The organism is Cyanobacteria bacterium FACHB-DQ100 (genome assembly GCA_014695195.1).
Classification (GTDB): Bacteria; Cyanobacteriota; Cyanobacteriia; order Leptolyngbyales; family Leptolyngbyaceae; genus Leptolyngbya.
In genome coordinates, this window is sequence record JACJNW010000042.1 from 1 (window position 1) to 40,680 (window position 40,680).

At 48.1% G+C, this 40,680-nt stretch carries 28 protein-coding genes; 16 read left to right on the forward strand and 12 right to left on the reverse strand.

Annotated elements, in window-relative coordinates:
- The 4 genes from H6F51_24800 to H6F51_24815 form a co-directional block, all read left to right on the forward strand.
- Window positions 1-107: IS1 family transposase (locus tag H6F51_24800; GenBank protein MBD1825691.1), on the forward strand; the 107-nt coding region annotated here is incomplete at its 5' end.
- 54 nt (window positions 108-161) lie between these two features.
- Entirely contained in the window at window positions 162-1,121 is a 960-nt protein-coding gene (locus H6F51_24805; protein MBD1825692.1) for a hypothetical protein, read from the forward strand.
- Window positions 1,122-2,056: 935 nt separating this feature from the next.
- Window positions 2,057-3,730 (forward strand): TniQ family protein, encoded by a 1,674-nt coding sequence (locus H6F51_24810; GenBank protein MBD1825693.1) that lies wholly within the window; start codon window positions 2,057-2,059, stop codon window positions 3,728-3,730.
- On the forward strand, window positions 3,727-4,335 hold the full coding sequence (locus H6F51_24815; protein ID MBD1825694.1) for a hypothetical protein: 609 nt from the start codon (window positions 3,727-3,729) through the stop codon (window positions 4,333-4,335). The genes H6F51_24810 and H6F51_24815 overlap by 4 nt, the downstream gene beginning before the upstream one ends.
- Window positions 4,336-4,623: 288 nt before the next feature.
- Here the strand turns inward: H6F51_24815 and H6F51_24820 are convergent, their stop codons facing one another.
- The 6 genes from H6F51_24820 to H6F51_24845 form a co-directional block, all read right to left on the reverse strand.
- Window positions 4,624-8,511 (reverse strand): PAS domain S-box protein, encoded by a 3,888-nt coding sequence (locus tag H6F51_24820; protein MBD1825695.1) that lies wholly within the window; start codon window positions 8,509-8,511, stop codon window positions 4,624-4,626.
- Window positions 8,512-8,544: 33 nt separating this feature from the next.
- Window positions 8,545-11,859, reverse strand: a complete 3,315-nt coding sequence (locus H6F51_24825; protein ID MBD1825696.1) for a PAS domain-containing protein — start codon at window positions 11,857-11,859, stop codon at window positions 8,545-8,547.
- Window positions 11,860-11,928: 69 nt separating this feature from the next.
- On the reverse strand, window positions 11,929-16,623 hold the full coding sequence (locus tag H6F51_24830; protein MBD1825697.1) for a PAS domain-containing protein: 4,695 nt from the start codon (window positions 16,621-16,623) through the stop codon (window positions 11,929-11,931).
- A gap of 8 nt (window positions 16,624-16,631) precedes the next feature.
- Complete coding sequence (locus H6F51_24835) at window positions 16,632-16,808, reverse strand: hypothetical protein (protein MBD1825698.1); 177 nt, start codon at window positions 16,806-16,808, stop codon at window positions 16,632-16,634.
- Between the two features lie 32 nt (window positions 16,809-16,840).
- Complete coding sequence (locus tag H6F51_24840; protein MBD1825699.1) at window positions 16,841-17,140, reverse strand: helix-turn-helix transcriptional regulator; 300 nt, start codon at window positions 17,138-17,140, stop codon at window positions 16,841-16,843.
- 402 nt (window positions 17,141-17,542) lie between these two features.
- A complete protein-coding gene (locus tag H6F51_24845) occupies window positions 17,543-17,803 on the reverse strand; it encodes a hypothetical protein (GenBank protein MBD1825700.1) in 261 nt (86 codons plus the stop codon).
- Between the two features lie 44 nt (window positions 17,804-17,847).
- Here H6F51_24845 and H6F51_24850 point away from each other — a divergent pair, with 44 nt between their 5' ends.
- From H6F51_24850 to H6F51_24860, 3 genes are read left to right on the forward strand one after another with little or no spacing between them, the layout of a single operon-like run.
- Window positions 17,848-21,291, forward strand: coding sequence for a PAS domain S-box protein (locus H6F51_24850; protein MBD1825701.1), 3,444 nt, complete (start codon window positions 17,848-17,850; stop codon window positions 21,289-21,291).
- Window positions 21,282-21,743 carry a response regulator gene (locus H6F51_24855; GenBank protein MBD1825702.1) on the forward strand — a complete coding sequence of 154 codons (462 nt, stop codon included), beginning with the start codon at window positions 21,282-21,284 and terminating at the stop codon, window positions 21,741-21,743. The genes H6F51_24850 and H6F51_24855 overlap by 10 nt, the downstream gene beginning before the upstream one ends.
- Window positions 21,744-21,757: 14 nt before the next feature.
- Window positions 21,758-23,941, forward strand: a complete 2,184-nt coding sequence (locus H6F51_24860) for a response regulator (GenBank protein ID MBD1825703.1) — start codon at window positions 21,758-21,760, stop codon at window positions 23,939-23,941.
- A 502-nt stretch (window positions 23,942-24,443) separates the two neighbouring features.
- On the opposite strand, the gene H6F51_24865 is transcribed toward H6F51_24860, so the two are convergent.
- A complete protein-coding gene (locus H6F51_24865; protein MBD1825704.1) occupies window positions 24,444-25,349 on the reverse strand; it encodes a homoserine kinase in 906 nt (301 codons plus the stop codon).
- Between the two features lie 88 nt (window positions 25,350-25,437).
- Between H6F51_24865 and H6F51_24870 the strand changes: the two genes are divergently transcribed.
- From H6F51_24870 to H6F51_24885, 4 genes are all read left to right on the forward strand, one after another.
- Complete coding sequence (locus tag H6F51_24870) at window positions 25,438-26,718, forward strand: bifunctional folylpolyglutamate synthase/dihydrofolate synthase (GenBank protein MBD1825705.1); 1,281 nt, start codon at window positions 25,438-25,440, stop codon at window positions 26,716-26,718.
- A 76-nt stretch (window positions 26,719-26,794) separates the two neighbouring features.
- Window positions 26,795-28,861, forward strand: coding sequence for a PAS domain-containing protein (locus H6F51_24875; GenBank protein MBD1825706.1), 2,067 nt, complete (start codon window positions 26,795-26,797; stop codon window positions 28,859-28,861).
- 73 nt (window positions 28,862-28,934) lie between these two features.
- Window positions 28,935-30,227, forward strand: coding sequence for a 2-oxo acid dehydrogenase subunit E2 (locus H6F51_24880; GenBank protein ID MBD1825707.1), 1,293 nt, complete (start codon window positions 28,935-28,937; stop codon window positions 30,225-30,227).
- A gap of 551 nt (window positions 30,228-30,778) precedes the next feature.
- Window positions 30,779-31,426, forward strand: coding sequence for a M23 family metallopeptidase (locus H6F51_24885; protein MBD1825708.1), 648 nt, complete (start codon window positions 30,779-30,781; stop codon window positions 31,424-31,426).
- 32 nt (window positions 31,427-31,458) lie between these two features.
- Here the strand turns inward: H6F51_24885 and hslO are convergent, their stop codons facing one another.
- Together hslO and H6F51_24895 are read right to left on the reverse strand one after the other, a co-directional pair.
- Entirely contained in the window at window positions 31,459-32,355 is an 897-nt protein-coding gene (gene hslO, locus H6F51_24890) for an Hsp33 family molecular chaperone HslO (protein ID MBD1825709.1), read from the reverse strand.
- Window positions 32,356-32,453: 98 nt separating this feature from the next.
- The gene (locus tag H6F51_24895) at window positions 32,454-33,230 is read right to left on the reverse strand and encodes a PspA/IM30 family protein (GenBank protein MBD1825710.1); all 777 of its coding nucleotides are present in this window, start codon (window positions 33,228-33,230) and stop codon (window positions 32,454-32,456) included.
- A gap of 220 nt (window positions 33,231-33,450) precedes the next feature.
- Between H6F51_24895 and H6F51_24900 the strand changes: the two genes are divergently transcribed.
- Window positions 33,451-34,002, forward strand: coding sequence for an HAD family hydrolase (locus H6F51_24900; GenBank protein ID MBD1825711.1), 552 nt, complete (start codon window positions 33,451-33,453; stop codon window positions 34,000-34,002).
- Window positions 34,003-34,195: 193 nt separating this feature from the next.
- Window positions 34,196-35,122, forward strand: coding sequence for a methyltransferase domain-containing protein (locus tag H6F51_24905; GenBank protein ID MBD1825712.1), 927 nt, complete (start codon window positions 34,196-34,198; stop codon window positions 35,120-35,122).
- A gap of 107 nt (window positions 35,123-35,229) precedes the next feature.
- Here the strand turns inward: H6F51_24905 and H6F51_24910 are convergent, their stop codons facing one another.
- Both H6F51_24910 and patD read right to left on the reverse strand, forming a co-directional pair.
- Window positions 35,230-35,829 (reverse strand): zf-TFIIB domain-containing protein, encoded by a 600-nt coding sequence (locus tag H6F51_24910; GenBank protein MBD1825713.1) that lies wholly within the window; start codon window positions 35,827-35,829, stop codon window positions 35,230-35,232.
- A gap of 29 nt (window positions 35,830-35,858) precedes the next feature.
- The gene (gene patD / locus H6F51_24915) at window positions 35,859-36,209 is read right to left on the reverse strand and encodes a heterocyst frequency control protein PatD (GenBank protein ID MBD1825714.1); all 351 of its coding nucleotides are present in this window, start codon (window positions 36,207-36,209) and stop codon (window positions 35,859-35,861) included.
- A gap of 525 nt (window positions 36,210-36,734) precedes the next feature.
- On the opposite strand from patD, the gene H6F51_24920 reads away from it, so the two are divergent.
- Together H6F51_24920 and H6F51_24925 are read left to right on the forward strand one after the other, a co-directional pair.
- Window positions 36,735-38,996, forward strand: a complete 2,262-nt coding sequence (locus H6F51_24920; GenBank protein ID MBD1825715.1) for a bifunctional (p)ppGpp synthetase/guanosine-3',5'-bis(diphosphate) 3'-pyrophosphohydrolase — start codon at window positions 36,735-36,737, stop codon at window positions 38,994-38,996.
- Window positions 38,997-39,200: 204 nt separating this feature from the next.
- Window positions 39,201-39,401: a hypothetical protein gene (locus tag H6F51_24925; protein MBD1825716.1), complete on the forward strand. Its 201-nt coding sequence runs from the start codon at window positions 39,201-39,203 to the stop codon at window positions 39,399-39,401.
- A 62-nt stretch (window positions 39,402-39,463) separates the two neighbouring features.
- On the opposite strand, the gene H6F51_24930 is transcribed toward H6F51_24925, so the two are convergent.
- Window positions 39,464-40,459: a peptidoglycan-binding protein gene (locus H6F51_24930; protein ID MBD1825717.1), complete on the reverse strand. Its 996-nt coding sequence runs from the start codon at window positions 40,457-40,459 to the stop codon at window positions 39,464-39,466.
- Window positions 40,460-40,606: 147 nt separating this feature from the next.
- Here H6F51_24930 and H6F51_24935 point away from each other — a divergent pair.
- Window positions 40,607-40,680 (forward strand): IS1 family transposase (locus tag H6F51_24935; protein ID MBD1825718.1); only part of this gene is annotated, 74 nt, incomplete at its 3' end.

A 40,680-nucleotide genomic window follows, 5' to 3' on the forward strand; every position in this document is an offset into this window, starting at 1 on the left:
TGCATCGTAAGACCTTGTGCTACTCGAAGTCAGTGGAGATGCTCAGTCATTCGATTCGCTTGTTACTGCACTACCTCAAATTTCGAGATGTGCCCATTCCAGTCTAATTCATCCTCTCATTCAGCAATGCCCGTTATTTTAGTTTATTAATCAGCATACTCTTGGGAATTATAGTTCTGGGTGTATCAATAAGTCTTTTTACTTTAGCAAGGACAAAAGAGCAGAAAATTAATACGGTTGTCGCAGAAGAAGTCAAAGCACAAACAGTTGCTCTTAGGAAAGAACAAGAAGAAGCCTTAAGAGCGTTTCAAGAAGCTCGGCAAAGGAAGCAGTCTGCTGAACTTGAACAGAGATTAGCTGAGGAACAACTGAAGGAAGCTAGGGCAGAAGTTCAGGTAGCCTTAACTAAATTGGAGGGTGCCAAGATAGAACAACAAGCGATTCAACAAACCCTTCTTCTTGCTCAAGAGAGAGAGAAGGTTGCTCAAACTCAAACACGACAGGCACAGGCTAAGGCAGTAAAGCAGGTAACAATTGCAGAGATGCAGGTAACAATCGCAAAAGAGAAAGTAGCTGACGCAGAACAGCAGTTGTTACAAATTAAAAAGGAGATAGAAGCAATTCAAAAGCTTCAAGTCACGAAGATTGCCTATAGTCCTGAAGGAAAACTTATTTCGAGTGTAGGCATAGATGGAACGGCTCGTTTATGGGATCAACAAGGAAATTTGATCACCGAGTTACGAAGCGCCGAGGGGAAAATCATTAGTATGGCGTTCAGCCCTGATGCAAAGCTTGTTGCAACTGCAGGAACAGATGGATCGGCACGCTTGTGGAATCAACAAGGAAGACAGGTACTAGCTCTTAAGGGTCACGAAGCAGAAGTTACTGGAGTTGCATTCAGTCCAGATGGACGTACGATCGTAACAGCTAGTCGAGATAAAACTGTTCGGTTGTGGACCTATCAAGGTAAGTTATTAAACATTCTGCGGGGCCATCAAGCAGGAATTAGTAGTATTATCTTTAGCCCTGATGGCCAATACATTTGCTCTGCTAGTGAAGATGGTTCAATTAAGCTTTGGAATATTCAAGGAGAAGAAATGTTTTATCAGCACTCAAACTAAAAACACCTGTCAGCTTTGGTTTGAGTTTGCTTAACTAAAGGTAAAAATTATGGCCTCCACCCTACTCGTATACCAGGATCAGACTTTCTACAATCGCACCTCTTCTTCAGGCATCTAAAATTCGAGATAGGATACAGGCAAACTTTGTAGAGGTTTAAGTTTTTCTGAGCCTGTCTCTTGAAGAGTTCGATGCCATTATTGCCAAAATTGCCGTAGGAGAAGCTGATCAAGCAGAGATTAGTGCTCTGCGATGTGCCCTGGCTGCGAATGAGCTATCAAACCAACACTTGGGAAAGTACAACATCAATATTAGGCAGGGTCAGAATGTCCGGATTGGTGACAACCTCTACTTTCCAGAACTGACTGATGAGGCAATTCAAGCGATCTTTCACCACATCTTTCGAAAACTGCAATCCACTGTTCAACCTGATTCATCTCCTACCAAGTCTGTTGATGAACTGGTGCAAGAAGTGCGATCGCGCTCTGAAATTGAATTGACTCTTTCAGGAAATGCAGTGTTTAGAAGTAGCTTTGGGCAAGGCTTTCAAAAATTGTTCAACCGTTTTATTACAAAAGTGGGTTGGACAATCGTCGAAAATGGAGCAAATTGTCCAACTATTTTTTTGCAGTATTCAAAATCTGAACGAAGAGATCGACATTACAGGCGATGAAATTGTCCAACTGCTTTATTACTCGACACCAATAAGAAGGGGATTGTACGAGAGCTATTTGGAGATGAGGCGGCGATCGCGGTTGTTGATCTACCCAGTAATCTTGGTCGTCTTGCCTCGGCATTACCACCTGGTAGCCAATATACGGTTGAACGTCTAATCAATAACCATACGCTCCTTCCATTCTTCGCGCCTTTCCTGCATCCCGAACAGGCTCAACAACTTTGGGCTGATATGGGAGGGGCACGAGGACCTGCAATTAAAATGCGGTCTGGCATCATGGCAAGTACGGTTCAACCTCCAGAGTGGCTCAGGTTTTGTCCCCTTTGTGTACAGGAAGATACACAGAACTTTGGAGAGTGCTACTGGCATCGTCTTCACCAACTACCGGGAGTCGAGGTTTGCCCTGACCACAACGTTCGTCTGCTCGATAGCGAAGTTCGGGTTCAGAATCCTCAAATTCGTCATGAGTTTGTTTCAGCAGAGCAGAGAATTCAACTGCCTCAGTCACGCTCTTTCAGCCTGTTGAACTCTCACCATAGAATCCTACTGAAGATAGCTCAGGATGCCACTTGGCTGTTACAACAGACAGCCTCCCCACCTGGACTAGATATTCTATTGAAACGGTATCGTCAGCTTCTTACGGAGCAGGGTCTTGCTACCTATAGCGGTAGAGTACGAGTGAGCGAAGTACTCAGGGATTTTCGTCAGTTCTATCCAAATAATCTTCTACAAAGCCTTCAGTGCGGAATTGATTCTGAAAGTCAGCATAGCTGGCTATTTCGGCTAGTACGATCGCCGAAGGGCTCTCAGCACCCCCTACGTCACCTGTTGCTCATGCAATTTCTTGGGCATACGGCTGAGTCTTTTTTCCAGCTTCCCCATCAGTTCAAGCCTTTCGGTGAAGGACCCTGGATGTGTTTAAATAGGGTGGCTGACCACTTTCAGCAAAATGTGATTTATAGATGTGAAATTACATATAGCCGAGAGAATGGTAAACCAATAGGTACGTTCAGATGCTCCTGTGGATTTACCTATGCTCGCACTGGACCAGACAAATCCGAGGAAGATCAATTCCGAATTAGTAAAATTCGAGCATTTGGCCCGATTTGGGAGCAAGTATTAAAGGCGTTGTGGCAGGATTCGTCAATTAGTTTACGCGGGATTGCTCGTCAACTGGGAGTAGATGCCGCTACAGTTAAACTTCATGCAGCAGCGCTAGAGCTGAAGTTTCCCCGTCAGGCGAAACGACAAAGCAATCGAATGAAAAGAAGGTTGTCTGACGCTCAAACTAGGGAAACAGTCTCTCCGAAGTTGCCTTTCAAAAGCTACCGAACAGAATGGTTAATCATAAGAACAGAACATCCTGATGCAGGACGTTCTGCGCTCAGGAAGCAGTTTCGGCGAGTTTACACGTGGCTGCAACGGAATGATTCGGAGTGGCTAGAAGCTCATCTGCCTCCACGTCTGCAAAAAACTATTCCAGTTATCCGGGTCGATTGGGAAAATCGAGATGCTGAACTGGCTGAAGCCGTTGAAGTGGCAGTTCGTCATCTGCAAGAAAAACTAGGAAAGCCCAAGCGGATTACAATCGCAGCAATTGCACGTGAGCTAGGACAGCTTGCCGTAATCCAGAAACATTTGCATAAACTCCCTTTAACTGCACAGATTCTAAATCAAAAAACTGAGACGAGAGAGGCATTTGCTTTGAGACGAATTGAATGGGTTCGGGAATGCTATGAGAAAGAGCAAATCTGCCTACAAAGATGGCAAGTGGGTCGTCGAGCCGGTTTGAGACCGGATGTCGAAGCCCTGCCAGCGGTTCAGGATGCTCTGACAGCAGTAGTAGAGAACCTGTATCAAAAGCAAGCGTCAGCATGGGGACATTTAAGGACTGGACGTTTCAATCAGGAGAAAAAGTTGCGTTCTGGTGGATGAGGTCGCCTCGTCTTGATCCAGTCAATCGCTCATGGATAGCCACTGCTATTTTTCGTCGCTTATCAGGAGAGTGTCAGGAAATAGACTTTCCGTGGAGGGAGTTTTGGCGAACTCGCCAAGGCTGGATCTATCGAGATGGACGAATTAACACATGGCTTCAAGATCTTACACAATTTAGGATCGAGCGTCGGAAAATTAAACTTGCTGAAGCACCAAAGACGATACTACTGAGTGCTCAAGAGGCTTTGGATACTAATCATAATTTGATTCAAGGGGCTAAGAATTTATCCGAATTTTGTATCGAGTTACGAGTTGACCAGCTAGTTTTGGTGATTCCAGTGCTTGTTCTGATCCGGAGCTTGACACCCAGTAGACACTTAGCTTTTGGAATACTGGAACCAAATTATCCAGAACGAATCATGACGGGGTGGGAAGTTGAAAAGGATACACTTTATCTCAACTTCTCAGATGAGGTTCCTCATTCCTCACGTACAAAACCATTTGTTAAAACGATTGCAGAACTTCTTTATGACACTTTATTTAGAAGAATTTGGGATAGTGTTTATCGCAATCGGATTCTAGATCGCGCAAATATCACTTTTTGAGTTGGGGAGTTGAAATTCCACTCAAAATGGAATTTCCAGAGTGCTCAGCCCTAGTTGTTCAGGGTGTACGTTATAGATCGGTCGAGTTTATCGATGAATTAATTTACACAGAGAGATTCCTGGTGCAGGATATATTGCTTCAACGCAAGACTGTATCTCTACCATTTATGCAGATAGAAGTAAGGCATCCTAAATTGAGCAGTGTCAGAATTTACAAGTATTAAGTAATCCGAGTCTCTAATGAAGGCGCATCGATCATTTAAGATAATCGCTAGCGATTATCGAACTCTAGTTAACTATCTCAACGATCGCTTTCACTAATTTCTCCGGATCTACAGGTTTAGAAATATGCCGCTGAAATCCAGAAGAAAGTGCCTGCTGACGATCGTACTCTCCAGCATAGGCAGTCAGAGCGATTGCTGGTATCCCTCCTCCTGCTTCGGGAGATCGTTCTCGAATCTGTCGCATCAGTGCATAGCCATCCATTTCCGGCATCCCAATATCCGAGAGTAAAACATCAGGAACAGAGTGAGCCAGCGTTAACAATGCGTCTGCTGCGGAACTGGCAACTGTTACCTGAGCACCATGCTGCTCTAGGATGAATTCTGCCAAATCGCGCATGTCAGCTTCATCGTCCACAACGAGAATGTGCAGCCCGGTTAAATCCTCAATTTGAATTCGCGATTCTCTGGTTGTAGAGCTTTCTGTTGCAACAGTGGCAATGGGTAAGCGAACGGTGAATGTTGCTCCCAATCCTTCTCCTGGACTGTCTGCCTGAATTGTTCCACCATGCAGTTCCACAATTTGACGCGCGATCGCAAGTCCTAATCCCAATCCCCCAAACTGACGAGTCGTGCTGCTATCCGCTTGGCGGAAGTATTCAAACACATGGGGTAGAAAGTCTGAATGGATGCCTCTGCCTGTGTCAATCACCTGAATGTGAACGTGCTGGTCGAACTCCTCCATCCCAATGATGACTTGTCCTTCATTCGGTGTGAATTTGATTGCATTTGAGAGTAGATTCCACAGAACTTGTTGCAATCGATTAGCATCTCCCAATATAGATTTCGGGTATTCTTGCAACCGAGTTTGAATCTGAATCGATTTGGCAGAAGCCGCAAGTTGTACGGTTTCGATCGCGCTGTGAATGACAGTGATTAAGTTGACTGGCACAATGTTGAAACTGAGTTTTCCTCGTAACATCCGAGAGATATCTAGCAAGTCTTCAATGAGCTGTGCCTGCAGTTTGGCGTTCCGTTCAATAGTTGCTAATGCTTGATCGACCTTATCAGGTTTTAGCTGTCCGGCTCGTAGAATTTTTGTCCAGCCCAAAATCGGATTAAGGGGCGATCGTAGTTCGTGAGAGAGCACGGCTAAAAACTCATCTTTCACCCGGTTTGCTTGTTCTGCTTCGGTTCTTGAAGTGCGTTCTGCCTCATACAACTGGGCACGGGAAATGGCTTGGGCACACTGACGACTGAGGGCAAGAATAAACTCACGATCCTCCTGGCTCAACTGCTTGAACTCCTTAAAGCTCAGCAACATTCCACCGATTGACTTGCCTTCCACCACCAAAGGAAGTGCCATCCAGGATTGAAAATCATACCGACTGTAAATCTCAGCGAGATGGGGATAGCGAGCAATGCGCTCTAACAACGTTTCTACCCAAACTGGCTGCGCGGTTCGGACGGCTTCTGCTAGGGGAACATCTGTGTTGATCGAAAACTTGCGCCAAGACTTTACTAAGTCTGCTTGATAGCCGAGCGATTTCACAATCTCAAGTTCTGTCCTATCCTTACTCACTAGAACTACCAGTGCTGCCGCTGCTTTTAGGACTGCCATACTCTGTTCGACGATAACCTCTATCACTTGTTCAGGTGTGAGGGATTCTGAAAGTGCGGCTGTCACCTCTTGTAGACGGGCAATACGATCAGCGGCTGAAAGTGCGTCCTGCTTTGCCTGCTGAGCCATGTGGTAAAGACGAGCATTATCAATTGCGATCGCTGCACGACGCGCTAAATCTTTAGCTAGATCCAGATCTTCCATACTGTACTGGCGATTTGATTCGGCAAAAACAAAGGAAAGGCTGCCAAGCACTCGTCCACGAGCTTGCAACGGCGTTATAATGCAAGACTTCAAGCCTAATTCTCGTATGATTTTCAAATAGTCAGGAATTGGGACACTCGCTGCAAGTTGCTCATCCGTAATCTCAATCGCAATTTCACTTTGCCCAGTTTTCATCACTTGAGAGATACCATACCCATCTTCCAAGTGCCTCGGAAAGCGCTTTGCTACCTCCCATGCAAACTTAACCTTATCAGGATCAGCATGAGCAACTGCAACGCGGCTAATAGAACCGTCATGATTTAATAAATCAACACCACACCAATCTGCGAAACAAGGAACAGCTAGGCGTGCGACACTCTGGAGCGTTTGTTCATAATCTAGCGATGATGCCAGGAGTGTGCTGGCTTCCGCGAGAAAGGTTGATCGTCGCAAATCTGCTTCTGCCTCTAAACGGGCAGTTTGCTCCTGTATCTGCCGCCGCAACAATTGAACTCGTTCGATTTCTATTTGCTTGCGTTCTGTAATTTCCTTATTAATTCCAATGAGAAACAGAGGATTCCCTGCTTTGTCATACACCGTTTTGGCTGTAGTTTCGATCGGGACTTCTGAGCCATCCTTTCGCAAACAGGGAATTTCACCATGAAATTCGCCAGTTTCTTGAATCGACTGCATCATTTGAGCGGTCATTGCCGCTTTAACATCGGGGCGGTGAACGAAACTGACAGGCTGACCAACCGCCTCCGCAGCCGTATAGCCAAAAATCTGCTCCGCATTCCCGAGCCAGCGTTGAATCTTTCCCTCCAAGTCAGTTAATAGAATTGCGTCAGGCATTTGTTGTAGAGCAATCTCCGAAATCAGACGCTCTGCCTCAGCTTCTTTGAGATCGGTGATATCGAAAAAGGAACAAACCACTGCATAAGGAGTTGCATCATTGGCTTGAAATAGCGGACGGGTATTGATCGAAATCCAGGTCAGTGTGCCATTAGGCTTGCGAATTCCCATGATTACGTTAGACTGAGGCTCTCCAGTTCGCAGCGTGATCATCGCTGGATGCAGTTCCCCGGGAAACGGAGAACCATCTTCATAGATCGCACACCAGCGCGGATCAAGAGAGGAACGCCCCATCATTTGATCGGCAGTTAGACCTAAGATTCTTTCAGCGCTGGCATTGCAGGTCGTGATCCTACCGTCCCTGTGCTGAAACACGATTCCTTCGGCTGCTGTTTCAATTACCAAACGATAGCGTTCTTCTGATTCTCGCAGAATCGCATCTGCTTGCTTACGCTCTGTAATGTCGCTGATGGCAGCAATTACATTGGTTATGCTTCCTTCTGCATTGAGCAATGGAGAAGCGTTGATCGATAAGATAATTTTCGTGCCATCGGAATGAGCGATCGCGTGTTCAACTTGATAAATCGGCTTCCCGGTTTGCATCACCTGCACAAACGGCAAATCTTCTTCGGGAAAGGGTTGTCCATCTACCGTTGTAATTGACCAAGACAAGTCATTGTACGTCCGTTCAGTCAGGTTACTACGAGTGAGTCTTAAAATCTGTTCTGCGGTGGGATTGGCACTAACAATCTGTCCCATCTGGTCAAGAATGACAATTCCATCTGGAATCGTCTGAAAAATGCTAGTTAATTGAGCTTCCCTTTCCCGTAAAGCCTTTTCAATCTGTTCCTTTCGCAAGGTCACTTCGATTTCCTTGCGTTCAGTAATGTCCTGGAAATAAGCAAAAACATTTCCTGTAGCAGGCAGGAGGCGTACTGCAAGCCAACGATTCAACACCGCATAAAATGCTTCAAATTCAACAGCCTGTTGCTCGACTATCGGCTGGTGGAAGTGCTGATGGAGTGGAGAAAGGGCATCAACCCGAAAAACATCCCACACCGTTTTACCGAGCAGGTGGGAGCGTTCAACTCCCAATATCTGTTCTGCTTTGCGGTTGAGATAGGTGCAGCACCCCATTGAGTCCAGCACAAAAAATGCCTCTATCATGTTCTCCACAACGACAGCAAATTGTGCCTCAGCCATCTGAAGTGGCATCTGTGCTAATGATGCCAGAGGCTGGGGAAGATCGCCGTTTAGATTAGCCGAGTTGAGTTCCATGAGTGCTTCTATCGATTCAATACAAGAAATTATTTAACTAACGACTAAGCTGGCGATCGCTAAAATGAGATGATCCGGTTCAATCGGTTTCGAGAGATGCTTTTGAAACCCGGCAGCGAGAGCCTGTTGCTGATTTATTTCTCCAGCAAAAGCAGTGAGCGCGATCGCTGGGATAGATCCGCCCTGCTCTGGCGGCAAGGCTCGAATCTGACGAATCAGCATATACCCATCGGTGTCTGGCATTCCAATATCACTGAGTAAGAGACTGGCTTGAGACTGCATTAATGTTGCCAATGCTTCAGTTGCTGAGGCAGTTATTATAACCCTCGCGCCTGCTTGCTCTAGGACAAAGGCAACAAACTCACGAGTGTCCACGTCGTCATCCACAACCAGAATCTGAAGCCCGTTAAGCTTGTTAGATTCTAAGAGTTGAATCTCTTCATTCACTATGGATTGCGTAGACATCAGCGGGAGTCTCACCGTAAAAGTTGCGCCTAGCCCTTCCCCTGGACTTTCTGCTTGAACCGTGCCCCCGTGCAGTTCAACGAGATGACGGACGATCGCAAGTCCTAATCCTAATCCGCCAAACTGTCGAGTCGTGCTGCTATCCGCCTGACGAAAATACTCAAACACATGAGGCAAGAAATCTGGGCGAATCCCCTGCCCGTTGTCGCTAACCTGAATCTGAGCGTAGGCTTCGACCCGCGTGAGTCGAACTTCGATACGACCACCAGACGGTGTGAACTTGATCGCATTCGAGAGCAAATTCCACACGACTTGTTGTAGACGATTGGCATCGCCGTTAACTTGCCCAACCTTCGAGTTCAAAATTGTCTGAATTTGAATGCCTTTTGCTTCAGCGGATAATCGCACTGTTTCGAGGGCGGCTTCGATCGTCGTCACTAAGTTCACAGGAAAAGAATTCAATCCCAGTTTGCCTTGCAGAATCCGAGAGACATCGAGCAAGTCTTCAATTAGTTGAGCCTGAAGTTTGGCATTGCGCTCGATTGTTTCTAGAGCGCGATCGGCAGCCTGTGGCTCAAAGGGGCGAGTGCGTAGCAGCCTTGTCCAACCTAAAATCGGATTGAGAGGGGTTCTTAATTCATGAGACAGCACTGCGAGAAATTCATCTTTAATGCGGTTCGCGGTTTCTGCCTGCTCACGGGCAATCTGTTCTCGCCTCAGCAGTTGTTCACGTTCTACCTCTATAGCTTTGCGCTCTGTCACATCAATCGTCGCGCCTAGCATTCGCACTGGGCTGCCTTGTTGGTCAAAAATCACGCCTCCTTTGGTCGAGAGCCAGCGAATTTCACCAGTGGGATGGACAGCCCGAAGTTCAATTTCATAGCCTGACCCATCCTTTAGAGCCTGCTGGATAGCTTCTGACACTTTTGCCTGATCCTCAGGATGAATTAGTTCAGCAAAATCCTCGACTTTGCCGCTAAAGGTTCCGGGCGCTAAGCCATGAAACTGATAGATTTGCTCCGACCACGTGATGTGATTATTCGCAATATCCCAATCCCAAATCCCTGATTGACCCACTAATAATGCTAAACGCAGCCGTTCTTCGCTCTGGCATAAGGATTCTTCTGCCTGCTTGCGATTCGTGATGTCAAAAAGAACTCCGATCGAGCGAACTGCCCGTCCCGCTTGATCGTAAGTAAAGTTTCCTAGCCCAGCTAACCAAGCGATCTGCCCGTTATCTGCTCGAATTACCCGATACTCAGCCTCATAGAGCGTGCGATCTTGCCGTGCCTGCTGCCATGCCTGAATCACTCGCTCCAGGTCATCTGGATGAATGCGATCGCTCCACATCTCCTCGCTTGCTTCCCCAGTTGCAACAGGCTCATAGCCCATCATCGTAAAGTGGTGTTCTGACCAGATAGCTTTTCCGGTATTCAGGTCTACATCCCACGTGCCCATCTGAGCGCCTTCCGTTGCCAATCGCAACCGTTCTTCGCTCTGGCGCAGGGCTGCTTCTGCCCGCTTGTAGTCCGTTACGTCAGTGGCTACGGCAAGCACTGTTGTGATCTGCGCTCCTTGGACTAATTCAGGCACAAAGCGAGCCTGATACAACCGCATTTCGCCATTGATATTGGGAAACTCATATTTAATCGAGGAACTCTGTCCCGTTTCAAAGACCTGCTGTAGAGTGGCGTACCAGAATTGCGATCGCTCGTCTGTAAATCCCAGTTCAACGCCTGTTTTGCCGATGAACTGTTCTGGTAGGATTCCTAATGCCCGCTCAATGCTGGGGTTGATGTAGAGATAGCGGAGGTCACGATCGTAGCGAACGATAATATCCGGTGTATTCTCAACGACCGCACGGAACATCTGTTCACTCTCTCGTAATTCGTCTTCAACCTGTTTGCGATCGGTAATATCGTGAACTGTACCCACAACCTGATAGGCTCGTCCATCTGGCAACCGAGTCGAAACCGTGTTACGGCTCCACAGCCAACGCCACTCACCGTTCGCATGGCGCATCCGGTACTCATGATCAACAACCTCACCATCTTGTACCCGATTCAGCCGTTCGATCTGGCTTCCAAGGTTCGCAAAATCTTCAGGATGCATCAGTTGGGAAAAGAGCTGATCGCCAAATATCTGAATTTGTTCGGGTGTATAGCCTAGCAGTTCCCCAATTTGACGATTGACATAGACATTGCGCTGCTCCAGCACGTCATAAACATAGAGCGTTCCCGGTATTGCATCGGCAATCTGCTGAATGAACCGTTGGCTTTCCTGAAGTTGTAACTCAGCACGTTTACGATCGTCTTCGACGCGCACGCGTTCGCTAATGTCAGTTGTGCTACCAATAAGGCGTGTGGGGTTGCCGTCAGCATCTCGCTCTACGACTAAACACTGATCCAGAACATAAACATACTGATTGGACTTGTTGAGAATTCGATATTCAGAGGTAAAGTAATCGTCTTTCGTCAACGCAACAGATGCTCGCTCTTGAATGGGTAGTAAATCATCTGGATGAATGCGATCGTGCCACCATTTTCCCGTCGGTTCGGTTTCTTCCAACGAATAACCTAAAATCCGGGTTAACCCATCTGTTCGTTCAACTCGATCCCGTTCAATATCCCAGTCATAAATCAAGCAATTGACTGCCTTTGCTGCGAGTTGAAAGCGTTCATTCGCCGCTCTTAAATGTTCTTCACTCCCCCGGAGTGCCGCTTCAGTTTGCTTTCGCTCTATTCTTTCTTGGCTAAGTTGCTGCTGGAGTTGCTGAAGTTCCTGCTGACATTGGCTGTGAGACTGCTCCAGATCTCGCAGGCGTTGGCGAAGTGCGTTGATCTCGTCAAGATACGGATTCGTAGGAGTGCTAGGGTTGTTCATTGGGACAGGGAGCTTCAGGAGAGTGAGCGATAAAAGAGAAAAGTGTAAAAAACATTCTTGTTGTATTAATCAAGTCTGATGCACTAACTCAGCGATCGCTTGCACTAACGCCTCTGGATTAACTGGCTTGGAAAGATGCCACTGAAACCCAGCCGCTAAGGCTTGCCATTGATTCACATCACCGGCATAAGCCGTCAGTGCAATCGCTGGAATTTCTCCACCCTGTTCAGGGGGCAATTCTCGAACGCACTGTATCAGAGTATAACCATCTACTTCAGGCATCCCAATATCGGCAACAATCAAGTGTGGGTTTGATTGCCGGACCCTCTCTAGCGCCTCGGTTGCCCGAGATACGGAAATTACCGTTGCTCCTGCCTCTTCTAAGATAAATTGAACGAGTTCCAAGTTATCAACTTCATCATCAACCACCAGAACTTGGACACCTTGCAAATCCGTATCGCTCATCGGTACGGTCTCCTCTGAGGTTGAAGGGGATGTTGGCATTAGGGGAAGCATCACGGTAAACGTTGCCCCTTGTCCTTCGCCGGGGCTTTCTGCTTTGACTTGACCGCCATGTAACTCCACGAGATGACGCACGATCGCCAGTCCCAAGCCCAAGCCGCCAAATTTCCGGGTGCTTGCTCCATCCTCCTGGCGAAAATAATCAAATACGTAGGGTAGGAAATGAGCAGGAATACCTTTACCGTTATCGCGAACAGTAATTTCAGCATGATTGTTTGCCGCTGCTAGTATCACCTCGACTCGACCGCCTGTGGGCGTGAACTTCACTGCGTTGGACAGCAAATTCCAAACGACTTGCTGGAGGCGAGTTGAATCGCCCAAAACGTGCCCAACTTCAGTCTCTAGATTCGCCTTGATCGTGATCGATTTCGCTTCGGCGGCGAGTTGCACCGTCTCGATCGCGGCTCGGATCGTCGATGCTAAGGGAATTGGATTCACGCTCAGACTCAGTTTTCCTTGCAGAATTCGGGAAACATCCAGTAAATCTTCAATGAGTTCCGATTGCAGCTTGGCATTGCGCTCGATCGTCGTAATCGCCTGGACGGTTCTAGTTGCATCCAGATTGCCAGTTTTCAATAGCTTTGCCCAACCGAGAATGGGATTCAAGGGCGATCGAAGCTCGTGGGACAAGACGGCGAGAAATTCATCTTTCAGGCGATTCGCTGTTTCCGCTTGTTCTCGTGCTATTTTTTCGCGTGCCAGTAATCGTTCTCGCTCTTGTTCCGCTTGTTTTCGCTCTGTAATATTTTCAGCAAAAATGATGATGCCACCAATTTCGTTTTCACGGACGTACCAAGGCAGAATTTCCCAATGCAACCAAATGCCAGAGTTATCGTGACGGGGGTAGTAATCTTCTTCACACCGTTCGGTTGCTCCCGCAAGACAGCGTAGATGTACCTGCCGCCATTGATCGGGAATATCAGGCATCACTTCATAGTGAGAAAGCCCTTCCAAATTCGTGTAGTCTGGGGCGTATTCTTGCATCCAGCGGCGGCTTGCAGAGATATAGTGCATCTGTCGATCGAACATGGCAACCGCAGCTGGAGTGTGTTCAATAAACATTTGCAGCGTCTGATTCGTTGCCTGTTCGCGAGCTAAGAGTTGTTCGCGTTCTTGTTCTGCCCGTTTACGCTCAGTGATATCCTGCACAACGCCTAACATTCCAAGAACTCGCCCTGAGGTATCATATTGAGCACGTCCTTTAGCAGCGATCCATCGCTGTGTGCCATCAGCAAGAGTTACTCGGTACTCAATGTCATAGTCATTGTGTTCGCTGACTGCCTGTTCGACAGCAATTCTTGCTTTTTCCTGATCTTCTTCGTGCAGCCGTTGTCGCAACTGTGTCCAGGTTAAATTTGCGCTAGGTTGAAGGTCGAAGATTTCGCACGCCTGCTGGGAGAAAGTAACGAGATCGGTTGACGCATTCCAACTCCAGTCTCCCAGCTTGGCGGCGGTCAGAGCAAGACTAAGCCTCTCTGCACTGGCTCGGAGCGCTTCCTCATATTTTTTGCGATCGCTAATATCACTAATCAATGCCACAAATCCCGTAACGCGCTGCTGCTTATCAAATTGAGGAATATAGTTAGCACTGATGTAGCGGGTTTCACCGTCCTGATAGGAAACCTGGCTTTCAAACGTCGTTGTTTGACCAGACAGGGCTTGCTCAACATAGGGTCGAATTGCTGCATATGCCCCTTCACCTAACACTTCCCAAAGGTGCTTGCCTTGAATCTCATCTGACGACCGCCCAAACCAGTCTTCGTAGCGTTGACTATTGAAGCGGTAACGTTGCTCGGCATCGACAAACGAAATCAGCACAGGAACAGTGTTAGTAATAACGCGCAATTCTTCCTCACGCTGCCGCAGAGAAGTTTCGGCTTGAATGCGATCGGTAATGTCAACAGACATCCCTCCTAGATAGCGCTGACCTGATGCAATCTGAATAGGAAATTTAAATGCCATAAAGTGCCGTTCTTGCTCGCCAAATGGTACCGTTTCGAGAAACTGAATCGCTTCGTTTCTCTCTAAGACGGCTGCATCATTGGCACGAATTTGGCTGATCGAGCCTAACGGAAACCAGTCGAAATCAGTATTGCCGATTAGTTCAGTAGCTGGACGATCAAACAATTGTTCAATCAAGGCATTGACATAAACATACTGCCCGGATTCGTGTTTGATGTAAGCGGCAACTGGGCTATGGGTCATGAAGCTATGGAACAATGCTTGGCTTTCGTGCAACGCTGCTTCGGTTCGCTTGCGCTCCATAAATTGCCCAATTTGTCTCCCGATGGCTGCCATCAACTGAAGCAAGTCTTCATCAGGTTCTTGGGTACGATCGCTAAAACACTCAATCACCCCAAAGAATTCATCACCGAGCAAAATTGGAAACCCAAATGCAGAGCGTAATCCTGCTTCCAGTGCTTCTGCCACTCTGGGAAAATCTTGGTCTTGCGTTAAATCCGAAATCCAAACTGGCTGTTGCTCTCTCCAAATCCGCCCTGGAAGACCGATTCCAGGTGCAAATGAGGCGCGTTGATTCGCTTCAACAAACGATCGAGCATTGATCGTCGATTCCGACCAAGTATTGACGTGGCGGAGAACAGCATCGGCGCGATGTGCTCCACGAAACTCAGAAGGATCGTCACTCCAGATTACGCCCATTTGCCAACCGAGCGTTTCGCACAACGCTTGCAAAATCGTAGGAACCATCTCTACTAGCGTCGTTGCTTCAGCCAGAATCTTAGACACGGCATATTGAAGGGCTTTGCGCTGTTCTTCCTGTTTGCGATCGCTGATATCCCGCATGAATACCGAGATGCCTGACGCGGCTGGAAAAATGGATGCTTCGAGCCATCGGTTCACTGCTAGAGAAAACCCTTCACAATAAACCGTGACACGCTCGGTCATCGCTTTTTCAAACTGTTGAGTGAAAATCGTCCCCTGCTGAACATACTCTGGGAAAATTTCCTGCCACCGTTTGCCTAACAGCTCCGCCGGAGGTTTTCCTAATAATCGTGCAGCTTCTTGATTCACATAGGTATAGCGCCACTCTTGATCAAAGGCAATGAACGCATCAGTAATGCTCTCAAGAATGTTAGAAACCCGTTGATTCGCTGCTTTGAGTGATTCTTCAAACTGCTTGCGTTCCGTAATATCGAGCGTGACCCCAACCAGGCGAATTGGATTGCCATTGTCATCGTAAATCAAACCGCCTCGTGCAATCAGCCAATGTAAACTCCCGTCTGGGTAGAAACATCGTTCTTCAACTTCATAATCAGTGCGCTCCTCGATCGATCGTTGGATTGCGGTTTGAACACGATCTCGATCCTCTGGGTGCAGTGCAGCAAATAAGGTTTCATGAGTAAATTCAGCATCAGCAGGTAGCCCAAAGTTCGCTTTGCACTGATCAGAACAGGTGAGGACATTGGTCATCAAGTCATGCTGCCAGGAGCCAAGCTTTGCCGTGCGAAGGGCAATTTTCAGATGCTGCTCACGCTCTTGAAGGGTAGCTTCAATGCGTTTCTGCTCAGAAATATCGACAGCAACCCCACCCAGTAGTTTTTCTTCAATCTGATGATTGATCGGAAACTTGTATACCAGATAGTCTCCAGTACTTCCGTCAAGGCGAGGAGCACGCTCAATCGTCTCAATCACCGCTCCAGTTTCAAATACGCGCTGATTATTCTGTAAGAATTGTTCGGCTATTTCCGCCGGAAAGATTTCCGAGATGTGTTTTCCGACTGCATCTTCAGGGCAAGAAAAGAGTTTGAAGTAGGTGGGATTTAAGTACAGCAATCGTCCTGATTGATCAGCAATCCAGGATGCCGCAGGATTGTGGTTCATAAAGGCTTGAAACCGCAATTCACCCTCTCGCAGGGCGGCTTCTTTTTGCTTTCGTTGAGTAATGTCGATCGTCAGAATCGTAGTATTTGTGTCACACGGGCAAACTCGCAACTCAAACCAGCGTTGCCACTTCGAGCAAAAATACTCTAGCTGAACAGGTGTTTGCTCTGTCCTCGATCGCTGAAATTGTTGCTGAACTTCAAGGGTTGCCCATTCAGGACAAATATCCCAAATAATTTTGCCGACTGTATCTTCTTTTCGGACTCCAAACCATTCAGTTTGTTGGCGATTCAGGTCGGTTAAACGCCACTCCTGATCAAGAACAGCGATGCCATCAGAAAGGCATTCCCAAATGCTTTTCTCACCCATTGCCAGACTTGTTCCCTCTAAACTGCTCATCGCTGTTCTCACCCCCGGTTTACTAATGCTGCGGTTTCTTCAGAGTTGTAAAAAGTGCTAACTGCCCTCACAAGTTCTTCTTGCTCAACTGGCTTGGTCATATGCCGTTGAAATCCTGCTTGTAGGACTTGTTGCTGATCAATTTCTCCCGCATAAGCGGTCAAGGCGATCCACGACTGACACAATTTAGAGATTCGCTAAGTAATTTGCACCATCATTAGAGTTCAGGGGCAAAGTAATGGTCTAAAAGCTGCTGACTCCGTTCACGTATCTCCCCAGTTGCAGATTGGTTGATCTCGTTGAGAACGGCGTAGATTTGTTTGAGAGCTAGGGTAGACGGCTGCATTCGTCCGTTTTCCCATCGATTAATCGTGCCGTAGGCAACGCCCAAGACTCTACCAAGCTCTTCCTGTGTTAGCGCGGTTAGTTGTCGCAGTTCTCGAATCAAGCGACTAACGTTAGGCTGCTCCAGCATAGGAGTCTTTGGTAGCAGAACCGTGTGAACAGTGGCTTTCATATCTATAAACGGGTTTAACGGAAAATGGGTATAACGAACGTTACAGGCAGATTATCTACTGATTTAGTAGGACTCGTTTTCTACCTTAAGGTAGAAGAGGTTACCGCTTGATTAAACTGGAATCCGGGTAACTTCTGTTTTTATTCGTGTTTTCGATTTAACCTACCTGTAGGTTGATGACTTAATATTGCTTTTAAGTTTTCCAAACTATGCTTCTGCGCTTCTGCATATTAGGAGGATGTCAGCTAAGCACGAGCAATCCTAATAGTTAGGAGGCTGCTCAGAGAGCAGACAACTTCAAGCTGCACAGATTCAAGAGCAACTACTATGCTTTGATCTGTACTAGAGTTGTTGGGGAATAACTTGATTTCAAAGTAGAATTCAGACGGTTGCTGTGTTTTGCTATCTGATCAAGCTGCTTTCGAACAGAGCCGCTTTAAGCAGTGATGGATTCAGGAAGAAAATCATGATGCAAAAACTACAAGGAACATAGAATTCAGGGAATACCAGCCTTGAGAACACAGCAAAAGATCCCAAATGTGTTCTATAGATGCCTTGATGCCAGGAAGCGCCTTTAATTCTTAAATCCATCTTAAGGGGAATGTAAAAAAAAACTTCTCCCATATGGTAGTTTGAAAAACGCAATGTTCCGCCAATCGTCATAAGTCATGGGGCTAAAAAACTCTCTCTGGCTAAGAAATCATACTGTGCCATTTCTTGCAGTTGGGTTAGCGCTCCTGCTCACCTTGCTGCTACGATCGCTGCTCTATCCTACGTTGCTTCCCTTTTTCTATGCAGCAGTAGCGATTAGTGCTTGGTCGGGTGGAATGAGGGCGGGACTGAGCGCGATCGGCTTATCGGTGTTAGCCATTCAAGTCTTTTTGCTTGCCCCAATTGAGGCGCTGCCGACTGCCTTAAGCAGCGTTGCACAACTTGGAGCTTTTGTACTCGTCACAGGGTTGATTAGTTTTCTCGGCTCCGAGTTACGTACTAAACGGCGGATAGAAATCCTGTATCAACAGGTGCAAGAACAGTTTGATGTCTTGAATCGCATTCTGGCGGCATCGACCGATCACATTTATGTGTTCGATCGCTTGGGTCGCTATTCCTATGTGAGCCAAGGAGGCGCTCAGGTTTTGGGATTTCAACCGGTTGAAATCGTAGGGAAAACTTGGCGCGAGTTAGGATTGCCAGCCAAACTCATGGAGCGAGTAGATGCCCAGCGAGAGCAAGTGATGCAAACCGGGCAGCCCCTGAAGGAAGAAACCAATTTTGCAACTCCTGATGGCATTCGATATTACGAGTATATTTTCACGCCTTTGCAGACCTCAGAAAGCACGGTTGAGGCAGTTGTGGGGGTTTCTCGGGATATCACCGAACGCAAGCAAGCAGAAGCTGCCTTGCGAGAAAGCCAAGCGCTGTTTCAGAATTTTATGCAGCATAGCCCAGCGACAGCTTATATTAAGGACGAAGCGGGACGTTATCTTTACGTCAATCCATTAATTGAGCAAACGTTTGGACGATTGCTGAACGAATGGGTTGGTAAAACTGATTTTGATCTATTCCCTGCTGAAGTAGCACAACAATGGCGACAAAATGATTTGCAGGTATTGACTGAGGGCAAAACGCTGCAAGTCACGGAGATTGCTCCCCATGAGAATGGAGATCGGTACTATCTCTCATTCAAATTTCCATTGCAAAATGCTGCTGGACAACAGCTAATGGCGGGAATGTCGATCGATGTGACCGAACAAAAGCGGGCTGAACAAGCGCTAGCAGAAAGCGAATACCGCTACGCCCAAATTCTCAACTCAGTTCAAGATATGGTATTTTGCAAGGCTCCCGGTTCCGTAGTGGTCTACGCAAACAAAGCAGCCTGTGATTACTACGAAATGACGGTTGAGGAACTGCGCGGTATTACCGATGTCCCCTTTAACGAACTGGATTTCACTCAACAATATTTGCAAGATGACCTGAAAGTGTTTACGACCGGAGAGCCCATCGAAGTTCTAGAAGAGCCAAACCGGCGAGCAGACGGAGAGATCCACTACTTCCATACGATCAAAACTCCGGTTTTTGACACTCAGGGGAACGTGACTGAGTTAGTAGGAGTATCGCGTGACATCACAGAAAGGATTCGAGCAGAGGCGGCTTTGAGAGAAAGCGAGGCTCGGTTTCGCGCCGTTTTTGAGTCGAATATGATGGGCATTCTGTTCTGGAGCGCTGATGGATTATTTACCGATGCCAACGATGCCTTTCTTCAGATGGTCGGCTACACTCGCGACGATTTAGCACGGGGAGCCGTGCGCTGGGATGAAATGACTCCATCGGAATACCGTTCTTTAGACGAACACGCTTTAGCAGAGATTCTCGATCGTGGTGTCTGTGTTCCTTATGAGAAAGAATATCTCTGTCAAGATGGGAGCCGTTTGCCCGTTTTGATTGGGGGTGCGTTGCTGCAAGGGTTTACCGATCGAGGTGTTTGCTTTGTGCTTGATATTACTGATCGTAAGCAAAAAGAGATCGAACGGGCGCAACTGCTGGAACGGGAACAGAAAGCCAGAGCCGAGGCAGAGCTTCAGCGCAGTTATTTATATGCCCTATTGATGCAAGCTCCTGCCCATATCTGTATCCAGCGCGGAGCAGACCATGTGTTTGAGTTTGCCAATCCGCTCTATAGCCAATTAGTGGGTGGACGAGAGTTAATGGGTCATCCGGTGCGCGAAGCCTTTCCTGACCTGGAAAGACAGGGCTTTTTTGAATTGCTTGATCAGGTGTTGGAGACGGGGGAACCCTTTATCGGTAAAGAAGTGGCAGCCGAATGGGATCGACTGGGTAACGGCACCTTAGAGGAAGGATTTTTCAATTTCGTGTACCAACCGATGCAAGGTATTGATGGTAAGCCTGAAGGCATCATGACCTTTGCGTTTGAAGTCACCGATCAGGTACTGGCACGGCGGCAGGCAGAAACCCTGGCAGAAAATTTACAAATTCAGCAGCAGGCGTTGCGGGAGAGCGAAGCCCGCTTTCGTCACTTGGCAGATACCGCTCCTGTCTTAATCTGGATGTCGGGTACTGATAAGCTCTGCACCTACTTCAATAAACCTTGGCTAGATTTTACGGGACGGACGATCGAGCAAGAGTTGGGTAACGGTTGGGCAGAGGGAGTACACAGAGACGATTTTCGATATTGCCTAGAAATTTACACAGGTTCGTTTGATGCGCGTCGGGAATTCAAAATGGAGTACCGTTTGCGACGGTTCGATGGGGAATATCGTTGGGTGCTTGATCACGGTGTCCCGCGCTTTACGCCGGATGGAGAATTTTTGGGCTACATCGGTTCTTGTATTGATATTCACGATCGTAAACAGGCAGAAGAACAAATCCGCCGCCTGAACGAAGAACTAGAGTATCGCGTCAAGAAACGCACCCAACAATTACAAGCAACGAATAAAGAACTGGAAGCGTTTTCTTATTCGGTTTCCCACGATTTACGCGCACCTCTGCGGCATATCAATGGCTTTATCGATCTGCTGCAACGACGGCTAGGAACTTCCACTGCTTTAGATGAAACCAGCCAGCGTTATTTAAGAACCATTACTGACACCACTAAAGAAGCTGGCAGGATGGTAGATGATTTGCTGGCATTCTCCCGGATGGGACGAACCGAAATGCGACTGACAACACTAGATCTCAATCAGTTGTTGCAGGAAGTGCGGCGAGAGATGGAGCAAGATTTGGAGGATAGAACCATTGATTGGCACGTTGAATCCTTGCCTGTTGTTCAGGCTGATCCTTCAATGATGCGCTTAGTGTTACGCAACCTATTAGAAAATGCTGTGAAATATACCCGCACTCGGACTGAAGCCATCATTCAAATCAGGAGTACCCGCACTGAGAATGAGACCATCGTCTCTGTGCATGATAATGGGGTAGGCTTTGATATGCAGTATGTACATAAACTTTTTGGCGTGTTTCAACGGCTGCATACTAATGAACAATTTGAAGGAACAGGCATTGGGCTAGCCAATGTGCAGCGCATTATTCACCGTCATGGTGGAAAGGTTTGGGCAGAAGGAGAACTCGATCGCGGTGCTTCCTTTTACTTCTCCTTGCCCAACACCCCAACGAAGGAGGCGACATGGAACTAAAGCGAATTTTATTGGTAGAAGATAGTGCTAGAGATATTGAATTAATTCTGGCAGCCCTTGCAGAACATTGTTTAGCGAACGAAGTCATCGTTACACGAGATGGAGAAGAGGCTTTAGATTATTTGTATCGGCGTGGGATTTATCGCTTACGCAGTGAAGGGCTTCCGGGCGTAGTGCTCCTGGATTTGAAATTGCCCAAAGTCGATGGACTAGAAGTGCTGAGCAAGTTAAAAGCTGACCCAGAGTTGAAAGCTGTGCCTGTAGTCATTTTGACTTCTTCACGAGAAGAAAAAGATTTGGTTAGTAGCTATAACCTTGGTAGCAATGCTTATGTCGTTAAACCTGTAGACTTCCATGAATTTGTCGAAGCGATTAAGGAACTAGGGTTGTTTTGGGCAGTGGTGAATCAACCGCCGCCTGGATCCCTTCCCCCTGCCCGTCCTACATCTTGACGTTAGGATTACATATATTTATGCTCCGTTTTTTATTACTTGAAGATAGCGCGATCGATGCCGATCTCATTCAAGCAGTTTTGCTAGAAGGAGGATTGGAATTTGACCTTAAATTAGCTCAAACTCGCAACGATTTTATAACAGCCCTTGACCAGCAGGTGTTCGATCTGATTCTGGCAGACTATTCACTCCCTGGCTTCGATGGATCGTCTGCTCTTGAAATTGTCCAGGAACAGTGTCCGGCTATACCCTTCATTTTTGTTTCCGGGACGCTCGGAGAAGAAGTGGCAGTAGAAATGCTGAAAAGCGGTGCAACCGATTATGTCCTGAAACAACGACTAGAACGGCTGATTCCTTCGGTAAAGCGTGCTTTGAAAGAAGCGGAGGAACGGGCTGCTCGCAAAGATGCAGAAGAAAGACTGATCAATTATGCAAATCGCTTACAGACGCTATCAGAAACTTCTCGCAGCTTTTCCGAAGCGATTTTGGATTTTCAAACTCTACTCAATACGGTGTGCTGCACCATTGGAGAATTAATTGGGGATGCTTGCATTCTGAAACTTGTTTCTGATGATGAACAGTGGCTTCAGATTCGGGCAGTCTATCATCGTAATCCTGAACTGGTGGCGCGAGTACAGCAGGCTGCCAGCGCTTTCCCACAACGGATTTACGAAGGGCTGTCAGCTCAGGTACTCCAAACTCAGCAACCTTTGTTTCTGTCCACGACGACTAATGCAGAACTACAGGTTTCGACACAAACGGAAGCCTCCTACCTAGAGCAATTTATAGTCCATAGCCTCATGATTGTGCCACTCCGAGTCCGAAACCGGAGCATCGGCAGCCTCAGTTTGATTCGAGAGACACCTGATAAATCCTATATGATCGATGATCAAACGTTTTTGCAAGATTTAGCCAATCGCGCTGCGCTTGCGATCAACAATGCTCACCTTTACCGAAAATCCCAAGAAGCCAATCGAATTAAGGATGAATTTCTAGCGATGCTCTCCCACGAATTGCGGTCGCCCCTGAACGCGATTATTGGTTGGTTGAGTTTGCTGCGAAGTCGTCAGTTTGATGGAGCAACAACGACTCGCGCTCTAGAAACCGTGGAACGGAATGCCAAAGCTCAAGCAAGACTGGTTGAAGATTTGCTCGATGTATCGCGTGTTCTTCAAGGCAAACTTCGTCTCACCCTCCGTCCTCTGGAACTATTGCCTGTTGTTGAAGCTGCGATCGACACGGTGCGACCAACGGCTGAGGCAAAAAACATCCAATTGCACCTAGCTCTAGATCCTCAAATCGGGAAAGTTTCGGGCGATGCGGAACGTTTGCAGCAAGTCATTTGGAATCTCATGAGCAATGCTGTGAAATTTACACCAAAGGGAGGACGGGTTGAGGTCAAGCTAGAAAAAGCTGGCGCAGACGCGGATGGGCAATCTGCTCTCGCTTTCGATGCCCAAATTACAGTATCTGACACCGGACAGGGGATAAAACCTGAATTTCTTCCCTATGTCTTCGATCGCTTTCGCCAAGCAGATAGTTCAATTACCCGGACGCATGGCGGTTTGGGTTTAGGGTTAGCCATCGTGCGCCATCTCGTTGATTTGCATGAGGGGCAGGTTTTTGCGGATAGTGCAGGTGAAGGTAGAGGCGCAACCTTCACTGTAAGGCTGCCGCTGCTGGCTCCAAAACCGGATCTGGGACGAACCCGGACTAACGCTTCTGAAATTGCCATGATTGATCCATTTCACTGTGCCGCTCGCTTAACCGGGCAACGGATTTTGATCATTGATGATGATTTGGATGCTCGCTTCTTATTGCTCTCGATTCTAGAAGAATGTGGTGCGGAGGTTGTCGCGGCGGCATCAGCGAGTGAAGGAATTTCAATCTTAACCAGTTCTGGAAACTCATTTGACCTGCTAATTAGTGATATTGGGATGCCCGGTGAGGATGGATATACTCTCTTACGACGGGTACGCTCGCTGCACGTAGAGCAAGGGGAGCATATGTCCGCAATGCTGAAGAACGCTTGTCGTATTCCTGCGATCGCGGTCACTGCATATGCCAGAGAAGAGGATCGTCAGGCTGCACTCTTAGCAGGCTTTCAGGCTCATCTTGCGAAACCAATTGATCCAACTCGGCTTATTCTGTTAGTTGCAGATTTGGTCAGTCAAACAGCAACCGAAGTATTGTTCTAAAGCAGAAGAATTTGAATCTTTCCATCTCTAAATAATCACCAGTTGATGGGATGACAGGCTACTAGGAGTCTTTCTTTTTGCTCTTGGGCAAGACTTGTGCAATTGCTCCCATTAATTCCTATCAATCACTAGAACATAAATGCCTTGCAGATTAAAGATTGCGTAACCCCTATCCTGCACAAATTCTCAGCATTTTTGTGCTCTTAAATATAGGCTCGCTGTCACCCCTCTAAACTTCGCCATTCAATTCTCACCTATCTTCATGCTCGTAATAGAAGTCGATAGTGTACAACTTTATTTTCAGGAGCTTCTGCAACTAATCTAAAGCAGTGTACAACTTTAATTTCTAGCGGATCAGAAGAATGAATCTAACTATTAGCCTTTTGAGATAGTTCAGTGTACAAGTTTATTTTCAACTTACAGTTACGTTGACATAAGAAGGAGTGGGGTATTGTTCTTTTTAACTCCCTACTCCCCACTCTTTCACACTCAAACAGGATAGTTAAGTTACACTCGTACCTTGAACATCGATCGCTAAACTTTTTACTTGCACTCCAACTTCTAATCCGATCCAAGCTTTCTCCATCGCTGCATTGACTGCTTCAGCTTTTTCCTGATGGGCCAACGCCAACACCGTCGATCCAGCTCCACTAATCACCATGCCATAAGCGCCAGCACCGATCGCCGCTGTTCTCACTGCGTCGTATCCTTTAATCAGCTTTTCCCGATAAGGTTGGTGAATTCTATCCTGCAATGCTGCTTTTAACCAATCTGCGTTTCCGGTCTCTAAGCCCCGAATTAGTAGCCCCAAGTGAGACGCATTAAAAATCGCATCAGCGCGGCTATAAGTTGCAGGTAAAACACTACGAGCTTCGGCAGTTGATAGTTCAAAATCGGGAATGGCTACGATCGGTACAATGCTCGAATGCCAAGGTAGGTCGCAAATTTCCCAAGCGCGATCGATGCCTGATGCCGCTAATCGACAGCCCCCAATTAACGCAGGCACCACATTATCCGGATGTCCCTCGATCTCGGTCGCGAACTCTGCAAGTTCAAGCTGTGATAACGGTGATCCTGCGAGTTCGTTTGCTCCGACTAATCCGCCGACGATCGCAGTTGCCGAACTGCCCAATCCCCGCGCTAACGGTACCTCCATTTTGATCTCGAGCTGGACGGCTGGAATGGGTTGATTGATGCGATCGTAAAGCTTTGCAAATGCCTGATACACCAAATTACTCGAACCCAGCGACACCCGCTTCGCTTCTGCTCCCGTTGCGGTAATTCTCAATCCAGAGTCGATGCGGGAAAACTGGAATTCGTTGTAGAGCGTTAACGCCGCTCCAAGACAATCGAACCCAGCACCGAGATTGGCAGTAGTCGCAGGAACACGGACAGTAACATTAGACATGAGCAGCGATCGCACTAAGAATTCAGTCCTTTATTGTAGGGGTAAGCGATCACAATGATTTAATAGAGAAGCATTTTGAATCTTGGCTATGACCCACTCGGAACCGATCGAAAAAATAGAAGCGTTGCTACAATCCTACGAGCGCTTCGGGGTGCATCTTGGCTTAGAGGCGAGTCTAAAGCTGTTAACAGACTTGGGAAACCCTCAAGCGCAAGTTCCTGTCGTTCATGTGGCAGGCAGCAATGGAAAAGGTTCGGTCTGTGCTTATCTCTCAACCATTCTGACCGAAGCAGGCTATAAAACGGGTCGCTACACTTCGCCGCACTTAATCGATTGGACAGAGCGAATTTGTATTAACAATCAACCGATCGATCCCACAGCACTCTATCAAACGTTGCTGAAGGTGCAGTCGAAAATTGATCCGGCTTGTTCTCCGACTCAGTTTGAAGTGATCACGGCGGCAATGTGGCTCTATTTTGCTGAACAAAAGGTAGACATTGCGATCATCGAAGTTGGCTTAGGCGGACGATTAGATGCCACCAATGTGATTGAGCATCCCTTAGTCAGCGTGATTGTTTCGATTAGTCGAGAACACTGGCAACGATTGGGATTTACGTTATCGAGCATTGCAGGTGAAAAAGCTGGAATTCTTAAACCTGAATGTCCTGCCGTGATCGGACAGCTACCCGATGAAGCGGCATCGGTGATCGATCGTCGAATTGCTGATCTCAATTGTCCCGCAGTTTATCCCGAACCCGCAAAGCTGAGCGACGGCTGGGCGCATCAAGGCACACTCAAATATCAATTGCCGCTCCAAGGTGACATTCAATTGCACAATTCAGCCTTAGCGATCGCTGCGATTCAATTGCTCCGGCAGCAAAACTGGAATATTTCTGATAGTGCGATCGTCAATGGAATTAGAAACACAAAATGGGCAGGACGGTTACAGTGGTATGAGTGGAAAGGGCATAAAATTCTGATTGATGGCGCACATAATCCAGCGAGTGCCGAAGCATTGAGACAATACGTTGATCAACTTAAACAAAGCTCAAACCACTGTTCAACCCATTGGGTCATGGGAATGTTATCCACAAAAGATCATGCTGATATCTTCAAAGCACTCTTACGATCGCAAGACTCCCTCTTTCTAGTTCCCGTTCCGGGCCATAGTTCGGCTGATCCCACAGAACTCGCCAATCTTGCCCAAGAAATTTGCCCCGGTTTAGAACATTGTCAAATTTATCCAGATGTCGCTACTGCCCTAGACAGCGCGATCGCCCACGCTGAGTTAGTCGTATTCTGTGGCTCACTCTATTTAATTGGTGAATTTTTCAAACAACAAAGAAATATCGCCTCCATCTTTGGATAGAAGTTTCTAGAGATCCGCAGTGTTAGGTTAATCAAAATGCCCCCATGCGGGTATTTTCTCCATTCTTGGTCTGCTCATGATGGACGATTCTTGCTCTCAAACCGATGATTTCTATGAAACGCGCCCTAATTCCGAGGGTGAGAGCTGTGCAGAAGCTTCTAAAGTAAAGCCAACTAATTCCCAAATCCTGGAGCGCCTTCACCAAACAGAAGCTGCTCTACAAGAAAGTGAAGCGCGATTTAAGCGATTTGTTCAAGGCAGCCAGGACGGATTTTGGGACTGGGATGTTGTACGTGATCGCTGGTACGTCTCCGATCGCTGGAAGCAACTGCGCGGAATTGCCCCCGATGCCACCATCGCAGATACTGTTACTACTTGGTACGAATCTACACATCCAGACGAGCGCGATCGCGTTTTAGACGGATTTCGGCACTATGTTGCTCAGGGATCAGGACAGTACAGCGAAGAATATCGGATCGTACAGCCAGACGGAACGATCATTTGGGTGCTCGATCGGGGTCAGGCGACTTGGGATGAAACTGGACGTGCAATTCGAGTCACCGGATCACAAACGGATATCACAAAACTAAAACGCACAGAAGAAGCGTTAGAAGAAAGTCAGTTGATCTATAAAACGCTGGCGGACACAATGCCGCAAATGTTTTGGATCACACAAGGCAATGGCTATCATGATTACTTTAATCAACGCTGGTATGATTACACCGGAACAAAGCCGGGAGAAACTGACGGCGAGGGCTGGCAAACCTGCCTTCACCCGGAAGATGCTAAGAAAGCGGCTGTAACCTGGCAAGAATGCCTCAAAACGGGACAGCCTTATAACGTCGAATATCGCCTCCGATGCGCCAAAACTGGAGAATATCGCTGGCATCTCGGACAGGCGCTCCCCCTGCACGATTCAGACGGCGATATCGTCAGATGGTTTGGCTCTTGCACCGATATTCACGATCAGAAATTACTCATCGAAGAGCGAGACAGCGCCTTAGAACGAGAACGCGCCGCCCGACTTGAACAAGAAAAAGCCAACCGTACCAAAGACGAATTTCTCGCCGTCGTCTCACACGAACTGCGATCGCCCCTCAATCCGATCTTGGGCTGGATCAGACTGCTCAGAACCCGAAAAATGGGAGAAGCTCAAACTCAGCAAGCCCTTGAAACGATCGAGCGCAACGCCAAGCTGCAATCCCAACTGATCGAAGATCTGCTTGATGTGTCCAGAATTCTGCGTGGGAAATTGGCGCTGAAAATCACACCTGTCAATTTAGTCACGGTGATCGAATCGGCGATCGAAACCGTTCGCCTTTCTGCTCAAGCCAAAAATATTCAGATTCAAACCCGCGTCAACGCCAACCTCACTTATGTTTCCGGCGACTTTAATCGACTTCAACAAGTCGTCTGGAACCTGCTCTCGAATGCCGTAAAATTCACCCCGGACCACGGCACCATTACGATCGAGCTATGCGCCACCGACTCTACGATCAACATTAGGGTTCAGGACACCGGAAAAGGCATCGCACCCGAATTTTTACCGCACGTCTTCGAGCAATTTCGCCAAGCCGATAGCAGCATCACTCGGCAATTTGGCGGTTTAGGATTGGGTCTTGCGATCGTGCGTCATATTGTCGAGCGTCATCAGGGTCAAATCCGCGTCGAAAGTAGGGGCGAAAATCAAGGCGCAACCTTCATTGTGGAGCTACCGTTATTGAATACTCCTGTAAACTCTGCGATCGCCCCACTGGATCACACCCCCGACGAGCAGTTAACCGGGCTATCGCTGCTGATTGTCGATGATGAAGCCGATGCCCGCGAACTGCTTGCCTTTTTGCTAGAGCAACAAGGTGCGATTGTCACGGCTACCAGTTCCGCCAAAGAAGCACAAGCGAAGCTAGCAAAGTTTCAGCCCGATCTTTTAATTAGCGACCTGGGCATGCCCGATGTCGATGGATTTCAACTGATTCGGCAACTCCGGGCAGAAGGTCGATCGATTCGAGCGATCGCCGTGACTGCCTATGCGCGGGAAGAAGATCGTCAAGCGGCCCTCGCGGCTGGATTTCAGGCGCACGTCACTAAGCCGATCGAACCTGCGGAACTGTTCAAGGTAATCCGGGCAGCCGTGCAGAAATAGCGGTGTCCCGACCAATATTCGGTACAATCTGATCTGCACTGCTTGTGATTAGACCTATCCCTGATTAACCGCCATGATCCACGAAATTTTCATGCCCGCTCTCAGTTCCACGATGACCGAAGGAAAAATCGTGTCCTGGGTCAAATCTCCGGGCGACAAAGTTGAAAAAGGCGAAACCGTCGTGGTGGTGGAATCGGACAAAGCCGACATGGATGTCGAGTCGTTTTACGAAGGCTATCTCGCCACGATCGTCACCCAAGCAGGTGAATCCGCGCCCGTTGGCAGCGCGATCGCGCTGCTTGCTGAAACCGAAGCCGAAATCGAACTTGCCAAACAGCAAGCCGCCTCAGTTTCCGCTCCGGCTGCTGCGCCTGCGCCTGCGCCCGCACCTGTTGCTGTTGCCGCCTCGACCAACGGCAGCAGCACCGCCGCCAAAAACGGTAGAACGATCGCCTCTCCCCGCGCCCGCAAACTTGCCAAGGATCTCAAAGTTGATCTAGCGACGATCGCGGGTTCTGGGCCTCACGGTCGCATTGTCGCGGAAGATGTCGAATCTGCTGCTGGAAAAACTCCAACACCCGCAGCAACTGTTGCAAAACCCGCTGCTCCAGCTCCTACGATTTCTGCTCCTGCTCCGGTTGCCGCAGTCGCTCCTGCACCTCGTCCCGCACCCGCTCCAACACCTGCACAGCCCGGACAAGTCCAGCCGATGACGACGCTGCAAGGTGCCGTTGTACGAAATATGATGGCAAGTTTGGAAGTTCCAGTCTTCCGCGCCGGTTACACCATTACGACAGATGCACTTGACAAGCTTTACAAGCAGGTGAAATCGAAAGGCGTAACGATGACTGCTCTACTGGCGAAAGCGGTTGCTGTAACGCTGCAAAAACATCCGCTGCTATATGCAAGCTACGTTGAAAATGGTATTCACTTTAATGGTTCGATTAATATCGCTGTTGCTGTTGCCATGGAAGATGGCGGATTAATCACACCGGTATTGAAGAATGCAAATCAGCAGGATCTCTACTCGCTGTCTCGCAGTTGGAAAGATTTGGTCGATCGTGCCCGCGCCAAACAACTCCAGCCTGACGAATATAGCTCTGGAACCTTCACCATCTCAAACTTAGGGATGTTTGGAGTCGATACATTCGATGCAATTTTGCCGCCGGGGCAGGGATCAATTCTGGCGATCGGAGCTTCCCGCGCCAATGTCGTCGCCACCGATGATGGAATGCTGGGCGTTCGTCGGCAAATGCAAGTCAACATTACTTGCGATCACCGAATTATTTACGGTGCTGATGCCGCAGCATTTCTGCGCGATTTAGCAAAACTGATTGAAACCGATGCTCAATCCTTGACGTTGTAGAACCCTCGATCGTTGGTCAAACCTCCAGGCTCTCAAAGAGCCTGGAGGTTTTTGCTTGGGACAAAATCGGAGCGATCGCAGCCGATACCCAACCAATTTGTTAATGCTACAGATTCTTTGCCCCCTAAATCCCCCAAAATGGGGGACTTTGAGAATTCAATCTTTCTTTGCCCCCTAAATCCCCCACTCGTGGGGGATTTAGGGGGCTTGCAAGATCTGTAGGGATTAAAGATCAATTTGGTACGAGACAATCAGTCCGTGAACAACGCAGGTTAATTTTGCAGCTTATAGAATTATTCAAAAAATTCGCGGTAGACAAACTCTATTGAGTTGTTTTCCATGCAGCAATGCAGAGAAAAATGAAGTTTTTGTAAGGCAACCGTAATAAAACGGAAAAGATTCAAACAGGTTTACAGGAAATTACGGGGGTAATGAAGATTTTTTGTGATTAAATTACCCTTGGCTGGCTCCATCGCCAAAGCGCAACGCTCTGCGGTGTGATGTCTGTTGGTTTGCATCTGCCCGCGCTCTTCACACACAAGGAGAAATGAATGAGGCAAGTATGGAGGTCATTAATCACCCGATCGCGGTTCACGCTGAAACGGTTTTGCATCGTCATCAGTCTCGGATTTTTAGCAGCGATCGCTTTATCTTGGGGTCAACAAGGACTCTTAGCATTCGAGACCAATTTAATCGCAACTGGAAGTAGCTGGCAGGGCGCATCTTTCCCTGTAGAAAACTTTCAAGGCTACACCTCACCTTTTGGCTATCGGCTGTCGCCGGACGGCTCCTACAACCGCGAGTTTCATCGTGGTTTAGACATGGCAGCCCCGGAAGGCAGCTACATTCGTAACTGGTGGACAGGAAAAGTCGTTGAAGTTTCAGACGGTAGCGCCTGTGGTACATCGGTTGTAATCCGATCGGGTGACTGGGAGCATATTTACTGCCATATGCAAGGATCAGCAGGGCGTAACGGTCAAGGCAAGTTTATTCGATCGGGCGATGTCCAAATCTATGAAGGTCAGACGGTGACAGCAGGACAGCGCATTGGACGAATCGGCATGACCGGACGCACGACAGGCCCGCACTTGCACTGGGGACTGAAATACTCAAGCCAATGGGTTGATCCCGCGCTTGTTCTCCGGGCAATGTATGCTGAGCAAAGAACTGGACAGCCCGTATCGAGCCGCCCAGAGTAGTTGATCTTTTGTAGCTGATTTTTTTGCTGAATTTAGTTTGCTTCTTTTAACTCATCGATCAACTGTTCTAGTTGGTCGATGTTTGCTTTGTAGACTTCGCCGCAGAAATGACAGGTTGCTTCTGCACCTTGATCGGTTTCAATCATGTCACGCAGTTCGGCTTCGCCCAGCAGTTTGAGCGCTCCCAGGACGCGATCGACCGAACAGCCGCAATGAAATCGTACCAACTGCGTGTCGGAAAAGAGCTGCAAGCCCATATCCCCTAGCAATTCCTCGAATATCATCGGCAGAGTTTTACCCGCTTGCAGCAAAGGCGTAAATCCTTGCAGCGTGGACAGTCTCGACTCTAGCAGCGCGACAAGTTCAGGATTTTCTGCGGCTTTCGGGAGAATTTGAATTAATAATCCCCCTGCCGCCTGCACACCACTCGGATCAACGAAAACTCCCAGAAACAAGGCAGAAGGGGTTTGCTCTGACGATGCCAGATAGTGAGTAATATCGTCGCCAATTTCGCCTGAAACGAGTTCTACGGTGCTGGAGTAGGGATAACCATAGCCGACATCTCGTACAACATACACATATCCATCGTTACCGACTGCACCGCCGACATCTAATTTTCCCTTCGCGTTGGCTGGCAATTCGACCTCTGGATTGTCCACATACCCGCGAACTGTTCCATCTGTGCCTGCATCGACCATCAATCCGCCCATGGGGCCATTGCCGCGAATGCGGATATTCACTCGTGACTCCGATCGCTTCATGCTCGATGCCAGCAACAATCCTGCCGACATTGCTCTGCCGAGTGCAGCGGTCGCAACATACGATAATTTGTGGCGCTGTCTTGCTTCTTCGCTGAGGCGGGTGGTAATCACCCCGACTGCCCGGATTCCACCCTCTGCGGCAGTTGCTCGAATTAACTGGTCAGCCATGAAAAACCTTTTCGTTTCAATCTAGAGACTTTCTTTGATTGTAACGATTTCTTATTAATAACGGGATGAAGCGGGGAGGAACTCTCCCCACTCCCCACCTAGAGATTGTCTAACTGCTTTTTGAGATCCTCTAACTCAGAATCGATCGCTGTATCTTTCGGGGCTTGCGTGGCCTGAGGGGCTGCCGTTCCAGGTAGCGATTGCTGCGCTGGCTGTGAACCTGCTAGCATTTGCTGCTTCATTGCTTCGAGTTCGAGGTCAACATCACCAGACTCAAGCGCCCGGAATTGCGCTTCAAGGTCGGCTCCAGCCAGTTCACCTGCGGCTTGCGATCGTGCTTCGAGTTGCAGCACCTTGTCTTCCATCCGCTCGAATGCTGCCATTGCGGTGCTGGTTCCCATGTTGTTAACCATCCCTTGCAGTTGCTCTTGAGCCTTGGCTGCGCTGGCGCGGGCTTTGAGCATATCTTTTTTGGTCTTGGCTTCTGAGATCTTGCCTTCGAGGGCGATGAGGCTGCGCTTGAGGGTATCAACCTGACTAGATTGGGTATCGAGTTGAGTTTTGAGCGCGGTCGCAGTTTCAGTATGAGTTTTTCTGCGGGTGAGGGCTTCGCGGGCAAGATTTTCGTCGCCTTTTTGCAGGGCGAGTTGTGCCCGTTGTTGCCAATTGTTCGATTCCGTTTGAGCTTGATTATATTGTTGCTGGGTGCGTTTTTGCGAGGCGATCGCCTGCGCGACGGCTTGACGAAGCTGCACCAAATCTTCCTGCATATCTTGGACAGCTTGCTCCAGAATCTTCTCTGGATCTTCTGCCTTGCTCACCATGTCATTCACGTTGGAGCGGACAACGCGGCTGATGCGGTCAAATAATCCCATAGTTCTTTCCTTCTGGCGTTTCTTAGAGTTGAAGTTGCCGTTGCTTTATACGTTAGCTCACACCGCTGATGTTGCAGCACTTGCGTAGGGTTTAGCTCACTTTCCCGTAAAGTAGGGTCGGAGCCTCGGCAGATATGCAAATCGGACAGCCTCCTTTAGTTTAAAAACTTCAGGCGAAAATCGGTAGATTTCGCAGAATTTTTTTGGAGTCGTCGATCGTATGTTTCCCGCTATTTTTCTTGACAAAGACGGAACGCTGATTCCGGATATTCCTTACAATGTGGAACCAAGTAAGATTCAGTTAGCTGAGTTTGCACGATCGGCGTTGAGGCTTTTGCGCGATCGTGGATTCAAATTGATTGTGGTCTCGAATCAATCGGGAGTAGCGCGAGGTTATTTTCCTGAGTCTGCCTTGATCGGCGTTGAGCAGCGATTACAGGAATTACTAAACCCGATTGAGTTAGATGGATTTTATTACTGTCCACATCATCCGCAGGGCACGATCGCCGAATATCGCCTTGAGTGTGAGTGTCGTAAACCCCGTGCTGGAATGTTGCTCAAGGCGGCACAGGAACATCAGATTGATTTAGCGCGATCGTGGATGATTGGCGATATTTTGAATGATGTGGAAGCCGGTCGAAGTGCGGGATGTCGGACGATTTTGATCGACAACGGCAATGAGACGGAGTGGATTCTGAATGAATCGCGAACTCCTCATTTTAAGGTTGCTAACTTAGCCGAAGCCGCAGAAGTGATTGTTCAATCAATCTAGTTTGCTCCGCATTTGTGCGTACTCCATGCGCTCAACTCGGCGGTTTAAATCTCTAAATTGTCGATTGATATCTCGCTCGCCGGGTGTGTTTGGTTGCGTCATTACTGAATTTCCGGCTGATTTTGCTAGATTAGCATTCCTTCATCTTGGGCAGAGAAGCTTTTATCATAAAAGAGTTCTGCTCAATGGTTTTATGAATATCGTCTGGCTTTTGTTGATGGTGTCGATCGTATTGGCACTGATCTATCTACTGAATCCGCGTCGGTATCAATCGGGCGATTCGGTTGCAACCGCTTATGATGAATGGACTCAAGACGGCATTCTAGAGTTCTACTGGGGAGAACATATCCACCTCGGTCATTACGGCTCTCCGCCTCGGTCTAAAAACTTTCTCACAGCAAAATCAGACTTTGTGCATGAAATGGTGCGCTGGGGTGGATTAGACAAGCTTCCCGCTGGGACAACCGTTTTAGATGTAGGCTGTGGAATTGGGGGAAGTAGCCGGATTTTGGCAAGGGACTATGCCTTTGATGTGACGGGAATTACGATCAGTCCTGGACAAGTCAAACGAGCACAGGAACTCACGCCATCGGAACTTTCGGCAAAATTCCAGCAAGATGATGCGATGAATTTATCGTTCCCGGATGCCAGCTTTGAGGTGGTGTGGTGCATTGAAGCAGGCCCACATATGCCAGATAAAGCGGTATTTGCAAAAGAACTCATGCGAGTGCTTAAACCCGGTGGAATTCTGGTAGTTGCGGACTGGAATCAGCGAGACGCGAGAAAGCAGCCGCTCGTTTTGTGGGAGCGTTGGGTGATGCGCCAACTGCTGGATCAGTGGGCACATCCAGAGTTTGCCAGTATTGAAGGATTTGCAGAACAATTAGAGGCGACACATTTGACGGATGGAGCGGTTCAGACGGCAGATTGGACAAGGGAAACGCTACCGTCTTGGCTAGATTCGATTTGGCAAGGAGTTGCACGTCCTCAAGGGTTAATCCGCTTCGGAGTTCCTGGCTTGATCAAGTCCCTGCGAGAAGTGCCAACCCTGCTATTGATGCGATTAGCGTTTGGGGCGGGATTGTGTCGCTTTGGTATGTTCCGCGCTGTGAGAAAGTGAGCGATCGTTACAGATAAGTATTCGCTGCGATGCTGTATCCGGGGTGCCCCCTAAATCCCCCAGAATGGGGGACTTTGAAGGTTAAAACACCGCTCAAATTTTGGGAGTTACCTCGGTTCAGAATTCTGCGGCTTCACTTCCTGAGCAAAATTCTCAAATCGCCGCATCAAATAGGCTACACCAAAATCCCCGTTTGGATGGTTCTTCAGCACTTCCGCTAACTCAAACACTTGAGTTGCTAACTCGACTCCTAAGCGATCGATCGTCGCCTGCTTCTCAATGGCGAGATGTTCGCGCTCTCTCGATAAAGTTTGCCACTCACTGGAGAACAACTGCTCGATCGCAAGGTGCAATCCCATTGTTTCGAGTGCGTCCCATTCACCACGATCGCACCAAATTCCCCCACAGCTTAAACAGCGTTCCACATAAAAGGGCGTTTTCATGCCGACTTTGACTCGCGCAAGATAGCTCCCGCACTCAGGACACAGCGCTGCCTTAGCATCAAGCGGCGACTGTACGAACTCCACATCTAATGTTTTGGGAATTAGATCTGCAACAGTTTTAGGATGGGGTCTTTCTGCCTGCCATGCCTTGTAATTCTCAGACGGAATCCAGGTTCCTTTACAGTCAGGACACTGTTTCACCGCTAATGCCTCGGTTAATGTGCCATCAATTAGCGTGATTTTTCTCTCTTTTGGGCACTGCATGGCGCAATCCTCAATCCGACGTTTCTTATTTAATCAGGCTCAGTCCCTAGAATCGCACTGCAATAGGTGGTCAAGAATTTAATGCGATCGCGAACCTGCCCAAGCCGCATTTCGACGGTTCCAGCCTGCCGCGCAGTCTGTAAAAACATTCCATCCATCCCAAGCAACCGCATTTGTTTATTGATTTCCACTAAGACAGAATGCGTTTGATAGTGCTCGGATTGAATCGGCTGAATCTCCTCCTGGAAAATCTGCTGGAGCGATCGTATCTTTTGATGAAGCGCAGGTCGATCCAGTTCGACCGTGTTGAGAGTTTGATCGAGTGCAACGATCGCGTTTTGGAATCGTTGAAAAACGCGGACTTGGTTCTCTGTTAACATGCTTGAACTTTAGTGAAAGAGCGGGGATCGCTGAAAAGCATAATTGGATGTAGAACGGTGTTTCAGTAGATGGTTGAAGCTCTCGGTATAAATTCGCTCGAAATTGTCCACATCGTGGGAAGTACGTATGCAAGACCCTGAGTTTTGCTTGAGTTGAGGACGATCGCAAAATTTCTCAACAATCCAAAATTTCCGCCAAGAAACGGATCACCATTCGATAGAATGAGCGTTACGATTGTTTTAACAAGCTTAAGATATACCCTCTATTTTCACTTGAATCGACCTGAGTGCGAGACGATTTCAAGGGCGCTATCTCTGTGAATTCTTTGTCTCGCCGTTTGTCGATTCTGAAGTTCAAATCTTAGTGTCTAGCCGTTAGGAAAGCTCCTTATGCTAGACTCATTTTCTATTCATTGATTCTTTTGTATAGCGCTATACATTAATCCAGGATTTGAATTTCCTCCACGATCTCTTTATTGTCTAGATCTGATTGTCTGAACCTGCACTCTAGTCACGCAAATCAGCATGAATGTAGCGGCATCCATCCCCACCATTGACTTTGCTTTACCCGATTGGTTGCGTGAGTGTTTCCTCAAACCCTCCGACGACAACCAACGCGATCAAGATTTGATCTGCCGTGCGTTTGAATTTGCTTATCAACTGCACGCAGGGCAGAAGCGTGCCTCCGGCGAACCGTACATCGCTCATCCTGTCGCGGTAGCAGGCATTTTAAGAGATCTCGGTGGGAGCGGCGTAATGATTGCCGCCGGATTTTTGCATGATGTCGTTGAAGATACGGATGTCACACCCGAAGAAATCGAAGAGCGGTTTGGGTCTGAAGTTCGATGTCTGGTCGATGGCGTGACCAAGCTTTCTAAATTTAACTTCTCTAGCAAGACCGAGCGACAGGCAGAAAACTTCCGCCGCATGTTTCTTGCGATGGCGCAGGACATTCGCGTGATCGTGGTGAAACTTGCCGATCGACTCCACAATATGCGAACGCTGGAGCATCTGCCATCCGAGAAGCAGCAGCGAATCTCGCTCGAAACCCGCGAAATTTTTGCGCCACTGGCGAACCGCTTGGGGATCGGTAATATCAAGTGGGAACTCGAAGACCTCGCATTCAAGTATCTCGAAACCGATGCTTATCGAGAAATTCAGAAATTAGTTTCAGAAAAACGGGGTGATCGCGAAGCCAGACTCAGCGAAGTTGCAGCGACATTCAAACGTCGTCTTGATCAAGTAGGAGTCCATTGCGTCGAAGTCAGCGGTAGACCCAAGCATCTTTACGGCATTTACCAAAAGATGCAGCGTCAGCAAAAAGACTATGAGCAAATTTACGATGTCGCGGCTGTCCGAATCATTGTAGAAAACAACGATGAATGTTATCGCGCTCTCGCAATCGTGCATGACACCTTCCGTCCGATCCCCGGACGCTTCAAAGACTACATCGGGTTACCTAAACCGAACCGTTATCAATCGCTGCATACGGTTGTGATTGGAGATTCTGGTCGTCCCTTAGAAGTCCAGATTCGGACGCTCGGAATGCACCATGTCGCAGAATACGGGATTGCAGCGCACTGGAAATACAAAGAATCCGGCGGCTCAACCTCGAAGCTCACTAGCGACGACGAGAAATTTACCTGGCTGCGTCAACTGCTTGACTGGCAAAACGATCTTAAAGACGCGCAAGAATACCTTGAAAGCATTAAAGACAACCTCTTCGATGGCGATGTGTATGTGTTCACGCCGAAAGGAGAAGTCGTTGCTCTCAGTCCGCGATCGACTCCGGTAGATTTTGCGTACCGGATTCATACCGAAGTTGGCAACCACTGTGCAGGCGCGAAAGTGAACGGTCGCATGGTTCAGCTCGATACGCAATTGAGAATGGGCGATATCGTCGAAATCATTACTCAAAAGAACGCCCGCCCCAGTTTGGACTGGCTGAATTTTGTCGTCACCACAGGTGCAAGAAACCGGATTCGACAAGCGTACAAGCGATCGCACCATGACGAGAACGTGCTGCGCGGTCGTGAAATGCTGGAGAAAGAACTCGGCAAAAACGGCTTTGAAGCGTTGATGAAATCCGCCCCGATGCTAACGGCGGCTGAACGCTGCAACTATCACAGCGTTGAAGATTTCGTGGCAGCCGTCGGATACGGCGAAATCACTTTGAATCTAGCCCTCAACCGCATTCGAGATGCCGTCAAAGCACAGCAATCGCTGTCTCACCCTCAACCTTCACCGTCGAGTTTGGCAAACGATGCGGCTCTCATTCCCTTGCTTCCTGCTGCACCGAGAGCCGTACCTGCACCAACGGCGAAATGCCCGATCGCGGGAGTCGAAGGCTTGTTGCATTACATGGCAGGCTGTTGTCATCCCTTGCCCGGAGAATCGATTATTGGAGTCATTACCCGCAGCAATCGCGGCATTTCAATTCATCGTCAAGGCTGTCCCAACGTCGATTCTGTTCCGGGCGATCGCTTAGTACCCCTGAGCTGGAATCCTACCCAACAGACCACTGGACGCGCTCAAACTTATCCGATCGACATCCAAATCGAAGTCATCGATCGTGTGGGAGTGCTCAAAGACATTCTTTCTCGCCTTACCGACAACAATATCAACGTCCGCAATGCCCAAGTCAAAACCTTTCCGGATCAAACGGCGGTGATTGACCTGGGCATTGATATTTGCGACCACGCTCAGCTAGAACGCACCTTTGCTCAGATTAAAAAGATGACAGACGTGCTGAATATGCGACGAGTCAGCCAGATCGATGACAACTAAGGTTTCAAGCCTTATAGAAATTTCACGCAATCTAGATATTTCTTAAAGAAGCTAGAAAACCCTGACAGATTCAAGCTTTTTTGTGATCGATTTTAATAATTCAATGCCATACTGATTGGACAGCTTTGTGATGCAAAAAATCACTCCTTAGATAGGTGCATCCGAACTTGTTCTACTCCTAGCACAGATTACTCGACCCCTTGCATGAATTATTCCTCCGATCGTTTCCCGTGGTGGGACTATCTCAATCAAGAACTATTTGACCGTGAGCGTCCGTTCGTTTGGAACTTAGAGAAGTTTTGGCATACCCATCGCGTTCAGAAGCTAGAGCGCTGTTGGGAGCGATCGGAAGTTTACCTTCTGGAGCATTGCTGGCGACAGGAAACCGACGAGAAAAACACCTAATTTATAGTTCTCAACTTGTATCAGAAGTCCGGTTCTTTTGCGAAATCGGACTTCTTTTGTGTTTATGGCTGTCTCCAGCGCTTCGCGAAGTCATCCAGAACCGATTGAGGAATCTGGCTTTGCAGCCATTTCAGGGCAGCATCTTGATGGGCTGCACCCCGGTAGGACTTCGCGACGTTGATGAGGTCGATCGGGGGTGGAGAGGCGGGAGTTGGAGTTGGAATCGGAGTCGGTACTGCGGTTTTACCTGCTAGTAGCGCTGCCCAGGTTGCCACTCCAACAATGCCATCTGCCACTAGATTTTTTGCTCTTTGAAACGCAGCGACTTGCGCCTTGGTTTTTGGTCCAAAATCCCCATCGGGCGTTCCGACATCGAATCCCTGCGCTTCCAACAAATTCTGCATTTCTTGCACGACATCTCCTTCTGAGCCTTGTCTAAGGGGAATGCGACCTTTTAACAGCTTTTGTAGTCCATCTAAATTGCCATTGAATTGGTTTAAATCGACATTGCCTACAATTCCGCGCAGTGTCCCGGATTCAGAATATTGATGGAATGTCCAGCGGCTCCAGGTGACAGGAACAAAGGGTGATCGGGTGCCGAAGTTCGCAATCCAAAGCGGGTAGGCTGCAAACTGTTTAGGATTTCTAAGTTTTTCTTCCCAATAACTTGGAAATGTATAGAGAATGGGTTTGCGTCCGGTTCTGGTTTCGATAATGTCAAGCCATTGCAGCGCTCGATCGATCACTGTTGCCGCGCTTAATCCGTCGTCGATTTCTAAATCAAGCACAGCAGGCAAATCGAATGCCTCGATCGATTGCACAGTTTGCAGGAAGTTATTCGCTTGAGTAGCAGGATCTCGACCGGGGCGGAAAAAATGGTATGCACCTCGGACAATGCCGACCGATCGCATTCCTGCCCAGTTGCGCGTAAATTTATCGTCTCGGCTGGTTGCGCCCTCGGTGGCTTTGGCAAATCCATAAAACACACCCTGGCTGGCGACGGTTGCCCAATCAATATCGCCCTGGTAGGTCGAGACATCTATCCCTAATAAAGCCATAATTCAAACCTCTAAACCTTGCTACTGGGTACATTCACGATTGAAGGATTTAATTCCCCAAGTTTGCCTGAGATTAGTTGAAGATGCGATTAAATTGATTTACAAATCGGCGTTGCCTAATGGAGAGATGAATTAAGGTGACTCTCAATGCAGTGCCCTGAATGCCAATCCACTCATATTCGCAAGAATGGAAAACGCAAAGGCAAGCAAAATCATATTTG

Excerpts from the sequence above, each read along its gene's own strand:
- H6F51_24820 (MBD1825695.1), bottom strand. The coding sequence starts at position 8,511 with ATGGAACTCAACTCGGCTAATCTAAACGGCGATCTTCCCCAGCCTCTG.
- H6F51_24905 (MBD1825712.1), top strand. The coding sequence starts at position 34,196 with ATGAATATCGTCTGGCTTTTGTTGATGGTGTCGATCGTATTGGCACTG.
- H6F51_24910 (MBD1825713.1), bottom strand. The coding sequence starts at position 35,829 with ATGCAGTGCCCAAAAGAGAGAAAAATCACGCTAATTGATGGCACATTA.
- H6F51_24925 (MBD1825716.1), top strand. The coding sequence starts at position 39,201 with ATGAATTATTCCTCCGATCGTTTCCCGTGGTGGGACTATCTCAATCAA.
- H6F51_24900 (MBD1825711.1), top strand. The coding sequence starts at position 33,451 with ATGTTTCCCGCTATTTTTCTTGACAAAGACGGAACGCTGATTCCGGAT.
- H6F51_24830 (MBD1825697.1), bottom strand. The coding sequence starts at position 16,623 with ATGAGCAGTTTAGAGGGAACAAGTCTGGCAATGGGTGAGAAAAGCATT.
- H6F51_24880 (MBD1825707.1), top strand. The coding sequence starts at position 28,935 with ATGATCCACGAAATTTTCATGCCCGCTCTCAGTTCCACGATGACCGAA.
- H6F51_24885 (MBD1825708.1), top strand. The coding sequence starts at position 30,779 with ATGAGGCAAGTATGGAGGTCATTAATCACCCGATCGCGGTTCACGCTG.
- H6F51_24845 (MBD1825700.1), bottom strand. The coding sequence starts at position 17,803 with ATGACGATTGGCGGAACATTGCGTTTTTCAAACTACCATATGGGAGAA.
- H6F51_24810 (MBD1825693.1), top strand. The coding sequence starts at position 2,057 with ATGCGGTCTGGCATCATGGCAAGTACGGTTCAACCTCCAGAGTGGCTC.
- H6F51_24875 (MBD1825706.1), top strand. The coding sequence starts at position 26,795 with ATGATGGACGATTCTTGCTCTCAAACCGATGATTTCTATGAAACGCGC.
- H6F51_24840 (MBD1825699.1), bottom strand. The coding sequence starts at position 17,140 with ATGAAAGCCACTGTTCACACGGTTCTGCTACCAAAGACTCCTATGCTG.
- H6F51_24870 (MBD1825705.1), top strand. The coding sequence starts at position 25,438 with ATGACCCACTCGGAACCGATCGAAAAAATAGAAGCGTTGCTACAATCC.
- hslO (MBD1825709.1), bottom strand. The coding sequence starts at position 32,355 with ATGGCTGACCAGTTAATTCGAGCAACTGCCGCAGAGGGTGGAATCCGG.
- H6F51_24855 (MBD1825702.1), top strand. The coding sequence starts at position 21,282 with ATGGAACTAAAGCGAATTTTATTGGTAGAAGATAGTGCTAGAGATATT.
- H6F51_24825 (MBD1825696.1), bottom strand. The coding sequence starts at position 11,859 with ATGAACAACCCTAGCACTCCTACGAATCCGTATCTTGACGAGATCAAC.
- H6F51_24865 (MBD1825704.1), bottom strand. The coding sequence starts at position 25,349 with ATGTCTAATGTTACTGTCCGTGTTCCTGCGACTACTGCCAATCTCGGT.
- H6F51_24815 (MBD1825694.1), top strand. The coding sequence starts at position 3,727 with ATGAGGTCGCCTCGTCTTGATCCAGTCAATCGCTCATGGATAGCCACT.
- H6F51_24930 (MBD1825717.1), bottom strand. The coding sequence starts at position 40,459 with ATGGCTTTATTAGGGATAGATGTCTCGACCTACCAGGGCGATATTGAT.
- patD (MBD1825714.1), bottom strand. The coding sequence starts at position 36,209 with ATGTTAACAGAGAACCAAGTCCGCGTTTTTCAACGATTCCAAAACGCG.
- H6F51_24920 (MBD1825715.1), top strand. The coding sequence starts at position 36,735 with ATGAATGTAGCGGCATCCATCCCCACCATTGACTTTGCTTTACCCGAT.
- H6F51_24895 (MBD1825710.1), bottom strand. The coding sequence starts at position 33,230 with ATGGGATTATTTGACCGCATCAGCCGCGTTGTCCGCTCCAACGTGAAT.